Source organism: Falsiroseomonas sp. HC035 (assembly GCF_050563525.1).
In the GTDB taxonomy this organism is placed as follows: domain Bacteria; phylum Pseudomonadota; class Alphaproteobacteria; order Acetobacterales; family Acetobacteraceae; genus Falsiroseomonas.
In genome coordinates this window covers 327902-370613 of sequence record NZ_JBNXUN010000005.1, presented here as the reverse complement: position 1 = coordinate 370613, position 42712 = coordinate 327902, and the positions used below count along the sequence as shown (strand labels likewise).

43 protein-coding genes and 2 tRNA genes (1 of these 45 only partly in view) are annotated in these 42712 nt (G+C 70.1%); 22 read left to right on the top strand and 23 right to left on the bottom strand.

Features of this window, described 5'->3' with window-relative positions; genetic code table 11:
* The coding region (locus ACLF3G_RS14255) for a hypothetical protein (protein ID WP_430670042.1) at positions 1–533 on the top strand (533 nt) is incomplete at its 5' end.
* Between the two features lie 102 nt (positions 534–635).
* On the top strand, positions 636–845 hold the full coding sequence (locus tag ACLF3G_RS14250) for a hypothetical protein (protein ID WP_430670041.1): 210 nt from the start codon (positions 636–638) through the stop codon (positions 843–845).
* Positions 846–1002: 157 nt separating this feature from the next.
* Here ACLF3G_RS14250 and ACLF3G_RS14245 read toward each other — a convergent pair whose 3' ends face one another.
* Together ACLF3G_RS14245 and ACLF3G_RS14240 are read right to left on the bottom strand one after the other, a co-directional pair.
* Positions 1003–2805: a DUF6538 domain-containing protein gene (locus tag ACLF3G_RS14245; RefSeq protein ID WP_430670040.1), complete on the bottom strand. Its 1803-nt coding sequence runs from the start codon at positions 2803–2805 to the stop codon at positions 1003–1005.
* A gap of 10 nt (positions 2806–2815) precedes the next feature.
* Positions 2816–2890: transfer RNA gene (locus ACLF3G_RS14240), tRNA-Thr, on the bottom strand.
* Positions 2891–3034: 144 nt separating this feature from the next.
* On the opposite strand from ACLF3G_RS14240, the gene ACLF3G_RS14235 reads away from it, so the two are divergent.
* Entirely contained in the window at positions 3035–4009 is a 975-nt protein-coding gene (locus tag ACLF3G_RS14235; RefSeq protein ID WP_430670039.1) for an NAD-dependent epimerase/dehydratase family protein, read from the top strand.
* 33 nt (positions 4010–4042) lie between these two features.
* Here ACLF3G_RS14235 and ACLF3G_RS14230 read toward each other — a convergent pair whose 3' ends face one another.
* The 3 genes from ACLF3G_RS14230 to ACLF3G_RS14220 all read right to left on the bottom strand — a co-directional run bounded on the left by ACLF3G_RS14230 (position 4043) and on the right by ACLF3G_RS14220 (position 7443).
* A complete protein-coding gene (locus ACLF3G_RS14230; protein ID WP_430670038.1) occupies positions 4043–4816 on the bottom strand; it encodes a transglycosylase SLT domain-containing protein in 774 nt (257 codons plus the stop codon).
* Positions 4817–4924: 108 nt separating this feature from the next.
* Positions 4925–6100, bottom strand: a complete 1176-nt coding sequence (locus tag ACLF3G_RS14225) for an MFS transporter (RefSeq protein WP_430670037.1) — start codon at positions 6098–6100, stop codon at positions 4925–4927.
* A 5-nt stretch (positions 6101–6105) separates the two neighbouring features.
* On the bottom strand, positions 6106–7443 hold the full coding sequence (locus ACLF3G_RS14220; protein ID WP_430670036.1) for an LLM class flavin-dependent oxidoreductase: 1338 nt from the start codon (positions 7441–7443) through the stop codon (positions 6106–6108).
* Positions 7444–7544: 101 nt separating this feature from the next.
* On the opposite strand from ACLF3G_RS14220, the gene mtgA reads away from it, so the two are divergent.
* From mtgA to ACLF3G_RS14195, 5 genes are all read left to right on the top strand, one after another.
* On the top strand, positions 7545–8207 hold the full coding sequence (gene mtgA, locus ACLF3G_RS14215; RefSeq protein ID WP_430670035.1) for a monofunctional biosynthetic peptidoglycan transglycosylase: 663 nt from the start codon (positions 7545–7547) through the stop codon (positions 8205–8207).
* A gap of 137 nt (positions 8208–8344) precedes the next feature.
* The gene (locus ACLF3G_RS14210) at positions 8345–9322 is read left to right on the top strand and encodes a Bug family tripartite tricarboxylate transporter substrate binding protein (protein ID WP_430670034.1); all 978 of its coding nucleotides are present in this window, start codon (positions 8345–8347) and stop codon (positions 9320–9322) included.
* Positions 9323–9997, top strand: coding sequence for a cyclase family protein (locus tag ACLF3G_RS14205; RefSeq protein WP_430670033.1), 675 nt, complete (start codon positions 9323–9325; stop codon positions 9995–9997).
* On the top strand, positions 9994–10764 hold the full coding sequence (locus ACLF3G_RS14200; RefSeq protein ID WP_430670032.1) for an SDR family NAD(P)-dependent oxidoreductase: 771 nt from the start codon (positions 9994–9996) through the stop codon (positions 10762–10764). Before ACLF3G_RS14205 ends, ACLF3G_RS14200 begins: the two co-directional genes overlap by 4 nt.
* Before the next feature lie 17 nt (positions 10765–10781).
* On the top strand, positions 10782–11741 hold the full coding sequence (locus ACLF3G_RS14195; RefSeq protein WP_430670031.1) for a Bug family tripartite tricarboxylate transporter substrate binding protein: 960 nt from the start codon (positions 10782–10784) through the stop codon (positions 11739–11741).
* Between the two features lie 4 nt (positions 11742–11745).
* On the opposite strand, the gene ACLF3G_RS14190 is transcribed toward ACLF3G_RS14195, so the two are convergent.
* From ACLF3G_RS14190 to ACLF3G_RS14180, 3 genes are read right to left on the bottom strand one after another with little or no spacing between them, the layout of a single operon-like run.
* Positions 11746–12855: an enolase C-terminal domain-like protein gene (locus tag ACLF3G_RS14190; protein WP_430670030.1), complete on the bottom strand. Its 1110-nt coding sequence runs from the start codon at positions 12853–12855 to the stop codon at positions 11746–11748.
* Positions 12855–13829, bottom strand: coding sequence for a Bug family tripartite tricarboxylate transporter substrate binding protein (locus ACLF3G_RS14185; protein WP_430670029.1), 975 nt, complete (start codon positions 13827–13829; stop codon positions 12855–12857). The genes ACLF3G_RS14190 and ACLF3G_RS14185 overlap by 1 nt, the downstream gene beginning before the upstream one ends.
* A gap of 22 nt (positions 13830–13851) precedes the next feature.
* Positions 13852–15033 (bottom strand): mandelate racemase/muconate lactonizing enzyme family protein, encoded by a 1182-nt coding sequence (locus ACLF3G_RS14180; protein ID WP_430670028.1) that lies wholly within the window; start codon positions 15031–15033, stop codon positions 13852–13854.
* Positions 15034–15175: 142 nt separating this feature from the next.
* Between ACLF3G_RS14180 and ACLF3G_RS14175 the strand changes: the two genes are divergently transcribed.
* The 3 genes from ACLF3G_RS14175 to ACLF3G_RS14165 all read left to right on the top strand — a co-directional run bounded on the left by ACLF3G_RS14175 (position 15176) and on the right by ACLF3G_RS14165 (position 18913).
* Positions 15176–16105: an alpha/beta fold hydrolase gene (locus tag ACLF3G_RS14175; protein WP_430670027.1), complete on the top strand. Its 930-nt coding sequence runs from the start codon at positions 15176–15178 to the stop codon at positions 16103–16105.
* 104 nt (positions 16106–16209) lie between these two features.
* Positions 16210–17178 carry a radical SAM protein gene (locus ACLF3G_RS14170; RefSeq protein WP_430670026.1) on the top strand — a complete coding sequence of 323 codons (969 nt, stop codon included), beginning with the start codon at positions 16210–16212 and terminating at the stop codon, positions 17176–17178.
* Between the two features lie 238 nt (positions 17179–17416).
* Positions 17417–18913: an HWE histidine kinase domain-containing protein gene (locus tag ACLF3G_RS14165; RefSeq protein ID WP_430670025.1), complete on the top strand. Its 1497-nt coding sequence runs from the start codon at positions 17417–17419 to the stop codon at positions 18911–18913.
* A gap of 34 nt (positions 18914–18947) precedes the next feature.
* Here ACLF3G_RS14165 and ACLF3G_RS14160 read toward each other — a convergent pair whose 3' ends face one another.
* Both ACLF3G_RS14160 and ACLF3G_RS14155 read right to left on the bottom strand, forming a co-directional pair.
* Entirely contained in the window at positions 18948–19637 is a 690-nt protein-coding gene (locus ACLF3G_RS14160) for a cyclase family protein (RefSeq protein ID WP_430670024.1), read from the bottom strand.
* Between the two features lie 6 nt (positions 19638–19643).
* Positions 19644–20102, bottom strand: a complete 459-nt coding sequence (locus tag ACLF3G_RS14155) for a MarR family winged helix-turn-helix transcriptional regulator (protein WP_430670023.1) — start codon at positions 20100–20102, stop codon at positions 19644–19646.
* Positions 20103–20182: 80 nt separating this feature from the next.
* Here ACLF3G_RS14155 and ACLF3G_RS14150 point away from each other — a divergent pair, with 80 nt between their 5' ends.
* Entirely contained in the window at positions 20183–21193 is a 1011-nt protein-coding gene (locus ACLF3G_RS14150; RefSeq protein WP_430670022.1) for a glycosyltransferase family 2 protein, read from the top strand.
* On the opposite strand, the gene ACLF3G_RS14145 is transcribed toward ACLF3G_RS14150, so the two are convergent.
* Together ACLF3G_RS14145 and ACLF3G_RS14140 are read right to left on the bottom strand one after the other, a co-directional pair.
* The gene (locus tag ACLF3G_RS14145; protein WP_430670021.1) at positions 21172–22731 is read right to left on the bottom strand and encodes a DUF6311 domain-containing protein; all 1560 of its coding nucleotides are present in this window, start codon (positions 22729–22731) and stop codon (positions 21172–21174) included. The genes ACLF3G_RS14150 and ACLF3G_RS14145 overlap by 22 nt on opposite strands.
* A 185-nt stretch (positions 22732–22916) precedes the next feature.
* Entirely contained in the window at positions 22917–23096 is a 180-nt protein-coding gene (locus tag ACLF3G_RS14140) for a hypothetical protein (protein WP_430670020.1), read from the bottom strand.
* 227 nt (positions 23097–23323) lie between these two features.
* On the opposite strand from ACLF3G_RS14140, the gene ACLF3G_RS14135 reads away from it, so the two are divergent.
* The 7 genes from ACLF3G_RS14135 to ACLF3G_RS14105 are packed head-to-tail and all read left to right on the top strand — an operon-like array spanning position 23324 to position 30415.
* On the top strand, positions 23324–24061 hold the full coding sequence (locus tag ACLF3G_RS14135; protein ID WP_430670019.1) for a sugar transferase: 738 nt from the start codon (positions 23324–23326) through the stop codon (positions 24059–24061).
* 54 nt (positions 24062–24115) lie between these two features.
* A complete protein-coding gene (locus ACLF3G_RS14130; RefSeq protein WP_430670018.1) occupies positions 24116–25633 on the top strand; it encodes a flippase in 1518 nt (505 codons plus the stop codon).
* Entirely contained in the window at positions 25630–26691 is a 1062-nt protein-coding gene (locus ACLF3G_RS14125) for a glycosyltransferase family 4 protein (RefSeq protein WP_430670017.1), read from the top strand. Before ACLF3G_RS14130 ends, ACLF3G_RS14125 begins: the two co-directional genes overlap by 4 nt.
* Positions 26688–27854: a glycosyltransferase gene (locus ACLF3G_RS14120; protein ID WP_430670016.1), complete on the top strand. Its 1167-nt coding sequence runs from the start codon at positions 26688–26690 to the stop codon at positions 27852–27854. The genes ACLF3G_RS14125 and ACLF3G_RS14120 overlap by 4 nt, the downstream gene beginning before the upstream one ends.
* Positions 27851–28741, top strand: a complete 891-nt coding sequence (locus ACLF3G_RS14115; protein ID WP_430670015.1) for a glycosyltransferase family 2 protein — start codon at positions 27851–27853, stop codon at positions 28739–28741. Before ACLF3G_RS14120 ends, ACLF3G_RS14115 begins: the two co-directional genes overlap by 4 nt.
* Entirely contained in the window at positions 28741–29613 is an 873-nt protein-coding gene (locus ACLF3G_RS14110) for a glycosyltransferase family 2 protein (RefSeq protein ID WP_430670014.1), read from the top strand. Before ACLF3G_RS14115 ends, ACLF3G_RS14110 begins: the two co-directional genes overlap by 1 nt.
* A 4-nt stretch (positions 29614–29617) precedes the next feature.
* On the top strand, positions 29618–30415 hold the full coding sequence (locus ACLF3G_RS14105) for a YdcF family protein (protein WP_430670013.1): 798 nt from the start codon (positions 29618–29620) through the stop codon (positions 30413–30415).
* Here the strand turns inward: ACLF3G_RS14105 and ACLF3G_RS14100 are convergent.
* The 5 genes from ACLF3G_RS14100 to ACLF3G_RS14080 form a co-directional block, all read right to left on the bottom strand.
* Complete coding sequence (locus ACLF3G_RS14100) at positions 30370–31956, bottom strand: ArnT family glycosyltransferase (RefSeq protein ID WP_430670012.1); 1587 nt, start codon at positions 31954–31956, stop codon at positions 30370–30372. The two genes, ACLF3G_RS14105 and ACLF3G_RS14100, sit on opposite strands and share 46 nt — an antisense overlap.
* Before the next feature lie 136 nt (positions 31957–32092).
* Positions 32093–33079 carry a Bug family tripartite tricarboxylate transporter substrate binding protein gene (locus ACLF3G_RS14095; protein WP_430670011.1) on the bottom strand — a complete coding sequence of 329 codons (987 nt, stop codon included), beginning with the start codon at positions 33077–33079 and terminating at the stop codon, positions 32093–32095.
* A 93-nt stretch (positions 33080–33172) separates the two neighbouring features.
* Positions 33173–33598 (bottom strand): acyl-CoA thioesterase, encoded by a 426-nt coding sequence (locus ACLF3G_RS14090; protein WP_430670010.1) that lies wholly within the window; start codon positions 33596–33598, stop codon positions 33173–33175.
* Complete coding sequence (locus ACLF3G_RS14085; RefSeq protein ID WP_430670009.1) at positions 33595–34821, bottom strand: thiolase family protein; 1227 nt, start codon at positions 34819–34821, stop codon at positions 33595–33597. Before ACLF3G_RS14085 ends, ACLF3G_RS14090 begins: the two co-directional genes overlap by 4 nt.
* Positions 34818–36605, bottom strand: coding sequence for a feruloyl-CoA synthase (locus tag ACLF3G_RS14080; protein WP_430670008.1), 1788 nt, complete (start codon positions 36603–36605; stop codon positions 34818–34820). The genes ACLF3G_RS14085 and ACLF3G_RS14080 overlap by 4 nt, the downstream gene beginning before the upstream one ends.
* 127 nt (positions 36606–36732) lie before the next feature.
* Between ACLF3G_RS14080 and ACLF3G_RS14075 the strand changes: the two genes are divergently transcribed.
* The 3 genes from ACLF3G_RS14075 to ACLF3G_RS14065 all read left to right on the top strand — a co-directional run bounded on the left by ACLF3G_RS14075 (position 36733) and on the right by ACLF3G_RS14065 (position 38793).
* Entirely contained in the window at positions 36733–37203 is a 471-nt protein-coding gene (locus ACLF3G_RS14075; RefSeq protein ID WP_430670007.1) for a MarR family winged helix-turn-helix transcriptional regulator, read from the top strand.
* A 61-nt stretch (positions 37204–37264) separates the two neighbouring features.
* The gene (locus ACLF3G_RS14070; RefSeq protein ID WP_430670006.1) at positions 37265–38032 is read left to right on the top strand and encodes a crotonase/enoyl-CoA hydratase family protein; all 768 of its coding nucleotides are present in this window, start codon (positions 37265–37267) and stop codon (positions 38030–38032) included.
* Between the two features lie 2 nt (positions 38033–38034).
* Positions 38035–38793: an SDR family NAD(P)-dependent oxidoreductase gene (locus tag ACLF3G_RS14065; protein WP_430670005.1), complete on the top strand. Its 759-nt coding sequence runs from the start codon at positions 38035–38037 to the stop codon at positions 38791–38793.
* A gap of 9 nt (positions 38794–38802) precedes the next feature.
* On the opposite strand, the gene ACLF3G_RS14060 is transcribed toward ACLF3G_RS14065, so the two are convergent.
* The 6 genes from ACLF3G_RS14060 to ACLF3G_RS14035 all read right to left on the bottom strand — a co-directional run.
* On the bottom strand, positions 38803–39237 hold the full coding sequence (locus ACLF3G_RS14060) for a response regulator transcription factor (protein WP_430670004.1): 435 nt from the start codon (positions 39235–39237) through the stop codon (positions 38803–38805).
* Positions 39238–39349: 112 nt separating this feature from the next.
* Positions 39350–39426: transfer RNA gene (locus ACLF3G_RS14055), tRNA-Met, on the bottom strand.
* Between the two features lie 39 nt (positions 39427–39465).
* A complete protein-coding gene (mnmA, locus tag ACLF3G_RS14050) occupies positions 39466–40578 on the bottom strand; it encodes a tRNA 2-thiouridine(34) synthase MnmA (RefSeq protein ID WP_430670003.1) in 1113 nt (370 codons plus the stop codon).
* Complete coding sequence (locus ACLF3G_RS14045) at positions 40575–41273, bottom strand: TenA family protein (RefSeq protein WP_430670002.1); 699 nt, start codon at positions 41271–41273, stop codon at positions 40575–40577. The genes mnmA and ACLF3G_RS14045 overlap by 4 nt, the downstream gene beginning before the upstream one ends.
* Before the next feature lie 11 nt (positions 41274–41284).
* On the bottom strand, positions 41285–41614 hold the full coding sequence (locus ACLF3G_RS14040) for a ferredoxin family 2Fe-2S iron-sulfur cluster binding protein (RefSeq protein ID WP_430670001.1): 330 nt from the start codon (positions 41612–41614) through the stop codon (positions 41285–41287).
* A gap of 8 nt (positions 41615–41622) precedes the next feature.
* Positions 41623–42712: the 3' portion of a cysteine desulfurase family protein gene (locus ACLF3G_RS14035; protein ID WP_430670000.1), read on the bottom strand. It continues 125 nt past the right edge of the window; only the last 1090 of its 1215 coding nucleotides appear in the window; its start codon lies beyond the right edge, outside the window; the stop codon is at positions 41623–41625.

The following is a 42712-nucleotide window of genomic DNA, read 5'->3' as shown; positions in this document are numbered from 1 at the left end:
GGCGCCACAAGAACGAGCTTCGCGCTCGCTTCCAGGCCGTGTTCAGGTGGCCGGAACCACCGCCGCCTGTCCCAGGCCACCACCGCAGCCGCTACGCTTTGAGACCAGTCGACATCAAGCGGAAGATCATGGACGCGACCGACGTCCATCATCAGCTCGTCTATAGCCTGAAGGGCACCAAGAACGCCGGCAACGTCTACTGCCGTGTCGGCGGCGAGGGCGTCGTGGATCAAGGCGAGATGGCCAGCAAGCGGGCGGGCGCCAGCCAGCACATCGACCAAGGCGCCCGCCGCAAGGCTGGACATGTCGACGTCGCGACCATCCAGGATCTCGACGCCAACCGATACCTCAGGGCCAAGCGGCAGGAGATCCGTGATTTGGTCACGGTAAAGCTAATGTCACTTGGTCGAGATTGGTGCCGTCTGAGCACCGAAGCGGCTGGGTCCACCATTCCCAGGCGAAACGGCGCCAGCACAGCGCCGCTTACAACCGCCCAGGCCGGCGACAGCGGCTTGATCGTGCCATCGACATGAAGCGCTGCCCCTACGCGAGTCCACCGGCCACCGGCCCACCAAGGCGGCAGGCATCCAAGCCATCGCCATCCCCATGACCTATCGCCATAAGGACAACCGACCATGCCGACCACGCGAGTCTCCTTTGAAGAAGCTGTTGACGCCGAAGATGACCTGCTCAAGCAGAGCGACGCTCTCGACGCGGTCCTTGCCGATGTCCAAAGGGACCTGCCCACGCAGCTCGCCGCCATCGAGAATGACCTGCTCAAGCAGAGCGACGCTCTCGAAGAGATTGTTGCAATCGACGGATGCTACCTGCCTAGCTGGCCGTGACGCCGGGACTGCCGCCCGGTGCACGCCGCGAGAGGCATGATACCCCGCCAAGGTCGCCAGGAAGTCGCCAGGGCGACTTCAGTCACCTTCGGACGCGAGGATAGCGACGACACATTAGGCGCCGCCTACGAGCTCCCTGAGCTTTCTGGAGGGCGGACTACGAACCGGCTTTCGCAAGTCGGGTCCTCATGCCTCTCCATGTTGGCATTGAGGGCCGGAAGAGCCTGTTTCCGTCCGCCCACGTCACCCGCGCCTCATGGATCACCGCCAGCGCCTCCATGGCCCAGGCGGCAATGGCATCTGTAACTTGGTGGTTCGGCGGTAGCGCCCTCCCCAGCCGCTCGCTGATCTCAAGGATCGCACCACGGCCCGCGCTGATGTCGCCGCTCTGAAACTCATCGGCCAGGATGTTGATCGAGGAAAGCGCGTCGCCTCTCGTCATTTCGCGGCCTTCTGGCGAGCTCGACGAGGCGAACGCCGCGTAAGACCGCTTCGCTTCGGCAGCGAACCAGGCTTCCAAAGCAGACTCCACCTCGCGGACAATCTCCGGAGCCTCTTGTGGGGGTATGTCGCGCAAACTGGCATGCCGATCCGAAACCTGATCAGAGGCCGGCCCGGCGGCCCGATCATCGAGCGGCGAAGGCACCCGGGACAGCTCCTTCAGCACCTCCTCAGGCATCCCCCGAAAGCCTCGGCCATAGCCCGCCCCAGCGTTCCTTGGGTTGTGCCGGCCAGTGATGGCGTCCTGCACCTCGGGCAGGGCACGAACCCGCCGCAGCTCGTCCTCCATACGGTGCCGCCATGAGTGAGCCGGCGCTTTTTTCGGATCGATAATCTTCACCTTGGTCCGCACCCACCGCCCCAGGATGGTCTGTGCGGGCGTGTCGCGCTTGCCGTGGGGATCGGGAGTGATCGAGGGAAACAGCGGGCCAGCAGGCTTCGGCGGCAGCGCCTCTACGTATTTCAGGAAACCCTCCGCAATCAGCGCAGGGTGCAGCGGGATCATGCGCTGCATTGTTTCATTCTTGCCCGGGCGCATCTCATGCGGTCGAATGTCAAGGATCTGGACCCCGCCGTCCTCCCGCACGTCGCCCCGCCGCAGTTCCGCCAGTTCGCCGATGCGCGCTCCAGTGAAGCACAGCAGCCACGGCGCCCACCGCAGCCATCCAGTTTCGGCGCGGGCCGCAAGTAGGAGGCGCTTGGCATCGTCGTCGTCATAGCCGTGACGGACTGCCAGCTTCCGCATCGCCTTTGGCGCGAGACCCGCAAAGGGGTTTGCCGGCAGGAGGTGGTTCGTCGTCCCCCACTTGCAGACGCCGCCCGCACCGCGAATGTCGTCCTCGACGGTGCCGACGTCCAACTTCTCGACCTCAAGCCTGTGGCGCTTGAACTTCACCACATCGGCGGGCGTAATTCGCCGGACATCGTCGAAGCCGAGGACGCGGGCGACAGTCCGGAAGATGGTCCCGTATCGCTGCCGCGTTCTCGGCGAGGGACCGCGCTCTGCCGACCATGCGTCCAGCAACGCCGCAGCGGCGAGTGGTTCAATTGCCTGTGCCGCTGCTCTCAGTGAACTAGGCGGCGCCGCTGCGCGCATCTCCATGGGCGTGGAGCCAGCGTGATCGGGCTCGCCGGCACCTGCCTGTCCCGTGGTTCCCTGCGGCAGCATCCAAATTGGGCGCTCGCCACGTCGCGCCTGCTCGATCACTTGGTCGAACTCGGCGATTGTCACCAGCGCCAGCCGCTTGGCCTCGACAGGGTTCTTGGTGCCGAGGCTACGCACCAGTTCGCCCTTGCCAACAATGTTGCGCAACGACTTCGGGACGGACTTGCGGACCTGATAGACGCCGGTCTTGTGGTGCTTTGTTGGTCGGGTCATCGGCAAAGCCACTTGTAGCACCCATTTGTAGCATTGGGCGCCGTGCAAGCCTTGAATTTGCTGAATTTTCTTCCGGATCAACGGGATGCGGTGGTGCTGCTGGACAGGATTGAACTGTCGACCTCTCCCTTACCAAGGGAGTGCTCTACCACTGAGCTACAGCAGCGGACCGGTGTGCAAGCCGCGCCGTTCCTAGCCGCCGACGGGCAGGCGCGCAACCCCCACCCGTGATGCCCTTGCGGGATGGCGCCCCTGGGGCACACTGGCGCATCACCGCACAGCAGGCCCCCATGCCCCAGATCCCTATCCAATGAGCATCCTTGTCACCGGCGCCGCCGGTTTCGTCGGCCTCGCCACCATCGAACACCTGCTGCGTCGCGGCGATGCCATCATCGCGGCGGATCTGGAGGCATTGCCCGAACCGGCGCTGCGCGCCTTCGCCGCCCTGCCCGGCCATTTGCAGGCCGCGCGGCTCGATGTCACCGATGCCGCGGCCTTCGCCACGCTGGTGGCGCAGCACCGGCCGCACGCCATCCTGCACCTGGCGGCGCTGACCCCGCTCGGCCGCGTGCCCACGGCGCTGGCCATCCGCACCGCGCAGGTCAACATCCTGGGCCCGCTGCACGCGGTGGCGGCGGCGGAGGCGGCCGGCACCGGCTTCCTGGTGCTGGCTTCCTCTGGCGCCGTATTCGGCGGGGCGGGGCGCGATGCGGCGCTGCTGGATGCCAGCATCCGGCCAGACCCGCGTAGCGCCTACGGCGTCGCCAAATTCGCCGGGGAAAAGCTGGGGTTGCTGGCCGGGCTCGAAGCCGGCGTGGCCGTTGCCGCCGTGCGGCTGTCCACCGTCTTCGGCCGCTGGGAACGCGCCACGCCGGCCCGCCCGGTGGCCTCCCCCATCATGCGGATCACGGAGGCCGCGCTGCGTGGCGAGACCGTGGTGGTCGCCGATGAGAAGCCGCGCGACTGGGTCTATTCCGCCGACGTGGCCGCGGGCCTGGCCAGCGTGCTGGACCACGGCCGCGCCGTCGCTGCCCCGGTCCACCTGACACCGACCGGCGGCTTGTGGTCGATGCGCGACTGGTGCGGCGCGCTGGCAACGCGGCTGCCGGGCCTCGTCTGGCGGTACGATCCGGCCGATCCGCGGGCCGAGCCGCTGCCGAACGACCGCGCGCCGCTGGACCCCGAGGCGCTGGCCGGGCTGACCGGCTTCCGCGCCGGCTTCGGGATAAAGGCGGCGCTGGACGACTACCTGGCCTGGCGTCGCGCCGTGCCGCCGGCGGCCTGAAGCCGCCTCAGCCGCCGGCGGCCTGAAGCCGCCTCAGCCCGGGTTGCGCCCCGGCCCGTCGCCGGCCACCGAACGTGATCCTGCCGGCAGCACCCGCACCGGCTCCGGCGGACGATTGATCCAGACCGGGCCGGGCGGCAGGCCGGCCGCCCGCGCCGCGCCCTGCCGCGCCGCATCGATGCGCCGGGCCACGGCGGCAAAGCCGGGCGTGTAGGCGCTGTAGTCCGTGGCAGGCGCCGCATCATCCGGGGCGAGTTCGGGCAGCGCGCCGTGGCGGGCCGAACCCGGCCACACCGCCATCACCCGCCGCGCGTAGGGAATACCAAGTGTCGGCGTCATCGAGTGATAGCCGGCGGCGGCCAACGGCCAGCTTCCGGTCGTCCGGCGCAAGAAATTGAGGAAGCGCGCGGCATAGGCCGTGTTGGTCGCCGGGTCGAAGGCCTCCTCCAGGGAGGCGAAGGCGGCCGGGTGGTGCAGCAGGTTCACCTGCGCGCAGCCGACATCAATGGAGCGGATGCCGCTGGCCAGGAAGCCCTGCACCGCCTCGATCGCGGCCTCCTTCGTCTCGAAGTAGTGCCCGGCCCCGGCAGCGTTGATGGCCCAGGGCCAGGGCACCCAGCGGCCCGTTGCCGGATCCCGTCGTCCGCTTTCGACATGGGCGATGCTGCGCAGCAGGTGCTGCGGCAGCCGCGCCTCCTGCTCCGCCGCCGCGATGGCGGGCAGGCAGATTTCGCCCGCTGCAGGCTGCGCCGCAGCTATCCCAGGCACCATGACACAGGCGAAGCCGATGAGGGCGCGCAATTTCAAGATCCGTCTCCCGCTGCCTGAGACGCTGCTAGGGCAAGCGGGAGGAGGCGGCCAATCAACACGTTGCCGAAGCAAACCCTGGTGCAAATCCTGGCGCAGACGTGAGGCTCAGCGGCGCAGCCGCAGCATGGCGACGCAGCCCAGCGCCGGCCCGATCGCCAGTACCGCGAAGGCGCCACCCCAGCCGGCACGCGCCACCAGCACCGGCATCAGGTGAATGGTCACCAGCGTCAGCGCGAAGCCCAGGCTGGTCTGCACCGTCAGCATCGTGCCGGTCAGGCCGGGCTCCGACTGCTCCGCCACGCTGGCCGAGAACTGCGCCGAATCGGCCACCACCGCGACGCCCCAGACCAAGCACAGCAGCGTCACCAGCGCCGGATGCAGCCCGAACGCCGGCCCCGCCAGCAGGCAGCAGGCGCCCGAGACCGCCATCGCCGCGACCGTCACCCGCACCCGCCCGATCCGGTCCGCCACCAGCCCGGCAACCACCGACCCCACCGCGCCCACGGCGATGACCGCGAAGGTGGCGAGCGACGCTTCGCCCGCGGAGGCAGGCCCCCCACGCCAGGCGGCGAAGCTGGCGGCCAGGAACAGCCCAACCCAGCTCCACATGGCATAGAGTTCCCACATGTGGCCGAGGTAGCCGAGCGTCGCGAGCCTGGTGCCGCGGTTGCGCCAAAGCTCCAGCGCGGCGGCGGCACGGAAGGGTGGCGCTGGCGCGTGGCGCGGGCCGAGCCGCACCAGGCCCATCAGCGCCGCCCCGACGACCGCTGCGCCGCTCGCGCTGGCCAGCACCAGTCGCCAATCCAGCCCACCCAGCGCATTCACCAGGTGCGGCGAGGCCGATCCCAGCACGAGCCCGCCCACCAGCAGCCCCACCACCAGCCCCATGTCGCCGCGGTCTGCCCAGCCCGCGGCCAGCTTCATGCCGACCGGGTACACGCCCGCCAGCGCCGCGCCGGTGACGAAGCGCGCCGCCACCGCCGCCTCCCCGCCCACTGGCAAGGCCAGGATCAGCGCATTGGCGCTGGCACCGAGCAGCGCCGAGGCAGCAAAGACACGGCGCGGGTCGTAGCGATCCGGCAACGCCAGTGCCGCGCTGACCAGCGTGCCGCAGACGAAGCCGGCCTGCACGGCGCTGGTCAGCAGCGCCTGGAAGCCGGCGCCGATCCCACCCGCCTCCGCCAGCATCCCCGGCCCGGCCGCCGTCCCGGAAAACCAGATCGACAGCGCCAGCACCTGCGCCACCGTGACAAGGGCCAGGTTGCGCCACTTCCCCGGCACGCGCCTCACCCCCAGCGATGCCGCGCCGCGGCATGATCCTCCGGCAGGCGCGGCCCGGCGCCGAACAGCTTCTCCCGATACGTGCCGGGTGCGTAGCCTGTCTTGTACAGGCCGCGCGCCTGCAGCACCGGGATCACCAGCTCGATGAAGGCCTCCAGCCCTTCCGGCATCACGGTGCGGGACAGGTTGAAGCCGTCCACGTCCGCAGTCTGCATCCAGGATTGCAGCGCATCCGCCACCTGCACCGGATCGCCCACGATGGGCGGCTGGCGGCTGCCGAGCACGGACTGCTCCAACAGTTTCCGCTTGGTCCAGCCTGGGCCGGCGACCTTCGCCATCGCCGCGACGTTGGACTGGATCGCCTGGCCCGGCCCCGCCGTCACCGGCTCGTCCATGCCATAGCGTGAGAAATCGATACCGAGGGAGGCGGAGGCATGTGCCAGCGTCGCCTCGGCATTGGCGTGCGCGGCGTAGTCCGCCAGCAGGTCACGCGCCTCGGCCTCCGTCCGCCCCACCACCACCGTGGCGCCGACGAAGACCAGGATGCGACGTGGCGCCGCCGCCGCGCGCAACTGCGCCACCAGCTTCGCGACCACCGCCGGGTTGCTGCCATTCACGAAGACGCATTCCGCATGCTGCCCGGCGAACGCCCGGCCACGTTCGCTGGCGCCGGCCTGGTACAGCACCGGGGTCCGCTGCGGCGAAGGCTCCACCAGGTGCACCGCGTCGATCCGGTGCTGCTTGCCCTGGTGCAGGATGCGCCGCACGCGGGAGGGCTCGGTGTAGATGCCGCCGGCCGCATCGCGCCGCACCGCGTCATCCGCCCAGCTGCCCTCCCACAGCGCATAGACGGCTTCCATGTACTCGTCCGCCAAGTCGTAGCGGTCGTCGTGGCGCATCTGCTCGGCATAGCCCAGCGCCCGCGCGGCGCTGTCGAGGTAGCCGGTGACGATGTTCCAGCCGATGCGGCCGTTGGTCAGGTGGTCCAGCGTGCTCATCCGCCGCGCGAACAGGTAGGGCGGCTCGTAGGCCGTGTTGCAGGTGACGCCGAAGCCGAGATGCGTGGTCGCCGCCGCCATGGCCGGGATGGTCATCAGCGGGTCGAGCAGCGGCACCTGCACGCCGCCGCGCAGCGCCGCATCCTGGCTGCCGCCGTGGACGTCATAGACGCCCAGCACATCGGCCAGGAACAGCCCATCGAACAGCCCGCGCTCCAGCAACCGCGCAAGGTCCATCCAATGCTCCAGCCGCGCATAGCCCCGGCTGTTGTCGCGCGGATGCGTCCACATCCCCTGCTGGATGTGGCCCGGGGTCGCCATGTCGAAGGCGTTGAGGCGCATCATCGCCGGGTTGCCTCGCCGGTTGCCTCGGGCGTCCACATGCCGCTTCCTCCGTTGTTCCGGCGCAGCCTCGCAGGCCCGCGCCCAAAGGGGAACCTGCCGCCATGCGCCGCCTGATCCGCCTCGCTCTGCTGCTGCTGGTGGTCGCGCCGCTGGCCCTGGTCCTGCTGTTCCGCTTCATCCCGCCGCCGGTCACGCCGCTGATGCTGATCCGCGCCGTGCAGGGCCAGGGCATCGACCGCGATTGGGTGGACTATTCCCGCATCGCCCCGGCCCTGGCCCATTCGGTGATCGCCGCGGAGGACAACCTGTTCTGCCGCCAGACGTTCGGCTTCGACTTCGGCGCGCTGCGCGAGCAGCTGGAAGCCTGGCAGGATGGCGAGAGCCCGCGCGGCGCCAGCACCATCACCATGCAGACCGCGAAGAACCTGTTGCTGTGGCCCGGCCGCGACCCCATCCGAAAGGTGATCGAGGCCTGGCTGACGCCGCAGATCGCCTTGCTATGGCCGCGCCGGCGGGTGCTGGAGGTCTACCTCAACATCGTCGAGTTCGGCCCCGGCATCTACGGCGCGGAGGCCGCCGCCCGCGCCCATTTCGGCAAGCCGGCGGCCGCGCTGACGGGGCGGGAGGCCGCGCTGCTGGCCGCGGTGCTGCCCAGCCCGCTGACGCGCGATGCCGGCGCGCCGACGCCCTGGCTGGCCCAGCGCGCCGCCGGCATCCAGCGCCGCGTCGCACAACTCGGCCCGCTGCTGTCCTGCGCGCATTGAAAGGCAGGCTCGCGATGCCGTGGTGCGCTTGCCGGGCCTGCGCGCCCGTGCCTAGTCTCCGCGCCATGCCAGCCGCCTCCCCACGGCAGGCCCAACATCCGGTCGCAGAATCCGGTACGGCAAATGGGAACATGGCCATGAGGGCACCTCGGCGCAGCCTGCTGTTGGCAGGAATGGCGGCAACGCTTGCCGCACCGCGCATCGCCGCAGCGCAGGGCCAATGGCCAGGGGACCGGCCGATCCAGATAATCGTGCCCTTCCCGCCCGGTGGCGGCACCGACATCAACCTGCGCGCCATGACCAGCCACTTCCAGCGCCACCTGCCCGGCTCGCGCTTCGTCATCGTCAACCGCGGCGGCGCCGGCGGCGAGATCGGCTACACCGCGATGGCGACCGCGGCGCCGGATGGATACACCATCGGCACCGTCATCACGCCCAGCCTGCAGACGATCACCATCGAGCGCCAGCCGCGCTACACGCTGGATGACTTCGCCTATCTCGGCACCATCGTGGAGGATCCGGGCGGGCTGCATGTGGCGGCCGACAGCCCGATGCGCAGCGTGGCGGATCTCGTGGCCCACGCCCGTGCCAACCCGGGCGCCGTCGCGGTCGGCACCGCAGGCATCGGCTCCGACGACCACCTGCTGATGATCGGCCTGGCGCGGGCCGCCGACATCCGGCTCAACCACATCCCCTTTGCCGGCCAGGCGCCCACCGTCACCGCGCTGATCGCCGGCCACATCCAGGTGGCCTCGATGAACATGGGCGAAAGCGTCGGCCTGATCCGCGACGGACGCATCCGCCCGCTGGCCTCCGCGGGACCGCAGCGCTTCAGCTTGACGCCCGATGTGCCGACCTTCCGCGAGGCCGGCTTCCCGCTGGATACCGGCGTCGTCCGCAGCCTGGTCACGCCAGCCGCGACGCCGGCGCCGATCCTGCGTCGGCTGGAGGAAACCATCGCCGCCACCATGCGCGATGCCGCCTGGATTGCAGAAGCCGAAAAACTGTTCATCCCGCTGCAATACCGCACGCCGCGCGAGACCCGCGATATCGTCTTCCGCGAAGCCGATGCGCTGCGCGGCGTCTGGCAGCAGCAGCCCTGGCGGGATTCGTAGATGCCGAAATACATCGATCTGTCGACCCCCGTCCGCACCGGGCATTTTCGCTGGGCGGTCGACCGTCGCCTGGCGAAGTCGCATGACGCCGGCGCCGGCCAGGCGACCTGGGCCGGTTGGAACGTGCACGCCTTCACCCACATGGACAGCCCGCGCCACGTCGATCCCAAGGGCTTCACCACGGATGCGATCACCCTCGACATGACGGTGGGTGCCGGCGCGGTGGTGGATGTTTCCGACGTGCCGGCCGACGCACCGATCGAGGTGGAACGCCTGGCCGCCGCCGGTGCGCATCTGCGGCGCGGCGACTTCGCGCTGATCCGTACGCGCTGGGACGAGCGCGCCAGTCTCGATTCGCCGGATTTCTGGCTCAAGGCGCCGTGGATGACCGCGGAAGGCTCGGTCTGGCTGCACAGTCGCGGCATCAAGGCGGTGGGCTTCGACTTCCCGCAGGACCACTGCATCCGCAACTTCCTGACCGGCGAACCGCGTCCACCACTGGCCGAGCACGTGACGCATTTTCACCTGTTGGCGCGCGGGGTCATCATGTTCGAATACCTCTGCAACATGGGCGCGCTGACGCAGGCGCGGAACCAGGTGGTGGGCCTGCCGATCCGGCTGCCGGATTCGGACGGCGCGCCGGCCCGCGTCATCGCGATCGAGCAGGCCGCGTGAGCTTGCAGGGCCGCACCGCGCTGGTCACGGGCGGCGGGTCCGGCATCGGCGCCGGCATCGCGATGCGCCTGGCGCGGGACGGCGCGCCGGTGCTGGTCGCCGACCTGGACGGCGACGCCGCGACGCGCGTGGCCGCGGAGATCGCCGGCCAGGGCGGCCAAGCCCTGGCGTTCCGCATGGATGCCGCGGAGCCTGCCGAGGCCGCCGCCGCCGTCGCCGCCGCGGAAGCGCGCTTCGGCACGCTGCGCATCGCCGTCTGCAACGCCGGCATCACGGACCGCGTGCCGGTGCTGGAGATGCCGCTCGATTCCTTCACAAAGGTGATCCGCACCAACCTCGTCGGCTGCTTCGTCACCGCCCAGGCCGCCGCCCGCGCCATGGCCCGCGGTGGGGAGGGTCGTATCGTCACCATCTCCTCCGTCTCCGGCCAGTTCGGCGGCACCGGCCGCGCCGCCTATGGCGCCAGCAAGGGCGGGATCGAGACATTGACGAAAGTGCTGGCGGTGGAACTCGCCCCGCTCGGCATCCTGGTGAACGGCGTGGCGCCGGGGCCAACGCAAATCGCACGAACCGCGCATGGCCCGCGGCAGCGCGCCGCCTTTCTTAATCGGATGGCGCTGAAGCGCTACGCGACACCGACCGAGGTCGCCGCCGCCGTCGCCTTCCTGTGCGGCGACGAATGCGGCTTCATCGCCGGCCATATCCTCAACGTCGATGGCGGCTTCGCCGCCGCGGGCGTGATGTACGACCCCAACGAGGGCGCTTGAACATGGGAGAAGAACGCATGATGGGCACCACACGGCGCCGCTTGCTCGCATTGGCCCTGCTCGTCGGCCTCGTGCCGATGCAGCAGGCGGGTGCGCAGGATGACTATCCAAGCCGCCCCGTGCAGCTCGTCGTGCCCTACCCGCCCGGCGGCAACACGGACTTGATGGCGCGCGCGCTGCAGACGGAACTGACCCGGGCGCTCGGCCAGACGGTGGTGATCGTCAACCGCGGCGGCGCGGCCGGCACCATCGGCGATGCGCAGGTCGCGCGCGCAGCACCGGATGGCTACACCATCGGCATGTCGCCGAACAATCCGCTGACAGCGCAGCCGCATCTGATGTCGCTGACCTATGCGATGGACAGCTTCCGCTTCCTCTGCCTGGTCTACGACAACCCGCAGGTGCTGGTGCTCGGCCGCAACGCGCCGTTCCGCGACTTCGCTGGCATGGTGGCCCACGCGCGCTCGGCGAAGGAGGCGCTGGTGTTCGGCTCGCCGGGCCAGGGCAGCACGCAGCACATCCTGATGGCGGCGCTGCTGAAGGCGCTGGGGGTGGAGGGGCTGCACGTTCCCTTCACCGGCGCCGGGCCGATGTCGCAGGCGGCCCTCGGCGGGCAGATCCAGGTCTTCGTCGAAAGCGCCTCCATTCCCGCCGCCACCGGCCTGCCGGTGCTGGCGACCTTCAGCAAGGATCGCATGCCGAACCTGCCGCAGACGCCGACGCTGACGGAACTTGGCCACGCCATCGAGGGCAGTTCCGCCGGCGGGCTGATTGGCCCGGCCGGGATGCCGGATGCCGCCGCCGCGACGATCCAGCGCGCCTGCGCCACCTCGGTCGCCAGCGACAGCTTCCGGCAGGCGGCGGAGCGGCTGAACTCGGTGCCGCGCTACCTGCCGGGCGAAGGCTTCCGGGCGCGGTTCCAGGCCGAGAGCGACATGAACCGCACGGTGCTGCGCGACCTGGGCCTCGCGCAGTAGAGGTTCAGCGCAGCAGCGCGATCGTCTTTCGCGCGATCAGCGCCTCGTCCAGCACGTGGCCGAGGCCGGGGCGCATCGGCGCGTGCACCAGGCCCTGTGCATCCACCGTGATGTCCTCGGCCAGGCCGTATTTCTGCGCGGCGTCGGGCAGCAGAACCTCGAAGTAGTCGGTGTTGCGGATCGCCATGATGACATGCAGGTTCGCCACGTTGTTCAGCGAATTGCCGCCGTGGTGGACCTCCAGGTTCATGCGGAAGGACTCCGCCAGGTGCGCCGCCTTCACCAGCGTGGTGATCCCGCCCTTCACCGCGACGTCGCCGCGCAGATAATCCGTCGCCTGCGCCATGATCCACGGCGCATAGCCATCGAGGCCCGTCACCGGATATTCCGTCGCCATGATCGGGATGTGCAGCTTCTGCTTCAGCTTCACGTAGTTGTAGATGTCCTGGTCGGACAGCGGATCCTCGTACCAGAGGTAGCCCATCTCCTGCACCGCCAGCCCGACGCGCACCGCGGTCGGGAAGTCGTAGCTCCAGGTGGAATCCAGCGCGAGCGTGTAATCGTCGCCGACGGCGCGGCGCACCGCCTCGCACACCGCGATATCCTCCCTCAGCCGGGCCGGCGGGTGGATCTTGTAGGCGGCCCAGTTCGCCGCCTTGAAGGACAGCGCCTCCTCCGCATAGGCCTCCGGCGAGGTCATCACGGCGGAGGACGCATAGGCCGGGATGCTGTCCCGGAAGGTGCCGAGCAGGCGGTGGATCGGCTGCCCGAACGCCTTGCCCGCCAGGTCCCACAGCGCGACATCCACGGCGCCGATCGCCCGCACGCCGGCGCTGCGCTGGCGCCGCCAGATGTCGCGCACCAGCACCTCCCGCAGCAGCGGGTCGCGGCCCATCAGCACGGGCTTGAGATGCGTGATCAGCCCCTGCCCGTCCGTCGTCGCCGGATTCATCGCGGAACCGAGGAAGGCCTGCCCCTCGATGCCCTCATCCGTCATGATCCGCAGCAGGCCGAGCGAGGAACTGCCGGAGAATTTGCCGGTGTGCCCGCCATAGATCGTCGGCGGGATGCCGTCCCAGGCGAACAGCGTCAGCGTGACGTCGGTGATCTTCATCAGGCGGTGATCCCCGCATTGCGGATCACCGGGCCCCAAACTTCATGTTCCCGCGCCATCAGGGCCTTCATCTCCTCCGGCGTCTGCGCCCAGGGTTCGGCACCGAGCTGGCGAATACGTGCCTGGATCGCGGGCGCGGTCACGATGCCGCGGATCGCCGTGGCCAGCCGGGCGACGATCGGCGCCGGCGTCGCCCCCGTGGCGGCGAAGCCGAACCAGACATACATGCTGTAGTCCGGCACGCCGGCTTCCAGCATCGTCGGCACGTCGGGCAGCGCCGGATCGCGTTCCGTCCCTGTCACCGCCAGGGCGCGCATGCGGCCGGCCTGGATGTGCTGCAGCACGTTCGGGATGTTGTCGAACATCATGCCGACGCTGCCGCCCAGCATGTCCGTCACCGCCGGGGCGCTGCCGCGATAGGGCACGTGGACGATGTCGATCCCCGCCCGCGCCTTGAACAGCTCCGCCGCCAGATGCGGCGAGGAGCCGCTGCCGCTGCTGGCGTAATTCAGCGCGCCAGGTCGTGCCTTGGCGCGCGCGATCACCTCCGCCATGGAGGTCGCCGGGACCACAGCAGGGTTCACGACAAACACGTTGGCCAGCCGCGCGCTGACGCCCAGCGGCGCCAGGTCGCGCTGCGTGTTGTAGCCCAAATTCGGGTAGATGAAGGTATTGAACACCAGGTTGGCGCTGTTGCAGACCAGGATGGTGTGGCCATCCGGCGGGCTCTGCACCACCACCTGCGACCCTACCGTGCCGCCGGCGCCGGAGCGGTTTTCCACCACCCCCGGCTGCCCGACCGCCGCCTGCATCCCATCGCCGACCAGCCGCCCGAGCGAATCGTTGAACGCGCCCGGCGGATACGGCACGACGATGCGGACCGGCCTTTCCGGCCAGTTCGTTTGCGCCCGTGCGATGGAAGGCATGGCGAGGCCAGCGGCACTCGTGGCCAGCAGGTTGCGGCGGTTCATCATTCTTGGTTCCTCCCTGGTCATTTCAAACGAAGCCCGGCCCGGCGATGACGGGATGCGCGCGGATCAGCGCCTCATCCACCTCCACGCCCCACCCCGCGCCACTCGGCGCGAACACCATGCCATCACCATCCGGCTCGATCCGGCACAACGCGTCCCGAAAGATGTTGCCGGGCGAGGCGTCGCCCTCGAACCAGCCGCCATTGTCGATGGCGGACAGCAGGTGCACGGTGGCCGCGTGGTTCAGCCCGCCGGTCGCGATGTGCGGGCAGACCGGGATCTTCCAGGCGCCGGCCATATGGGCGATGCGGAGCACCTCGCTTGGCCCGCCGGCCTTGGACAGATCCGGCTGGAAGATGCCGACGCTGCCATCCTCCAGCAGCCGGTGGAACTCGAAGCGGCCGTAGTGGTTCTCGCCGGCCGCCAGCGGCACGCCGCCCATCAGCGGCTTCGCCTCGGCGTAGCTGCGATGGTCGTGTGCCGGGAACGGCTCCTCCAGCCACTCCGCGCCGCAGTCGCGCAGCGCATCGGCTGCGCGGCGCAGATCGGCCAGCGAATACGCACAGTTCGCATCGACCATGATGGTCAGGTCCGGAAACGCCCGCCGCACCGCCTGCAGCCGCGGCACATCCCGCGCCACGCCATCCCCGAAGCGCAGCTTCACCGCGCGCCAGTTCGCCGCCACCAGCGCCGCCACTTCCTCCACCAGCGTCTCCGCCGGCTGGAAGCCGAGCGACACGCCGCCGGCATAGGCGCGCACCGGCCGCCTTTCACCGCCCATCAGCACATGGCACGGCGTGTTCCAGTAGCGCCCGCGCGCATCCCACAGCGCCATGTCGATGCCGGACAGCGCGATCATCGTGCCCGCGCCCTGCCCGTGGCTCGCCAGGTGCCGCGCATACACCGCGCCCCAGGCATCCACCGGTGCCGCCGCGCTTCGTCCCGCCAGGAAATGCGCCAGCGTGTTGTTGATGAGGTCCGCGATGCTGGTCGGGCCGCGGCCGTGATGCGCCTCCCCCCACCCCACCACGCCGCATTCCGTCTGCACGCGCACGAGCACGGTATCCCGCTTCACCGCCGCGCCGATGCCGTGCCGCACCACGCGGTCCGGCGGCATGGCGAAGGAGATCGGGAAGGCCTGCACGCTGCGGATGCGCAGATCGGCGACGGCATCCGGCGGCGCCCCGCCCGGCTGGTTCTGGACCATGGTGTTCCCCCGCCGCCGGGCGCCTTCACGCGGCCCCCGTTGCGACATCGGCCACTATCCGCCACCCCGCCCCGCCCATCAACCTCGACAGCCGTCGCCCCCGCCCGCACATACCAGCCCTCTCCCCGGCGAAAGACCCTGGATGCGGCTGTTCCTGATGATCGCGGCGGCAGCGCTCGCCGTGCTGCTGCTGGCGCTGTTCCTGTGGGCCTACGCCCCCGACAAGCCGCGCGCCGCCCTCGAGTCCCGCTATGCCGCCCCACCCTCCTCCTTCCTCGAGGTTTCGGGCGTCCGCCTCCACCTCCGCGACACCGGCCCACGCAATGCCCCGCCCTTGATCCTGCTGCACGGCTTCGGCTCCAGCCTGCACGCCTGGGACGACTGGGTACCCCGCCTGGAGCCGGATTTCCGCGTCATCCGCCTCGACATCCCCGGCTTCGGCCTGACCGGCGCCGATCCCTCCGGCGACTATACCGATGCCCGCACCATCGCCCTGATGGCCGCGCTGATGGACCGCCTCGGCCTGCCACGTGCGCATCTGCTCGGCAGTTCCATGGGCGGCCGCTTCGCCTGGCGCTTCGCCGCCGAACACCCGGACCGCGTGGCGAAGCTGGTGCTGATGGCCCCCGACGGCTTCGCCAGCCCCGGCCGCGGCTACGACAGGCCCGGCCGGGTGCCGCTGCTGATGCGCGTGCTGCCCTTCGTCTTGCCCGAATCCCTGCTGCGCGCCAGCCTCGCCCCGGCCTATGGCAACCCTGCCGTCCTCACCCAGACCTTGTTCGAGCGCTACCGCGACATGCTGCTGGCCCCCGGCGTGCGCCAGGCGATCCTGGACCGCACCGCCCAGCAAAGCCTGCCGCCGCCGGAGCCCATCCTCGCCCGCATCCAGGCGCCCACGCTGCTGCTGTGGGGCGAACGGGACGGCATGGTGCCGGTGACCAACGCCGCGGACTACCAGCGCGCCCTGGCGGACAGCCGCCTTGTGGTGCTGCCCGGCCTCGGCCATGTGCCGATGGAGGAAGCGCCCGCCGCCTCGGTCGCCCCGGTGCGCGAATTCCTGCTGGCACCCTGAAAACCCGACGCCGCGCCCCGACATGCCGGCGTAACCTGAACCCTGGATGCGGCGAAACACGCGCGGGGGTATTCCCCCGCCCTCGCCCAAAAGGACCGCGCCGCTTGTCCCTCCTCAGCCCGACCCTGCCGCGCCGCCTGGCCCCCGAGAAGTTCCAGAACCCGATGACCACCGCCAAGGGCGAGGCGCGCGCCAGCGTGGCGCCGGTGGGGCTGGAGACGCTTTGGTTCAACACCGGCACGCTGTGCAACATCACCTGCCGCGCCTGCTACATCGAGAGCAGCCCACGCAACGACGCGCTGGTCTACCTCTCCCCCTCCGAGGTCGCTTCCTACCTCGACGAGGCGGCGCGGGACCGCCTGCCGCTGCGCGAGGTGGGCTTCACCGGCGGCGAGCCCTTCATGAACCCCGGCCTGCTGCCGATGCTGGCCGATGTGCTGTCCCGCCCCGGCGCGCTGCACGCCTTGGTGCTGACCAACGCCATGCGGCCGATGAAGCGTTATGCCTCCGGCCTGCTGGCGCTGCGCGACCGCTTCGGGACGGATCGCCTGACGCTGCGCGTCAGCCTCGACCACCACGATTCCCGCCACCATGATTTCGAACGCGGCGCGGGCAGTTTCGCGACCACGCTGGAAGGCCTCGGCTGGCTGGCGCGGGAGGGGTTTCGCGTGCACGTCGCCGGCCGCGCCAACTTCGGCGGGGAGGATGAGGCGGCGATGCGCGAGGGCTTCGCCCGAATCTTCGCGGAACACGACGTGCCGATCGACGCCGCGGACCCGGTGGCGCTGATGCTGTTCCCGGAGATGGATGCGGCGGTGGACGTGCCGGAAATCACCACCGCCTGCTGGGGCATCCTGGGCAAGCGGCCGGAGGACCTGATGTGCGCCTCCTCCCGCATGGTGGTGAAGCGGAGGGACGCGGCGGCGCCGGCGGTGGTGGCCTGCACCCTGCTGCCCTACGACCCGCAATTCGAGCTGGGCGCGACGCTGGCGGAGGCGGCACGGCCGGTGGCGCTGAACCACCCGCACTGCGCGAAGTTCTGCGTGTTGGGGGGAGCGGCATGTTCGCGGTGAGAGAGCATGCTGGCTGACCTGCCTTGATGCTCACCTAGCAGCAACCCAAACCCACGGTCCGGACATTCTCCACTGTTGCGACAGCTTGTCGGCAGCACCTCCGAAAAGCTCCAATTTTGAGACGCGCCCTCAAGCCTTCTTGTTCTCGCCAGCCGCTACTCAAGAAAGTTTACTAGGGTATCGTGGCGGCGTTCAGTGTCTGGATCGCCAGTCACGACGAAAACATGGCAGAGATTTCGTGACTGATTTCGAAGAGAAAACCCGCCTCGTTTCGGAATTCTCGAAAAATGAGCCTAGTCATGACCCGTTTGCTGCCGCCGTGCGGGCAACGCGCATGCCAATGCTCATCACCGACCCTCACCAGAACGACAATCCGATCGTCTTTGTCAATGCCGCGTTCTCAAAGTTAACCGGCTATAGTTATGACGAGATCATAGGCAAGAACTGCCGGTTTTTGCAGGGGCCGGAGACTGATCGAGCCGATGTTGACAAAATTCGCCAAGCAATTGAGCGCCGCACCCCTGTGGAAGTCGAGATCCTAAACCACAAGAAATCCGGCGAGGTCTTCTGGAATAAGTTGCTTATTTCCCCCGTTTTTGATAAGAACGGACACCTTACATATTTCTTTGCATCACAGTTTGATGTCACGCTTGAGCGCGATAAGCTTGTTCGCCTGCAACATGACCGGGATGAGCTTGAGGCGGAAGCGGAGCGCCGGAGGAGCGATCTAACTCATAGTGAGAGCCGGCTCAAGTTCATTCTCAAGTCCGGTCGCTTTGGCTATTGGACCCTTGATCTGAATGGAATGCGGCTTTCCGCATCCGACATCTGCAAAGAAAACTTTGGGCGAAGAGCAGAAGATCCATTCAGCTACGATGATCTTTGCTCGGCAATTTTTCCTGAAGACGTTTCGCGTATGCGAGACGCCGTGAATAGGTCGATTACCGACAGGCTCGACTACGATATTGAATATCGGGTCAAAACGCCTCCCGGGGATGTTCGATGGCTGCACATTAGAGGACAGACCTTCTACAGTGCGGATGGTCAACCTCTTAGCATGGCTGGGGTTTCGCTGGACATTACGGCGCGAAAGCGTAATGAGGAGCATCGGGCCCTGCTGGCGGATGAACTGAATCATCGCGTAAAAAATTCTCTGGCGACTGTACAATCAATCGCATACCAAACCCTGCGTAATTCTTCTACCATAGATGAAGCTCGCGCGACATTAACGTCGCGTCTCCAGTCGCTCGCTGCAGCACACGATGTTTTAACGAATGAAAGCTGGGAGGGTGCGACCCTCTCGGAGATTGCTGAAGGAGCTCTGCGGGCGTTTAGGATCGGAAAAAATGACCGGTTCAAGGTTGGCGGGCCTCGGATCTGGCTTTCGCCTCGTCTCAGTCTGGCCTTCGTCATGGCACTGCATGAACTGGCGACGAACGCAGTCAAGTATGGCTCATTGTCGAACGAGAAAGGTCGCGTAACTCTGAATTGGGATATTTTGGAAGCCTGCCGATCAAACCGTCTATGGTTGCGATGGGAAGAGCTGGATGGCCCAGCAGTCACTCCCCCCATACGTACTGGGTTCGGCACTCGCATGATAGAACGCGCGCTCGCATCGGAGCTCGGCGGCAATGCTGAGATCGAGTACCGTCAGCGAGGCATCCTGTTTACCTTGGAAGCCCCGCTCCCTCAGAATGGTAGCCAGTCAAACTCCAGGGTTTTTGTTCCTAAGTGAATTACTGATTATAATTATATTGATATTGGATCTGCTACCCGAATACCGCCACAGCCCTGATCGGACTCGCCGTTCCGCCCCGGATCTTCAGCGGAAACCCGATGAACCGGAACCGCCCCCGCCCCACCACCGCCTCCAGATTGGCCAGGCACTCCATATGCGTGATGCCCCGCTCCGCACACGCCATATGCGCCCGGAAATTCAGCTCCCCTTCCGGTGCCGGGCTGATCGCCTCCACCCCGAACATGCCGATGCCCCGGTCCGCCAGCCAATGCACACTCTCCGTCGCCAGCCCGGGGAAATCGTGCAGGTAGCCGGGCGTGCCGAGCAGCCGGGCATTCACCGCCATGTGGATCAGCACCGTGTCGCCCGCGCGGATCTCCTGCCCCGAGGCCGCCAGCGCCGCCTCCATCTCCGCCACCGTCACCGCATGCCGCAGCGGCACATGCGACAGGTCGAGGCAGATGGCACTGGTGTAGAACTTCTCCAGCGGCACCTGGTCGATGCTGGCCGCCCCCGGCCGAGGGTCGAAATGCACCGGCGCGTCCACATGCGTCCCGGCATGGTCGCTCATCGCCAGCGACATCGCCTTGCTGCTGAAGGTGGTCGCCCCCGCCACCTTCTTCTCCGCATGGTCGTTCCACACCGTCATCACCACCGGAGGGTGGCTGGGATGGGTCTGGGTGCGGTGGAAAATCTCCCGCGACAGGTCGATGAGTTCCATGGCGTCCTACTCCTTCGGGGTCTGGCGGCGGGCTTCGGCGTGCAGCAGGCGGATGGCGGCGTCCAACGCCTCCAGCGCCCCATCGGGCAGCGCGGCGCGGAAGGCGGCGTCGCGCTCGCGGGCGGCCTGCATCAGCCCGGCCTCCACCCGCGCGCCTTCCGCGGACAGGCGCAGCGCCACCTCCCGCGCATCGGTGGCGCCGGCCGCGCGTTCCACCAGACCGCGCGCCACCAGCGCCTTCACGGCCCGGCTGGCCTGCGCCTTGTCCAGCCCGGATTCGCGCGCCAGATCGCGCAAGGTCAGCGGCGCGAAGCCGCCGAGCAGCGCCAGGATGCGCCATTCCATCAGGCTCACGCCGAAGTCGCGCCGGTAGCGGCGCGCCGCGCCGCGGCTCAGCGCATTGGCCAGGCGGTGGATGCGCCAGGAGAGCAGGTCCCGGATCGTCGCCGGCGGGGGGCATGACATCGCGCCGAGTCTCACGGCCGCGGCCGAAACCGTCAACGGCCCGCCCCGGATTTGCCGCAAGCCGGTGCGAGGATCGCCCCATGTCCACCCAGTACGCCACCCGCCCCCACCTGTCCCTCGGCACCGCCCGCCCGGCGCTGTCCGTCGTCGTGCCCGCCTACAACGAGCAGGAGGTGCTGCCCGCCTTCCACGCCAGGCTGGTCCCGGTGATGGAGGGCATCGGCCTGCCGTGGGAGGTGGTGTATGTGAACGACGGCTCCCGCGACGGCACGCTGGCGCTGATGCTGGCGCTGCGGGCCAGCGATGCGCGGGTTTCGGTGGTGAACCTCAGCCGCAACTTCGGCAAGGAAATCGCCCTGACCGCCGGGCTGGACCACGCCGCGGCGGACCAGGCGGTGGTGGTGATCGACGCCGATCTGCAGGACCCGCCGGAGGTGATTCCGGACCTCGTCGCCGCCTGGCAGCAGGGCTTCGATGTCGCCTATGCGCGGCGGCGGGCGCGGGAGGGTGAGACCTGGCTGAAGAAGGCCAGCGCGGCCGCCTTCTACCGCGTCATGCAGCGCATTGGCGGCAAGGTGGACCTGCCGCCCGATACCGGCGACTTCCGGCTGATGAGCCGCCGCGCGCTCGATGCGCTGCTGGCGCTGCGCGAACAGCACCGCTTCATGAAGGGGCTGTTCGCCTGGGTCGGCTTTCCCTCCACGCCCGTGCTGTACGACCGCGCGCCGCGGGCGGCCGGGGAGACCAAGTGGAACTACTGGCGGCTGTGGAACCTGTCGCTGGAGGGGATCACCGCCTTCACCGTGGGGCCGCTGAAGATCGCCACCTATCTCGGGCTGCTGACCGCGATCGTCGCGCTGGGATACGGCATGCTGATCATCATCCGCACCATCCTGTACGGCAACCCTGTCGCCGGTTACCCCAGCCTGATGGCGGTGGTGCTGTTCCTCGGCGGGGTGCAGCTGATGACGCTGGGCATCATCGGCGAATACCTCGGCCGTATCTTCAACGAGACCAAGCGCCGGCCGCTGTACATCGTGGAACGCCACGTCCCGAGCGACGTCACGGATCAGCGGCAGGCGATGAGCTGACCGCCGCCCTGGCCAATCGGCCGGCAGCGCGCGGCGCCATCCGGCACCAGCGGCAGCAGGGCCTCCCGGGCGGAGGGCAGGAACAGGCGCAGCTCGCCGTCGGCCAGCGGCGCCGCCGCCATCTGCGCGTCACGGCAGGTGGGCGCGGTCTTCCAGCGGGCGACGTACATGGTGTTGGCGGGCACGGCGCGCTCCGAGGCCAGGGCCAGGATTTCGAGTTGCAGGGGGTGGACCTCCGCCGCCTCGGCGTCCGTGACGCAGGGCCAGCTTGGCAGCAGGGTCAGCCGGCCCGCCGTCGCCAGTTCCGCCCGCAGCGCCGGCGCCTCGATTGTCCAGGCCGGGCGCAGCGCCGCCCACTCCGCGATCGCGGCGCGCAGCGGGGTGGCGTCGGCGAATTGCAGCAGGCCGGCGGCGAGGCACAGCACCGGGTGGACGCGCGCCAGCAGCACCATGGCGCCGACCAGCAGGGTGTAGGACACCGGCCAGAAGAAGCGGCCGGAGGCGCGGAACTGTTCCAGCGCGCCGGGCGCCTCGCCGAGGTCGAGCACGATGCGCTCGCCGAAGCCCACCTTGTGGGAGACGGCCAGCGCCGTCAGCGCCAGTAGCACCACCGCCAGCCCGGCGTGGCGGGACAGCCGGCGCCAGGCCAGGCGCGGCCGCAGCACCATGCCCGCGACCAGCGCCGCCAGCAGGCCGAGGCCGAGCCAGTTGTAGCCCTCCCACCCGCCGAAGCCGGTGGCGTCGAGCTGCGGTGACCAGGGCCAGCCGAACAGAAGCGACCCCGCCGGCCACACCGGGGACAGCAGGTTCATCGCATAGCGCCCATAGCCGGTGCCGCCGGCGGCGCCGAGGTAGCCGAACCCCGCCATCACGCCGACCACCGCCGCGAAGGCCGCCCCCACCGCCAGCGCCGGGCCGATGAACGCCTCGCCCCGCAGCAGCCGTGTCGCCGGCACCGCGCCAAGCAGCGCCAGCGTCATGGCGGCCAGGTAGGGATGCACCAGCAGCGCCAGCACCTGCAGGACGCCGCCACCGACCCACAGCGCCAGCGATGGCTTGGTCACCAGCCGCAGATAGACGCCGAGCCCGACCAACAGAAGAAAATGCCCGCACAGCGCCGCATGGCCGAAGCGCCCGATCCAGGCCGGCATGGAGGCCGCCGCCAGGGCGATACCAAGCGCCGGCAGCCACCGCCGCTCCCCCGCGCTGCGCAGCGCGAACACGGCGGCAATGGGCTGCGCCACCCAGGCGAGGCCATAGAACAGGCCGACTCCGTGAAAGCCTTCCGGCAGTACGCCGCGCAGGGCCTTCAGGACCAATGCCAGCAGCGGGATCGAATCGGCAAACGCGGTGTTCAGGCCGCCTTCCTCGGTGTTCAGGTTCAGCGCCAGGGTCGGCGGCCAGCGCCAGGAATCCTGCAGAAGGTAGCGCTGCGCCACCATGTGCTGCGCCGCATCCCCCGCCGGCCGCCAATCCTGGCCCGCAACGGGGAACAGGAACCCGCTTGGGAAGACCCAGGCCGCCAGGGCCAGCCCCAACAGCAGCGCCGCCAGATAGGCAAGCCAGGCTTCGGCGCGGCTGGTCAGGACCGCGATCCGAACGCAAAAGCGTGATCGGAAGGCCGCGATTTTCCCAGAAGGTCAAATGGTTGCATCACGGGGTCCGCGCTGGCCGGTCTGTCGGGGCGGCTGTGTAGGCGCCGTTCCACGGATGCAGCAAGGCGTCAGAGCGCCCAAGCCAGGCCAAGCCAGAACAGGGAGGAAAGAAGCGCGGCCAGAACCATGCCACGGGCTGCGTTGCCCGGTGGCCGTTCCGCCTCCGCCCTGCTGCCGCGCCTGAAGGCGGGCTCCGGCGGCTCCACCAGGGTCAGCCGCTGCGCTGTGCGGCGTTCTGGGAGTCGCATGCCGCATCCTGTCATGCCCAGGCGCGCGGGTCGCTGGAAAACAATCTTTGTGAAAATATTTTACGCGGCCGGATCGGCCCGGCTCCGGCGCCACAATCCCGCCGCAAGCACGTCGCAAACCCGCCCGGGGCCGTGACTATTACCCTTCGCACGGGAGCCTGCCCCACCGCCTTTCGTCCCGTTCGGCTCCCCTTCCGCGTTCCTCTCACCGTTCACGAGGACCCTTCATGCCTGGCCTGGAAGTCGCCCAGACACTTCTGCGCTCGCCCGACGATCGGCGGTCGATGTTTGTCTACGCCCTTCCGGCGACGGAGGCGCAAGCTGCCCCCTCTGTCCGCCAGGATGCGGACCGGGTGCATGAAATTGCGAAGCGGGCGCTGGACATCCTTGGCGCCGGCACCCTGCTGCTGCTGTGCCTGCCGGTCTTCCTGGTCCTTGCCGCCCTGGTGCGGATGGATGGCGGTCCGGCCTTCTATGCGCATGAGCGGGTCGGCCGCGGTGGCCGGCTGTTCGGCTGCCTGAAGTTCCGTTCCATGGTCGCCGATGCGGATCGCCGCCTCGCCGCACTGCTGGACCGCGACCCGCAGGCCCGGGCGGAGTGGGAGGCGACGCGCAAGCTGAAGGCGGACCCCCGCATCACGGCGCTCGGCCGCTTCCTGCGCGCCAGCTCCCTGGATGAGCTGCCGCAGATCCTCAACGTGCTGGCCGGGCAGATGAGCCTGGTCGGGCCGCGCCCGGTGCAGGCCGGCGAACTCGCCGTGTTCTACGGCCCCGCGGCACAGCACTACATGGCGGTGCGCCCCGGCATCACCGGCCCCTGGCAGGTCAGCGGCCGCAATGATACCTCCTACGCCCAGCGTGTGGCGCTGGATGTGGCCTATGCCCGCCAGCCCTCGCTGATGAACGATGTGAAGATCCTGCTGCGCACGCCGATGGCGGTCTTGGCGCGCCGCGGGGCGTACTGAGGCCAGGCCGGATCCGCGGCCTTGGCCGCGGATTGCAAGGAAATGGCGCAGGTCATGGCTGGGACTGAGGACCGCGCTTCCGGCGGCCGGCTGTTGTCCGGCACGATGTGGAACGCCGCCGGCCGCGGCCTGCCGCTTCTCCTCGCCCTGGCGTTGACCCCGGTGCTGGTGGCGCAGATGGGCATCGACCGCTGGGGGTTGTTCACCCTGGCGCTCGCCTTGGTCGGCGTCTTCGGGGTCTTCGACCTTGGCGTCGGCGCCGCGCTGACCAGGGCGCTGTCCGCCCGCATCGGCGCCGGGCAGACCGAGGGTGCCACCGAACTGGCGGGCGCGGCGATCAGCGCCCTCGGCCTGCTCAGCGCCGGCATCGCCGCCTGCGCCTTCGCCTTCGTGCCGCTGCTGGTCACCGGCGTGCTGAACACCCCGCCCGATTTGCAGGCCGAGGCCATCACCGCCTTCCGCTGGCTCTGCGCCGCCGCCCCACTGGTCGTGGTCAACGCCGCGCTGTGGGGCACGCTGGCCGCGCACCAGCGCTTCCGGGAAGCGAACCTGGCCGCCATCCCCGTCGCCATCTTCTACTATCTCGGCCCCGTGCTGGTGCTGTTGGTCTGGCAGAGCCTGGTCGGCGTCATCCTGGCACTGCTCGCCTGCCGGCTGGCCAACACCCTGTCCTATGCCTGGCTGGCACGGCGCGACTTGCCGGGCCTCCGCCCCGTCTGGCCAAGCTGGGTTTTGGTCGCGCCCCTGCTGCGGATGGGCGGGTGGATGAGCGCATCCGGCGTCCTGACCCAAGCGCTGCTCTATGCCGACCGCTTCCTGGTCGGCGCGTTGCTGACTCTGGCCGCCGTCGCCTACTACGCCACGCCGCTCGACCTGGTGATGCGCATGTGGATCCTGCCGGTGGCGGTGGCGCAGGCGCTGCTGCCGGCGATGGCCAGCGCCTATCTGTCCCACGCCGAGGCGACCGCCGGGCTGCTGCGCCGCGGCGCCCTGATGGTGATGGCGGCGGTGCTGCCGGCCTGCCTGATGCTGGTGGCCTATGGGCCGGAGATCCTGGGGCTCTGGCTCGATGCCGATTTCGCCGCTGGCGGCGGTCGCGTGCTGCAGATCCTGTCCGTCGGCATCTTCTTCTCCTGCGCCGCCTTCGCGCCGGGGGCGCTGCTGGATGCGATCGGGCGGCCGGATGCCAATGCGAAGTGGCAGTTGCTGCAGGCGCTGGTGTTCCTGCCGCTGTCGGCGGTGCTGTTGCTGTGGCTGGGCATCGAGGGCGCCGCCGCCGCCTGGGCGCTGCGCTGCGCCACCGATGTGTTTGGCCGCCTCTGGCTCGTCGGCCGGCTGTATCCGGTGGCCGGCGAGGTGGCCCGGCAGCTTGCCCTGCCGCTGCTGGCGGGCGGCATCGGCCTGGCGCTGCTGCTGTCCGGGATCCAGCCTATCCCGCTCGCCCTGCTCGCGCTGGCCGGGTTCGCCGCTGCGGGTTTCCTGGCCCTTACCCCCACCGAACGCCGCGACGCGCGCGGCCTGCTGCGCCGCCCCTGGCGCCTGCGGGCCGTGCTGCGCGGGGAGACTGCATGACGCTTGCCATCAACGCCCGCTTCCTGACCCAGAAACTCAGCGGCGTGCAGCGCTTCTCGCGCGAGGTGGTGACGGCGCTGGCCGCCACCGGTACCCCGCTGCGGCTGCTCGCCCCCCGCAACGCCCCCGCCAGCTTCGCCGGTCTGCCGGTGGAACACATCGGCCGTCGCGCCGGCCAGCCCTGGGAACAGTTCGACCTGCCAAAGGCGCTGGGCGCCGGCGACCACCTGCTGAACCTCGGCAACACCGCGCCGCTGCGTCTCGGCGCGCGGCAGACCGTGGTGGTCCATGATGCCGGGGTCTTCGACACGCCCGAAAGCTATTCCTTCGCCTTCCGCGCCTGGTACCGCGCGCTGCACTGGGCGCTGCCACGCCGCGGCACCCGCATCGTCACCGTCTCCGACTTTTCGCGCAGTCGGCTCGCGCTGCATCTCGGCCTGCCGCCAGCCATGATCGGCGTGATGCCGGAGGGCGGCGAGCACGCCTTGCGCGAGCCGGCTGAGCCTGGGATCCTCGCCCGCCACGGCCTGGCGCCGCAGGGGTACGCGCTTGCCGTCGGCACCCGCGCCTCTCATAAGAACCTGGATATGCTGCGGGAGACGGTGGGGCTGCTCGGCGCCCGTGGCCTGAAGCTGGCGGTGGCCGGCGCCGCCGATGCCAGCGTGTTCCGCCGGGCCAGCGATGTCGATGCCACCCTCGCCCTCGGCCGCGTCACCGATGCGGAGCTGCGTGCGCTGTACGAGAACGCCATCTGCCTGCTGTTCCCCTCTCGCTACGAAGGCTTCGGCCTGCCGCCGCTGGAGGCGATGTGGTGTGGCTGCCCGGTGCTGGCGGCCTCCGCCGGCGCGGTACCAGAAGTGTGTGGCGATGCCGCGCTGTGGTTCGATGCCAATGGCCCGCGCAGCCCGGCCACCGCCCTCGCCCGACTGCTGGACGAGCCGCTGCTTTCGGAGCATCTCCGCTCCGCCGGACGCGCCCGCGCCGCCACCTATTCCTGGTCCGCTGCCGCCGAGACGCTGCTCGGCATCCTGGAGTCCCCTGGGCTGGAGTCCCGATGAAGATCGCCATCGTCCATGAATGGCTGGACGGCTACGCCGGGTCCGAGCGCGTGCTCGAGCAGCTTTTCGAGGTGTTTCCCCAGGCGGACCTGTTCGCCGTCTGCGACTTCCTGCCGGACCATGAGCGCGGCTTCCTCGGCGGTCGTGTGCCGCGCACGTCCTTCATCCAGCGCCTGCCGCGGGCGCGGGCCTGGTTCCGCTACTACCTCGGCCTGATGCCGATCGCGGTGGAGCAGTTCGACCTCTCCGGCTACGACCTGGTGCTGTCCTCCTCGCACGCCGTCGCCAAGGGCGTGCTGACAGGGCCGGCGACGCTGCACGTTTCCTACGTCCACAGCCCGATGCGCTACGCCTGGGACCTGCAGCATCAGTATCTACGGCAATCCCGCATGGACACGGGTGTGAAGGGCCTGCTCACGCGCTGGCTTCTCGCAAGAATGCGGGCTTGGGACCATGCCTCCGCCGCACGGCCGGACGTCATCCTGGCCAACAGCGCCTGGATCGCGGAGCGCATCCGCAAGGCCTGGCGGCGCGAGAGCCTGGTGGTGCACCCGCCGGTGGACCTTGATGGCTTCCCGTTCAAGGCCGGCAAGGGCGCGGCCTATGTCGTCGCCTCCCGCCTCGTCCCCTACAAGCGCATCGACCTGATCGCCGAGGCGTTTCGGCAGATGCCGGACCGCCAGCTCATCATCGCCGGCGACGGGCCCGAAATGGCGCGCGTGCGCATGGCAGCGGCGGATGCCCCGAACATCCGAATCCTCGGCCGCGTGCCACAGGCCGAGTTGGTGGCCCTGCTGGCCGATGCGCGCGCCTTCGTCTTTGCGGCGGAGGAGGATTTCGGCATCGGCATGGTCGAGGCGCAGGCCTGCGGCACGCCGCTCATCGCCTTCGCGCGCGGCGGTGCCGCGGATATCGTCCAACCCGATGTAACCGGCGTGCTGTTCCCCGAGCAGTCTGCCGAGGGCATTGTCGGCGCCGTGACCCGATTCGAATCGCTGCTGATTTCGCCCGAGGCCTGCCGCGCCAATGCGGAACGCTTCTCCCAGGCCGCCTTCCGCGACCGCATCCTGTCCGTGGTGCGGGAGGCCGGCGCGGCGCGCGGGATGCCGGAGTCTTGGATGCCCGAGCCTTGGATGGCAGCGCCTTGGATGCCGGCGCCTTGACCGGGTTCAGCCTGATCGTCGCGACCCGCGGCCGCACCACCGAACTGGCCGAGTTCCTCGACAGCGTGGTGGCGCAGAAGCGCGACGACGTCGAGGTCATCGTCGTCGACCAGAACGAGGATGGCCGCCTCGCCCCGCTGCTGGCGCCCTATGCGGCGCTGATGCCGCTGACCCACATGCGCTCGGCTATTGCCCGCGCCAACCACGCCCGGAACCTCGGCCTACGGCAGGCGACGGGCGATCTGGTCAGCTTCCCGGACGACGACTGCCTGTACCCGCCCGGCCTGCTGGACCGTGTCGCGGCGGCCTTCGCCGCCGACCCTGGCCTCGGCATCCTGACTGGCCCGGCCGAGGCGCCGGGGGGCGGACTTGGCTCTGGCCGCTGGCGCCAGGATTCCGGCCCCATCACCGCGGAGAATGCCTGGACCAGCGTCATCGAGTTCAACCTCTGGCTCCGCCGCCCGCTGGCGCTGCGCCTCGGCGGCTATGACGAGACGATGGGACCGGGCACGCCGATCGGCTCGGCGGAGGGCAATGATCTGGTGCTGCGCGCCGTCACCGTGGGCCATCGCGCGATCTATGACCCGGCGCTCCGCGTCATCCACCCGGACAAGCGGCTGTCGGAGGTCGCGGTGGCGCGGGCCTTCCTGTATGGCCGCGGCCTGGGCTTCGCGCTGCGCCGGCATGCGGTGCCGGCCCGCGTCTGGCTGCCCTTCGCCATTCGCCCGCTCGGCGGGGTGGCGCTGAGCCTGGCGCGGCTGCGGCCGCGCGATGCCGGCTACTACGCCATGACCTTCCTCGGCCGCCTGCGCGGCTATGTTCAGCGTGAGTCCACGGCCGGCCGCATCCGCCCCGCCATCACCGGCCGCGCCTCGGACCCAAGGTGATGCGGCTGGCCATCGGCATCGCGACGCGCGGCCGCGCCGCCATCCTGGGCGAGGTGCTGGCCGAGTTGCTGCGGCAGTCCCGCGTGCCCGACCGCGTGCTCGTCTGCCACGTGACGGAGGATGACATCGCCGGTCTGCGGGAGCGTTTCCTGCGTGTGGAGTTCATGGCCAGCCCGGCCGGCCTGCCGCGGCAGCGCAACGCCATCCTGGATGCCGCCGCCGATTGCGACGCGGTGCTGTTCCTGGATGACGATTTCCTGCCGGCGCCGGACTACCTGCTGGTGACGGAACGCGTATTGCAGGCGCAGCCCGGCTGCGTCGTCACCACCGGCACCGTGCTGGCCGATGGCGCCAAGGGCCCCGGCCTGAGTGTCGCCGAAGGCCGCGCCGTGCTCGCCGCCGACCACTACGAGGACGATCCGCTGGCGGTGACCCCGCACTTCAATGGCTATGGCTGCAACATGGCCTTCCGCATGGGGCCGGTCCGCGCGCATGGCATCCGGGTGGACGAGGCGCTGCCGCTATATGCCTGGTACGAGGATATCGACGTGACGCGCGCGCTCGGCCGGCATGGCTCGATCCTGCGTCTGTCGGGCGCGCGCGGCGTGCATCTAGGCGCCAAGTCCGGCCGCGTCGCGGGCGATCGCCTGGGCTACAGCCAGGTGGCGAACCCGATCTACCTGGCGCGCAAGGGCACCTTCCCCTGGAGCCACGCCATTCCCTCCGCCGCGCGGCACCTCGCGATGAACGCGCTCCGGTCGCTGGTGCCGGAGCCGCATGTGGACCGCTTCGGCCGGCTGCGCGGCAATCTGCGCGCGGTCGCGGACCTGCTGCGGGGCCGGGCGCATCCCGGCCGCATCCTGGATTTCTGAGCCGATGGATGGAGTCGCTTTCGTCGCCTCCAAGGTGCTGTGGGCGCTGCTGCGGCCGAACACGCTGGCGCTGGTTCTGGCGACGCTCGGGCTGGTGCTGGTCTGGCGTGGCCGGCGCTTCGGGCGCTGGCCGCTGACCCTCGGGCTCGGCTGGTACCTGGCCGTCTTCTGCCTGCCGGTCGCCGCCTTCCTGACGCTGCCGCTGGAGCAACGCTTCCCGAGGCCGGCGGCGGAGCCGGCGCAGGTCACCGGCATCATCGTGCTGGGTGGCGCGGTGGAACAGGACCTGACCAACGCGCACGGCATCCCGGCGCTGAACGGCGCGGCGGAGCGGATGACGGAGGCGGTGGCACTGGCGCTGCGCCACCCCGCCGCGCGCCTGGTCTTCACCGGTGGCAGCGCGGCCGTCCTGCCCGGCGGTCCCACCGAGGCCGACACCGCACGCCGCCTGTTCACCAGCCTCGGCCTGGCGCCGGAGCGGCTGGTGTTCGAGAGCGAAAGCCGCAACACGCATGAAAACGCGGTCCTGAGCCATGCGATGCTGGCGCCGAAGCCCGACGAGACCTGGCTGCTGGTAACCTCCGCCAGCCACATGCCCCGTTCGGTCGGCGTGTTCCGGCAGGCCGGCTGGCGGATCACGCCCTGGCCGGTGAACTACACGGCCAGCCGCGACCCGTCCCTGTGGTGGTACGGCCCTTTCCCGGCGCGGCTGAACCAGGCGGAATGGGCGCTGCGCGAATATGTCGGACTGACGGCCTATTGGCTGATGGGTCGCACCGACGCGTTGTTTCCCGCGCCCTGAACGGCGGCCGGCTTGCGCAGCCGGTAGATCTCCACCGGCCCGCGCTGTTCGGCCACGCTGGCCGCCAGGTCATAGGCCTCCGCCACCGTCGCCATCACCTGGGCCGCGGCGGCGGGGCGCATGGTCTGCATCCAGCCACGATCGACCACGATCACCATGGGTCGCGCGGCGAGCACGCGGGTCAGTTCCAACTGGGTGTTGGTGTCTGACAGATCCTCGAACTCGCCAGTCAGGTGCGGCGGGAAGGGGAAGCGGGTGGCGGTGCGGACATCGGCGAGGACGTAGACGCTGGTGTGGTAGTTGGCGATGAAGGCGTCGCCTTCCGGCCCGGCTTCGCGCGCCACCGCGGCCGCCACTTCCCGCACCGGGTCGCGATGCATCAGGCCGGGGCCGCGTTCCAGCCGCGCGGTGGCTTCCGGCAGCCAGCCCTGGCTGGCCAGCACCAGAACCAGCACCGCGAAGGCCGCGCGCACCCGATGCGGCTGCGCCACCGCCCGCGCCAGCCACCAGGCGCCGATCGCCGCCAGCAGGGACAAGGGCGGCAGCCACAGCAGGAAGTAGTGCGCGAAGTAGAAGCCGGGTCCGGCGATGGCCAGGGATTCCGTGACGAACCAGGCCAGCGCCACCACGGTCAGCAGCGCCATCGGCCCGCGCGCCCGCCACGCCGCCAGCGCCACCAGCGCGGCACCCAGGGCGAGTCCCAGCGGCAGCGCGGCCGTGCCGATCCGGCGCCAGGCCTCGGCCGGGGCGATGCGCTCCATCGAGTAGCGGACCGGCGCCAGCAGCGATCCATCCAGGTACTGCGGCAGCCAGCCCTGCACCCAGTAGGCCAGCCCCATCAGCAGGATCGGCGCCGCGCATAGCCCGGCATAGGCCGCCGCCATCACCAGCACCCGGCGCCATGACAGCACCCCGCGCCACCAGGCCGGCCCCACCAGCAGCGCGAAGGCGAGGCATCCGGCCGGCGCCACCACCTGCTTCACCAGCAGCGCCCAGCCCACCAGCAGCCCCATCGCCGCCAAGGCTCCCCATCCGGGAGGCTCGGCCCGCGCCGCAGCGCGGATCCCGATCGCCATGGCGGCGGTGATGAAGGGCGCTATCAGCAACTCCGTATTGGTGCACAGCCCGCTGAGCAGCAGCGAATGCGCGGCATAAGTCACGCCCGCCCCCGCCCCCACCGCGCGCGGCGCCCCCGCCACCCGCGCCGCCGCGAACAACCCGCAGGCGGTGCCGAAGACGCAGATCAGGCCCAGCAGACGCACCGCCTCCACCGAGACGCCGAACAGCAGGAAAGCCACCGCAAACATCGCCGGCGCGCCGACCGGGTGCATGTCCCAGGCGGCGACCAGTGGCCAGCCACCGCGCAACCATTCGCGGGCCTGCACCATGTACAGGCCCTCGTCGGTATCGACGACAGCCGGCACGAAGGAACTCAGCCGCAGCAGCACCACCGCGACCAGCAGCAGCAGGATCGCCACGGCATCCGCCGTGACGGGCGATGCCGTGCGGGGCGGCGCGGTCAGGGTCTGTCCATCGGGCATGGAATCTCACGCGGCCGTGATGACCGGAGCCCTACCCATCCCAAAGCCGGGGCAGGAGCGCAACTGGTCTTCGCGCCGGTATCGCGGATGGCCATGGCAGCAGCCGGGCGCCGCCAAGGCACCCGGCCGCAATTGCTCAGTTCTCGGGCTGGAAGCCGCTGTCGCGTACGATGGGTCCCCACTCCGCCCGTTCCTGCCGGATGCGCTCGGCGAAGGCGGCCGGGCTGGCGGACACCGTCGGCAGGTATTCCAGCCGATCCAGCGCCGCCACCATGTCCGGCGACCGCGCCACCTGCACGATGGCGGCGTGCAGCGCGTTGACGATGTTGGCGGGCGTATTGGCCGGCAGCAGCGCACCGAACCACTCGTCCTTGTTCATCTCGGGGTGCCCGAGTTCGGCGAAGGTCGGCAGGTCCGGGTAGCGCGGATTGCGCCGCTCGGAGGACACCGCGAGCATCCGCGCCCCGCTGCCATGCTGCGGCGAGATGTCGCCGAGCACGCCCACGAACACCGGCAGCCGCCCGCCAACCAGGTCCAGCATCGCCGGCGCCGCGCCGCGATACGGCACATGCGTCAGCCGCGCGCCGATCTTCTTGCCGAGCATCACGCCGAGGAAATGCGGCGCGGAGCCGGCGGCCGGGGAGGCGAAGGGCACGTCGCCGCTCTGCGCCTTCAGCCAGGTGATCAACTCCGCCAGCGTCTTCGCCGGATGGCTGCTCGGCACGGCAATGGCGAAGGGGAAGGTGCAGACGGTGGAGACCGGGATCAGGTCGGTCAGCGCGTCGTAGCGCACCTCCCGCGGGAAGACGTGCGGTTGCAGGGTGAGCATGGAGGCCGGGGTCTGCAGGTAGATGCTGCCATCCGCCTCGCCGGCCTTCACCGCCTCCACCGCGATGCGCCCGGCAGCGCCGACGCGGCCCTCCACGATGATGTTCTGCGCGTAGATGCCGCGCAGCTTGTCGGCATAGAGCCGCGCGACAACGTCGGACGACCCGCCGGCCGGGAAGCCGACGATGGCGCGCACGGTGCGGTTGATGGTCTGCGCCGAGGCCGGCCGGAAGCCGGATGTGGCGATGGCGGCGCCGAGACCGAGGGCGCCGCGGCGCCCGATGACGATGCTCATCCTTGATGCTCCTCCTGTCGGCGTCGTTGCGCCGGTGTCTGTTCACACTCTGCACGGTGCCGCCGGGCGGCACCATTGTTATGTGGCATAACCTCAGCCGAAGGCGGCGATGACCTCGGCCGGGATCGGCACGCCCTTGATGCGGCCGGGGTCGTCCGGGTGCCTGGCCGCCCAGACGCGGGTCTCGAACCCCTCCACGCCCAGCGCGCCATCCGGGCGCAGCAGGCGGTGGTGGACGTCGAAGCTGGAACGGCGGAAGCCAGCGACGCGGCTTTCCACCACCACCTCGTCGCCGAACACCGAGGGAATCGAGAACTTCGAGCGCGTATCCACCATCGGGATACCGACGATGCCGTGCGCTGCCGTCCAGCGGATCTTCGGCATGCCGAGCGCGCGCTGGAACAGGGCGGCGGTGCAGGCATCGAAATACTCGAAGTAGCGCGGGTAGAAGACGATGCCGGCCGGGTCGCAATCGCCCCAAGCGATGGTGACGGCGCGGGTGTTGAGCAGCGTGGTCATGCCGCCTCGATCAACAGCGCGATGCCCTGCCCGCCGCCGATACAGGCCGAGGCGATGCCGTAGCGCCCGCCGCGCAGCCGCAGCGCCCGCGCGCAGGTCAGCGCGAGCCGCAATCCGGTGGCGGCCAGCGGATGCCCGAGCGCGATGGCGCCGCCGTGCACGTTCAGCCGCGCCTCATCCAGGCCGAGCTCCCGCGAACAGGCCATGACCTGCGCGCCGAAAGCCTCGTTGATCTCGACCAGGTCGATCTGGTCGAGCCGCAGCCCGGCGCGGTCCAGCAGCGCGCGGATCGCCGGCACCGGGCCGATGCCCATGATCTCCGGCGGGCAGCCTACCGCCGCCGCCGCCACCAGCCGCGCCAGCGGCGCGCGGCCCCTCGCGAAGGCACCGCTGCACACCAGCGCCGCCGCCGCGCCATCGACCACCGCGGAGGAATTGCCACCGGTCTGTACGCCACCGAAGGCCGGCCGGATTTTTGCCAATGCCTCGATGGACGAGGGTCGCGGATGGGTGTCGGCCGCCACCTCCGCCACCCGGCGCGGCAGCGCGATGCCGCGGTCGCGCAGGCCCTCTCGTGCAAATGTCTCGGGCACCACCGGCACGATCTCGTCGTCGAAGAACCCGGCCTCGCGCGCCGCCAGCGCGCGCTCGAAGGACCGGGCCGCATAGGCGTCCACCTCGGCGCGGGAAATGCCGTGGCGCTTCGCGAGTTCCTCCGCCGTGCCGCCCATGCTCAGCCCGCAGGCTGGGTCGTCCAGCGCCTCCCACAGGAAGTCCTTGAACTCCACCGGCGCGCCGAGGTCGAAGCCGCCGCGATGGGTGTAGGCGGCGATCGGGTTGCGGCTCATGCTTTCCGCGCCGACACACAGCGAAAGCCCGGCATCCTGGCGGTCCACCGCGGTCGCGCCCTGTACCAGCGCCTCGATCCCCGTGCCGCAGACCCGCTGTACCAGCAGCGCCGGCACGTCCTGCGGCACGCCGGCGTACAGACCGATGTGGCGCGGCAGCATGTAGGCATCGAAGCTGGCCTGCGCGACCGACCCGGCGACGACATGGCCGATCTCCTCAGCCGGCACGCCCGCCTTCGCGATGGCCCCGCGCGCCGCGCGGATGCCGAGATCGATCGGCGAGACCTTGCCTAGCGGCCCGCCGAGATCGGCGAAGGGCGTGCGGGCGCCGGCGAGCAGCCAGGCATCTCGCCATTCGGTGTGCAGCGCGGTCATGCGGAGGGCTCCGTGCAGATGATGATGTCGGCGCCAGGCGGATCGGCATACAGCGCCTCGACCAGCGCGGCGCGCTGCGCCAGCACCGCGCGCTGGTTGATCGAGCCCTTGTCGGTAATCTCGCCGGCTTCCAGCGACAATGGTGCCTCGAGCAGCACGGCGCGGGCGATGCGGTTCGAACTGCCGGTCGCCGTCGCCGCCAGCGCCGCCAGCCTCCCGGCCAGCCGTGCGCGCAGTTCATTGGCCGGAAGCCCCGCCACCGCCTCACGTTCCGGCAGCAGGATCGCGGCCAGCGCGTCGCGATCCTGGCCGGCGATCACCACGTCCTTCACATAGGGCGCGCAGGCTTCCGTCACGCGCGCGCGCAGCGGGCCGACGCTGACCCAGGTGCCGGTGGCCATCTTGAAGTCCTCGGTGATCCGCCCGTCGAACCGGAAACCCTTGTGCAGGTCTGTGGGGTCGAGCGGCACCAGCGCATCGCCGAAGCGGTAGAAGCCTTCCTCGTCGAAGGCCGCCTCGGTCGCCTCCGGGTTGCGCCAGTATCCCGGCGTGATGGACGGGCCCCTCACCCGCGCCTCCATCTTGCCCGCCACGGGCGCCAGCTTCATCTCGATCCCCGGCGCCGGCAGGCCGACGGCGCCGGACTGGGAAAACCCCTCGCGCACGATCAGGCAGAACGGCGCCGTCTCCGTCGCGCCCAGGCCGGTGAACATCGGGATGCGCCGGCCGCATTCCGCCAGCGCCAGGCGATCCAGCGCGTCCCAGATGTGCTGCGGCAGACCAGCGGCGGAGTAGAACATGATGTGCAGCCGGGAGAAGAAGCGCGCCCGCAGCGCCGCATCCTCGCTCAGATGGTGCACCAGTTCCTCGAAGCCACGCGGCACATTGAAGTGGATGGAAGTGGCGATCTCGCGCAGGTTGCGCAGCGATTCCGCGTAGCCGCCGGGCACTGGCCGGCCGTCATCCATGTACAGCGTGCCGCCATTGTACAGCGCCAGGCCGAAATTGTGGTTGCCGCCGAAGGTGTGGTGCCAGGGCAGCCAATCCAGCAGCACCGGCGGCTCCTCCGCCACGAAGGGAAACGCCTCCCGCAGCATCTGCTGGTTCGAACAGAGCATGCGCTGCGTGTTGATCACGCCCTTGGGCTGCCCCGTGGACCCGGAGGTGAACAGGATTTTTGCGGGGGCGTCGGGATCGACCTTCGCGGCTGCTTCGGCCACGGCGGCGCGGGGCGTGGTGGCGATGAGGTCCGCGAAGGCGGTCGCACCCGCAGGCCCGTCGCGCGTCGCCACCACCTCGCACCCGGGCTGCACGCAGGCGGCAATCGCTGCCGCGAAGCGCGAACCATCATTCGCGAACACCATCCCGGGCGTCAGCAGCGCAAGGCAGTGTCGCAGCTTCACGAAATCCGTCGCCAGCAGGGAATAGCTGGGCGAGACCGGCGCCACCGGCACGCCGACATGCAGCGCCGCCAGCGTCAACATCGCCTGTTCCAGGCAGTTGCCCGAAAGAAACACCAGCGGGCGTTCCGCCGACAGCCCGCGATCCAGCAGCGCCTGGCCCAGCGACTGCACCGCGCGCCACATCTCGCGATAGGAAATCCGCCGCCAATCGCCACCCAGAGCCGCGTCGCGCTGCGCGATCAGCGTGCGCTCCGGCGCCTCCGCCGCGTATTGCGCCAGGCTTTCCGTCAGGCTGCGCGGATAGGCGCCGAGCGCCGGGATGGGCGTGACCAGCAGCGTGCCATCCGGCCGCGCCGTGAAGCGCACCGGGGCCGCCCCCATCGGTCTCGCGGCCGGCGACCTGGAAGCTGCGGACATCCCAATCCCCCCGACGCCATTATTGTTATGCACCATAACAAGAAGCCCACGCCCCCTTCAAGGCCCACCCGGCATCCTGTAACAGATGCGCATGGCCATCCCCCGCCGCCGCGCCGCCGAAGCCCAGGCGCCGCCAGACGCCGACCTGTCGCCGCTCGACGACAAGCTCGGCTTCTGGCTGCGCCTGGCCCAACAGGCGAGTTTCGACACGCTGCACCGCGCCATCGGCCCGCTCGGCCTGACGCCCGGCCGCCTCGGCGTGCTGCTGCTGCTGGAGGCGAATCCGGATATCCGCCAGGCGGTGCTGGCGGAGGCGCTGCATATCAAGCCATCCAACCTCACGGTGCTGCTGGCGGCGCTTGAGGCCGAGGGCCTGATCCAGCGGACCGAGGAAGCCGGCAACCGCCGCGCCAACCGCCTGCGCCTGACGCCGGCTGGGGTTGCGCTGCTGCGGCAGGGCGAGGCGGCGGAAGCGCAGACCGAGGCGTATCTGGCCACCGCGCTGGATGCCGCCGAACGCGCCGCGCTGCTGTCCGCGCTCCGACGCATCGCCCGCGGCTGAGGCTTGCCCGCCACCGGCTTCGGCGCCTAGCGTTATGACGTATAACTATAGGGGAGCGCCGATGGACCCGGTCAGCGTGGAGCTTCGCGACGGCGTCGCCTGGATCGGCCTGAACCGCCCGGCCAAGCGCAACGCCATCAACGACGGACTGCTTGCCGCGCTCGACGCCACGGTGGCCGAGGCGCAGGACGGCGCGCGGGCGATCGTCCTGTTCGGCCACGGCCCCTGCTTCTCCGCCGGCCTCGACCTGTCCGAACACACCGCGCGCGACGCGGCGGCGGTGTTCCACCATTCGCGCGGCTGGCACGCGGTGTTCCGGCGCATCCGCGGCGGGCGGGTGCCGACGGTGGCGGCGGTGCACGGCGCCTGCGTCGGCGGCGGGCTGGAACTGGCCGCCGCCTGCCACATCCGCGTGGCGGATGAGACCGCCTTTTTCGCCCTGCCCGAAGGCTCCCGCGGCATCTTCGTCGGCGGTGGCGCCAGCGTGCATGTCGCCCGCATCATCGGCGCCGCGCGGATGGCGGACATGATGCTGACAGGGCGCGCGCTGGACGCCGCGGCGGCGGAGCGCGCCGGCCTCGTCACCTACGTCACCTTGCTTGGCGGCGCCCTGGAAAAGGCCGGAGAGTTGGCGGCCAAGATTGCGAAAATGGCGCCGCTGACGGTGCTCGGCGTGCTGCAGGCGCTGCCGCGCATCCAGGACATGTCGGAGGAGGATGGCTTGTTCGTCGAGAGCATGATGGCCGCCCTGGCGCAGACCGGCCCGGAAGCCCAGGCTGGCCTCGCCGCGTTCCTGGAGAAGCGGGCGGCCAAGGCGGGGGAGGCCTGAGCATGGATTTGCACGGCACATCGGCGCTGGTCACCGGCGGCGGCTCCGGCCTCGGCGCCGCGACGGCGGAGGCGCTGGCGGCCGCCGGCGCGAAGGTCGTCGTGCTGGACATCAACGCAGCCGCCGCGCAGGCGGTGGCGGCCCGCATCGGCGGCATCGCGGTGGCCGGCGACGTGGCGGAGGAAGCGCCGATGGCGCAGGCGGTGGAGGCCGCCGCCGGCCTCGGCCCGCTGCGCATCGCCGTGGCCTGCGCCGGCATCGCCCCGGCCGGCCGCGTCGCCGGGCGCCAGGGCCCGCACGACCTGGCGCTGTTCGAGCGGGTGATCCGCGTGAACCTGGTCGGCACCTTCAACCTGCTGCGCCTGGCCGCCGCGCGGATGACAGCGAACGAGCCGTTGCCCGATGGCCAGCGCGGACTGGTCGTCGCCACCGCCTCCATCGCCGCCTATGAGGGCCAGATCGGCCAATGCGCCTATGCCGCCTCCAAGGGCGGCGTCGTGGCGCTGACCCTGCCGGCGGCGCGCGAGCTTTCGCGGTTCGGCGTGCGGGTGGTGACGCTCGCCCCCGGCCTGTTCCACACCCCGCTGATGGACACCCTGACGCCGGAGGCGCGCGAGAGCCTGGGGAAGATGCCGCTGTTCCCACCCCGCCTCGGCCGGCCGGAGGAATACGCGGCGATGGTGCTGGCGATCGCGGCGAACCCGCTGCTCAACGGCGAGACGATCCGCCTGGATGGCGCGCTGCGGCTGCCGCCGGCCTGACCCGGACCTTCAGCGTTCCAGCGGCAGGGCGAGGTCCATCTGCCGGCGCAGACGCCTCATCAACTCGGCAACGCTGACTGGCTTGGAGAGATAGTCGCTGGCGCCGCAATCGAGGCCGCGGCCGAGGTCGCCCCGCGCGACGCAACCGGTCAGCATGATGATGGGGCAGGTGACGCCGCGTTGCCGCAGACGCTCGCAGAATTCGCCCCCATCGCCGTCCGGCAGGCCCAAATCGAGCAGGATCGCGTCATATCCGTTGCCGGATGCAGCCAGCAGCGCCTCCGCCTCCGCGATGCTGCCGGCCCCATCGGCGGCCAAGGCTGGGTCGGTCGGGATGACGTCAGTCAGGAGGCGACGCAATCCAGCATCGTCTTCGACTACCAGGACCTGTCGCGCAAAGGCCACGCTGTGCTCCGGGGAATGGCAGGCTGCCCACGTTTGCATCAACGTTATTAGGTCGCGTTCGGTTGCCAGAGTCGCGAATCAGGTCTTCCCAAGAATTTGTCGATGACACTATGGGAAGGCTTTCCCCGCGCGCCCGGCGCCGGCGGGATGTTGGTAGCGGCGAGCGGACTTGAACCGCTGACCCCGGCATTATGAGTGCCGTGCTCTAACCAGCTGAGCTACGCCGCCCCGGACTCCGAATTGGATGTCGCTGAAGCGGCGCCGCGATTACGCCGCCACCCCGCCCCTGTCAACGTTGGGCGCGGCAACGCTGGCGGCCCGCAGGAAGCCGCCGCCGAGCACCTGGTCGCCATCGTAGAGCACACAGGCCTGGCCGGCGGCGACGATGTTGGGCTCCGCCAGCGTCAGGTGCAGCAGGCCGGCGCCGGCATCCCACGCCACCTCCGCCGCGCGCGGCGCCTCCCGCCCCCGTAGCTTGACCTGGACCGTGCGGGGCGTGGCGGGTGGCGGGACCAGCCAGTTCACCTCGCCGGCCGTCGCCTCGGTCCGGGCCAGCGAGGCGCGGGGCGCTACCACGATGCGCCGGCGGCCAGGTTCGATCGCCGTGACGAACAGCCGTTCGCCGGCACCACCACCCAGGCCGAGGCCGCGCCCCTGCCCGACCGTGTAGCGGCCGATGCCCTGGTGCAGGCCGAGCACCTGGCCCTCCAGGTCGACGATCTCGCCGGGCTCCGCAGTTTCCGGCCGCAGCTTCGCCACCAGGCGGTCGTAGCTGCCTTCCGGCACGAAGCAGATGTCCTGGCTGTCCGGTTTCGCCGCCACCGCCAGGCCGAGCCGCTGCGCCACGGCGCGTACCGCGGCCTTGTCCGGCATGTCGCCCAGCGGAAAGCGGGCGAACTGCAACTGGGCGCGGGTGGTGGCGAACAGGAAATAGGACTGGTCACGCGCATGATCCGCGGCGCGGTGCAGTTCCGCCCCCTGGGGGCCTTCCACGCGGCGGGCATAATGGCCGGTGGCCAGCGCCTCGCACCCCAGATCCTCGGCCAGCGCCACCAGGTCCTGGAACTTCACCGTCTGGTTGCAGCGGATGCAGGGGATAGGCGTTTCGCCGCGCGCGTAGGTATCCGCGAAATCGTCGATCACCGCTTCGCGGAAGCGCTGCTCGCGGTCCAGCACGTAGTGCGGGATGCCGAGGCTGTCCGCCACACGGCGGGCATCGTGGATGTCCTGCCCGGCGCAGCAGGCGCCCTTCTTCTGGATGGCGGCGCCGTGGTTATAAAGCTGCAAGGTGGCGCCGATCACCTCGTGCCCCTGCTCCACCAGCAGCGCGGCCACGACGCTGCTGTCCACGCCGCCCGACATGGCCACGAGAACCTTCATCCCGCCGCGTCCAGCCCCTGCTGCCAGAAGCGCTGCTCCAACCGCGCCGCCTCGCCAAAGGTCGCGGCGAGCAGGGGAAAACGCGCACTGCCGCCATGGCTCTCGCCCAGCGCATCGATCCGCGCCGCCGCGCCGCGAGCCAGCGCCTGGTAGGCGGGCGCGGCGTAGGCCTCGATCCAGCTCTGGTAGGGGTTGCCCTGCAGCATGCGGTTCGGGTCGGCCAGGATCCGCAGCGCGACCTCGCCATAGCCCACGGTGCAGGGCGCCAGCGCCACCTCCAGGTCCAGGATGTCCCCGGCCAGGCCACGGTCGATGACGTAGCGTGTGTAGCTGACCGTCTCCGCCGATTCCGGCGTGGCGCGCACGGTGGCCTCGGCGATGCCCCATTCGGCGCAGTAGCCGAGGTGCAGTGCGGTCTCCTCCAGAATGGCCGCGATCGAGCCCGACTTCTGGCGCATGGCCGCGAGGCTCTCGGCCTTGAAGACCGCCAGCGCCTGGGCGCGAGCGAAGTGGATCAGGAACAGGTAGTCCTGGATCAGGAAGTCGCGGAACGCCGCCAGCGGCAGCGTGCCGTCCGACAGCCGGCGCACGAAGTCATGCCAGGTGTAGGCCTGCCAATCCGTGGCCGCTTCCGCGCGCAGCCGGCGGAACAGCCCGCCCTCCGCGCCGAACTCCGTCTCCCAGGCCTGGACCATGGCCGGGGCCATCAGCCGCCGGCGTTGCGCGTGCCGGAGGGCAGCTTCACCACCAGCCCGTCGAGCGCATCCGTCATGATGATCTGGCAGCCAAGGCGCGAGGTCTCCTGCAGGTCGAAGGCGAGGTCCAGCATGTCCTCCTCATCCTCCGTCGCGCCGGCCAGCTTGCCGTACCAGCCGGCATCGACCACGACATGGCAGGTGGAACACGCGAGCGACCCCTCGCAGGCGCCCTCGATATCGACGCCATGCTTGTGCGCGATCTCGAGCACCGAGAGCCCGAGCGGGGCATCGACTTCCTTCGGAATCCCGTTCCGCTCGATGAAGGTCATCTTCGGCATCTTCGACTCTACTCCGCCGCGCGTGTCCGGGGGCTGTCGGACCTGTTCGAGGTTTCCATGGCCCGGCGCCAGGCGGCGCCCAGGGCCGCGGCGGCTCGATCCACGTCCGCGGGCGAGGTAAAGCGCCCCATGCCGATGCGCAAGGTCGCGCGGGCCTGCGCCTCCGGCAAACCGAGCGCGGCCAACACATAACTGGGCTCGACCTCGGCCGAGGAACAGGCGGAGCCGGTGGAGACGCACAGCTCCGGGGCCGCCGCCATGATCGCCTGCGCGGTGACACCGCCCGGGAAGGACAGCGACAGATTGCCGGCGACCCGAGCCTCCTCCGACCCGTTCACCAGCAGCCCCGGCACCTGCGCCGCCAGCGCCTCCCGGAACCGCGCCCGTTGCCCGGCGATGCGCCCGGCATCCAGCGGGCCTTCCAGCGCGGCGATCCGGCAGGCCTCGCCGAAGCCCACCACCAGCGGTGCCGGCAGGGTGCCGGAGCGCAGCCCGCGTTCCTGCCCGCCGCCGGAGAACAGTGGCGCCAGGCGCACCCTTGGCCGCCGCCGGACATACAACGCGCCGATGCCCTTCGGACCATAGACCTTGTGGCCGGACAGGGAGAGGAGGTCGGCCCGGATTTCCGCGACATCCAGCGGAAGGCGCCCCGCCGCCTGCGCCGCATCGGTGTGGAACAGCGCGCCATGCGCCTTCGCCATCGCGCCGATGGCGGCGAGGTCCTGCACCACGCCGATCTCGTTGTTTACCGCCATGACGGAAACCAGCAGCGTCGGCGCCTCCGCCAGCGCCGCCTCCAGCACCGCAAGGTCGAGCAGGCCGTCCGGCCGCACCGGCAGCAGCACCGGCTCGAAACCCTCCGCCGCCAGGTCGCGGACGCTTTCAAGGACGCATTTGTGCTCGGTCACCAGCGTGACGACCCGCCGCCGCTCCGTGCCCTGCGCCAAGGCGAAGCGGGCGGCGCCCTTGATCGCCAGGTTGTTCGCCTCCGTCGCGCCGGAGGTGAACAGGATTTCTGAAGCCTCCGCGCCGATCAGCGCCGCGACGTGGCCGCGCGCCTGTTCCACCGCCGCCTCCGCCTCCCGGCCCATGCCGTGC

Excerpts from the sequence above, each read along its gene's own strand:
- ACLF3G_RS14130 (WP_430670018.1), top strand. The coding sequence starts at position 24,116 with ATGGCTGGGACTGAGGACCGCGCTTCCGGCGGCCGGCTGTTGTCCGGC.
- ACLF3G_RS14185 (WP_430670029.1), bottom strand. The coding sequence starts at position 13,829 with ATGATGAACCGCCGCAACCTGCTGGCCACGAGTGCCGCTGGCCTCGCC.
- ACLF3G_RS14210 (WP_430670034.1), top strand. The coding sequence starts at position 8,345 with ATGAGGGCACCTCGGCGCAGCCTGCTGTTGGCAGGAATGGCGGCAACG.
- ACLF3G_RS14045 (WP_430670002.1), bottom strand. The coding sequence starts at position 41,273 with ATGGTCCAGGCCTGGGAGACGGAGTTCGGCGCGGAGGGCGGGCTGTTC.
- ACLF3G_RS14095 (WP_430670011.1), bottom strand. The coding sequence starts at position 33,079 with ATGAGCATCGTCATCGGGCGCCGCGGCGCCCTCGGTCTCGGCGCCGCC.
- ACLF3G_RS14090 (WP_430670010.1), bottom strand. The coding sequence starts at position 33,598 with ATGACCACGCTGCTCAACACCCGCGCCGTCACCATCGCTTGGGGCGAT.
- ACLF3G_RS14075 (WP_430670007.1), top strand. The coding sequence starts at position 36,733 with ATGGCCATCCCCCGCCGCCGCGCCGCCGAAGCCCAGGCGCCGCCAGAC.
- ACLF3G_RS14135 (WP_430670019.1), top strand. The coding sequence starts at position 23,324 with ATGCCTGGCCTGGAAGTCGCCCAGACACTTCTGCGCTCGCCCGACGAT.
- ACLF3G_RS14140 (WP_430670020.1), bottom strand. The coding sequence starts at position 23,096 with ATGCGACTCCCAGAACGCCGCACAGCGCAGCGGCTGACCCTGGTGGAG.
- ACLF3G_RS14105 (WP_430670013.1), top strand. The coding sequence starts at position 29,618 with ATGGATGGAGTCGCTTTCGTCGCCTCCAAGGTGCTGTGGGCGCTGCTG.
- ACLF3G_RS14175 (WP_430670027.1), top strand. The coding sequence starts at position 15,176 with ATGCGGCTGTTCCTGATGATCGCGGCGGCAGCGCTCGCCGTGCTGCTG.
- ACLF3G_RS14155 (WP_430670023.1), bottom strand. The coding sequence starts at position 20,102 with ATGTCATGCCCCCCGCCGGCGACGATCCGGGACCTGCTCTCCTGGCGC.
- ACLF3G_RS14150 (WP_430670022.1), top strand. The coding sequence starts at position 20,183 with ATGTCCACCCAGTACGCCACCCGCCCCCACCTGTCCCTCGGCACCGCC.
- ACLF3G_RS14250 (WP_430670041.1), top strand. The coding sequence starts at position 636 with ATGCCGACCACGCGAGTCTCCTTTGAAGAAGCTGTTGACGCCGAAGAT.
- mtgA (WP_430670035.1), top strand. The coding sequence starts at position 7,545 with ATGCGCCGCCTGATCCGCCTCGCTCTGCTGCTGCTGGTGGTCGCGCCG.
- ACLF3G_RS14205 (WP_430670033.1), top strand. The coding sequence starts at position 9,323 with ATGCCGAAATACATCGATCTGTCGACCCCCGTCCGCACCGGGCATTTT.
- ACLF3G_RS14085 (WP_430670009.1), bottom strand. The coding sequence starts at position 34,821 with ATGACCGCGCTGCACACCGAATGGCGAGATGCCTGGCTGCTCGCCGGC.
- ACLF3G_RS14125 (WP_430670017.1), top strand. The coding sequence starts at position 25,630 with ATGACGCTTGCCATCAACGCCCGCTTCCTGACCCAGAAACTCAGCGGC.
- ACLF3G_RS14120 (WP_430670016.1), top strand. The coding sequence starts at position 26,688 with ATGAAGATCGCCATCGTCCATGAATGGCTGGACGGCTACGCCGGGTCC.
- ACLF3G_RS14160 (WP_430670024.1), bottom strand. The coding sequence starts at position 19,637 with ATGGAACTCATCGACCTGTCGCGGGAGATTTTCCACCGCACCCAGACC.
- ACLF3G_RS14070 (WP_430670006.1), top strand. The coding sequence starts at position 37,265 with ATGGACCCGGTCAGCGTGGAGCTTCGCGACGGCGTCGCCTGGATCGGC.
- ACLF3G_RS14220 (WP_430670036.1), bottom strand. The coding sequence starts at position 7,443 with ATGATGCGCCTCAACGCCTTCGACATGGCGACCCCGGGCCACATCCAG.
- ACLF3G_RS14235 (WP_430670039.1), top strand. The coding sequence starts at position 3,035 with ATGAGCATCCTTGTCACCGGCGCCGCCGGTTTCGTCGGCCTCGCCACC.
- mnmA (WP_430670003.1), bottom strand. The coding sequence starts at position 40,578 with ATGAAGGTTCTCGTGGCCATGTCGGGCGGCGTGGACAGCAGCGTCGTG.
- ACLF3G_RS14060 (WP_430670004.1), bottom strand. The coding sequence starts at position 39,237 with ATGCAAACGTGGGCAGCCTGCCATTCCCCGGAGCACAGCGTGGCCTTT.
- ACLF3G_RS14065 (WP_430670005.1), top strand. The coding sequence starts at position 38,035 with ATGGATTTGCACGGCACATCGGCGCTGGTCACCGGCGGCGGCTCCGGC.
- ACLF3G_RS14190 (WP_430670030.1), bottom strand. The coding sequence starts at position 12,855 with ATGAAGATCACCGACGTCACGCTGACGCTGTTCGCCTGGGACGGCATC.
- ACLF3G_RS14195 (WP_430670031.1), top strand. The coding sequence starts at position 10,782 with ATGATGGGCACCACACGGCGCCGCTTGCTCGCATTGGCCCTGCTCGTC.
- ACLF3G_RS14100 (WP_430670012.1), bottom strand. The coding sequence starts at position 31,956 with ATGCCCGATGGACAGACCCTGACCGCGCCGCCCCGCACGGCATCGCCC.
- ACLF3G_RS14180 (WP_430670028.1), bottom strand. The coding sequence starts at position 15,033 with ATGGTCCAGAACCAGCCGGGCGGGGCGCCGCCGGATGCCGTCGCCGAT.
- ACLF3G_RS14040 (WP_430670001.1), bottom strand. The coding sequence starts at position 41,614 with ATGCCGAAGATGACCTTCATCGAGCGGAACGGGATTCCGAAGGAAGTC.
- ACLF3G_RS14080 (WP_430670008.1), bottom strand. The coding sequence starts at position 36,605 with ATGGGGGCGGCCCCGGTGCGCTTCACGGCGCGGCCGGATGGCACGCTG.
- ACLF3G_RS14110 (WP_430670014.1), top strand. The coding sequence starts at position 28,741 with ATGCGGCTGGCCATCGGCATCGCGACGCGCGGCCGCGCCGCCATCCTG.